This window comes from Cryobacterium sp. N19 (assembly GCF_002929595.1).
In the GTDB taxonomy this organism is placed as follows: Bacteria; Actinomycetota; Actinomycetes; order Actinomycetales; family Microbacteriaceae; genus Cryobacterium; species Cryobacterium flavum.
The window spans coordinates 399,428-457,098 of the sequence record NZ_PJJR01000052.1 but is presented as its reverse complement, the minus strand read 5'-3'; the positions used below and the strand labels follow the sequence as shown (position 1 = coordinate 457,098).

Genomic DNA, 57,671 nt, shown 5'->3' with positions numbered 1-57,671 from the left:
CGTCGAGCACGGTGACGACAACTTCGGAGAGGTCAAGACGACCCTGGTCGATGAGGTCTTCGATGCGACCGGCGGTGCCGATGATGATGTCCACGCCGCGCTGGAGGGCGCTGACCTGACGGTACTGGGGAACTCCGCCGTAGATCTGGGTGGTGAAGAGGCCGACGCTGCGGGCGATGGGCTGCACGGTGCGGTCGATCTGCAGGGCGAGTTCGCGGGTCGGGGCTAGGATGAGCGCGCGGGGCTTGCGGGCCATCTTGCGGTCCTTGGCTCCGTTGTTCTCCATGAGTTTCTCGACGAGGGGAGCACCGAAGGCAATGGTCTTGCCGGATCCGGTCTTGCCACGGCCAAGCACGTCGCGCCCGGCGAGCACGTCGGGGATGGTCGCGGCCTGGATCGGGAACGGTGACGGAGCACCAAGGGCGGCGAGCTCGCGCACGATGTTCTCGCCGAGGCCCAGGTCGCCGAAGGTCACACCGACGACATCGGATGCCGTCGTCGCGATGGCTTCGAGACGCTCGAGTACGACGTCGTCGCCGCCGGCGAAGCTCGGCTTGGCGCCGTGTTCGCTGCGCTTCGGGTAGAACTTGCTGTCGCCATCGCTCGGGCGGTCGTTACCGAAGTCGCGACGGGGCGCACGCTCGGCGCGATCACCGTAGGACGGACGCTCCGTGCGGGCCGGACGGTCGTTGTTATAGGCCGGACGATCTGTGCGCGGGGCACGGTCACCGTAGGACGGACGCTCCGTGCGGGCCGGACGGTCGTTGTTATAGGCCGGACGGTCGTTGTTATAGGCCGGACGATCGCTGCGCGGGGCACGGTCACCATAAGAAGGACGCTCGGTGCGCGGAGCACTGTTGCGGTCGCCATAGGCCGGACGGTCGTTGTTATAGGCCGGACGATCGCTGCGCGGGGCACGGTCACCATAAGAGGGACGCTCGGTGCGCGGAGCACTGTTGCGGTCGCCATAGGACGGACGGTCGTTATTATACGACGGACGGTCTGTGCGGGGGCGGTCGTTGTTGTATGCAGGGCGCTCGTTGCGCTCGCTGTTGGTACGGCCACCGTTTTCGGGGCGAACGGAACGCGAGCCGTAAGCCGGACGCTCGCTCGAGGGGCGCTCGTTCGAACGCGCGGCGCGCTCGTCAGCGTTCCAGCGCTGCTTCTTGGGGGCTCCCTCGTCAGCGCGGTAGCCGCGGTGTCCGGGGCTCTTGCTGCCGGCGTTGTTGGAACCGCCGTGGCCCGATCCGCCCTTGGAGTATTTGGGATCGAAGTTCTTACCATTACGACCGACGGTGGAGTTGTGCGAATTGCCTTGAGGCATAAAGATATCTCTGGGTTGTGTTCAGTACATGGCAGAACAACATCGCACATGCGACGTAACTGAGAACCCGAGCAATCTGTGGTCGGGGCCGTTCACATACAGTGATTTTTCACCAGCGGATTACTGGGAAACCGGCCCAACTTGACTTACAAACCCATCCGCGCACAGCGCGGTGTCAAGAGCCGACTTGTCTACGCTACCCGATACACCCGGAAAAGTCACGCGCAAGTGTGCACATTGTCTCGCTCTATTCTGATGACATGACCATTTCGATCAGTATTGAGCAGCCCCGGCAGGCTGACGTCGAGGCCCTACTGGCCGCCGGAACCGTCTTCGCATACTCGCTCTACCCCGTGGAGAACACATTCCTACTTAGTACTGACGAACTCGAGCGTCCGGGCGTCGCCGTGTATGTGGCCCGCGATGCGCACGGGGCTGCCTGCGGCATGGCGGCTCTGGTTCCGCTGGACTCCGCCGACACGGCCGAACTGAAGCGACTGTTTGTGCACGCCGAGGCTCGGGGCCGCGGTGTGGCCGGCCGCCTGCTCGACCGCATCGAAGCGGATGCCGCTGGCCGCGGCATCCGCTCGCTCGCGTTGGAGACCGGCACGCTGCAGGACGCGGCGGTGGCGCTCTACCGTCGTCGCGGCTACGAGCAGATCGACCTGTTCGGCCCGTATGTCGGCGAAGAGCTCAGCCTCTGCTTCGCCAAGAGCCTCTGACTCAGGCGGCACCTTGGAGCACCCAGGCCGGGAACGGGTCGGCCAGTGTGTTCCAGAACATGGGGCCGGCGAGAAACTCGGCGTCGGTGAGCAGGCAGTCGTCAAGGTTGGCACTGAGCAGGCGCGCGTCGAGGTCGCGGCCGAAGAAGGCGATCTCCTGGCCGAGCGGGGACTCGGGGTCGTGGCTCGCCATGCTGGTGGGTTCGAAGGTGATGGTGGGACCGGCGCTGCTCCAGGAGCCGACGGTGGCGGGCCGCGTGGCGAGACGAAACAGTCCGCGGGAGCGCAGGATCTCGCCGGCCTGCTCGGCGCGGTCGCGAAAGAAGTCGGCCAGGCGCGCTGGGTGGAACGGTCGCACGTCCCGGTAAACGACACAGGTGAGCCCCTGCGGACTGCGCGAGAGCAGGGCGTCGCCGTTGAGTTGGCGCACCCAGCCCGGGCTGCGCTGCAGCCAGGCGAACATGTCGCGGCGCGGAACGGGCCAGCCGTCGGCACTGCCCTGGCCGTGTTCGGCGAACACGATGTGGCTGGCCGGGTTCAGTAGGCGCACGAAATCGCGAATATCGGCGGAATCGCTCATGGGCACGAGGTCGGTCTTGTTAATCACGACGATACTCGCCCACTCGATCTGTTCGATCAACAGGTCACCGACGGTGCGCTCGGGGTCGTTGTGGGCGTGGCCATAGTTCACGTCGTGTTCGTCGGGAGTCGGCGCGAGGGTTTCGCGGTGGAGGTCGGACCAGAATCGCTCGGCATCCAGCACGGTGATGAGGTCGCCGAGACGCACGGCGTGGCCGTTGGCCAGTCGCTCGGGTGAGTCACCGGTTTCGACGAGGGAACTGGCAATCTCGAGCGGCCCGACCGCGGTCGGTGCCTCGACGAAAACGTCGAGAGCGGATGCCTCGCCCCTGCCCGTTGGAACGCTGTCGGCCGCTTCGATGAGCACAGTGCGCAGGGCGTCGGACGCCGATGTGGTCAGGGCGAACGGTTGGCGCCCGAGGTTGTGCGCCACCGACGTCTTGCCCGCGCCGGCCAGGCCGCTCACCACATTCACCCGAAGATACGTTTCTGTCTGCATGCCTGTTACTCTAATTGATATTCGTTCTCAATAAAAAATCTAAATCGGGGAAATATGAAGGTACGCAATTCGCTCAAGGCGCTCAAGGCGGTTCCGGGCTCGCAGATCGTGCGGCGACGCGGACGCACGTTCGTGATCAACAAGCTCAATCCGCGCGCCAAAGCACGCCAGGGCTAGCCGCGCGGCCCTCGCAGCGGTCGCGGCACGTGTTTGAGAAGTTGGCACTGGTTTGAACACGTGCCAACTTCCTGGAGGCGTACCACGACGCTCAGCGCGGCCAGGCTCACCGCAGGGGGCCTCACCGAGGCCGGCTCATCGCGGCCGGCCACCGATCCGACGAGACAGCTCCGCGGCCGTCGCCGCCACGGTTTCGGCGAGCGCCGGCCAATCCCCGGGCGCGAACCGGTCCTGCGCGAAGGTCACCGCAATGGCGGCGGCGGGCCAGCCGGCGTGGTCGTGCACGGCGAGCGCGACGGAGGCGATGCCGGGCGTGATCTCGCCGTTTTCGGTGGCATAGGCATCCGTTTTGACGCGGTCGAGCACCGCTCGCAGCTCGAGCCTCGTGTGCGGGCCACGGCCGTCGCGCTGTTCGAGCGCCGCCTGGTTCGGATAGAGCGCACGCAACTGGGCGGCGGGCAGGGCCGCGAGCAGGGCGCGTCCGCTGGCGGTGAGGTGGGCGGGCAGCCGCACCCCCACGTCGGAAACGAGGGACGGGCGGTGCGCGGCGCGTTCCTCGACCAGGTAGATCACGTCACGCCCGTGCAGCACCACGAGGTGCGCGCTCTCCCCCAGCCGGTCGACGAGCTGGGCGATCAGCGGGCGGCCGAGCCGGGAGAGCGGTTCCTGCCGGCTGAACCCCGAGCTCAGTTCGAAGGCGGCGATGCCGAGCCCGTAGCGGTGTTCTTCCGGCAGGTGCACGACGAACCCCTCCGCTACGAGCACGTCGAGCAGCTGGTATACGGTCGAGCGCGGCAGGCCGAGGGCGGCCGCCAGCGCTGCCGCGGGGATCGGTCCACGCTGGGCGGCGAGATGCGTCAAAACCCGCAGGGTGCTCTGCGCGGCCGGAACCTTCGAAGCCATCACGAATCCTTTCAGAGCGGATGCTCATGTCCGGCATCCCGGACACCGTCCAGCGTATCGCCCTGTTGCCCGGGCCCGCGAGGGTGTCCAATCGAAGTATGACCCTTGCAGCCACGCCCAGAACCGACCGGACCAACCCGAGCGGGGCATCCGCGTCGAGCGTCGTTGTGGGAGTCGGAGCGCTCTCGTTCGCCGACGTGATCGCCGTCGCCCGCCACAAAGCGCGCGTCACCCTCGACCCGGCGAGTCTGGAACAGGTCGGGGCGACCCGCACCATCATTGACGCCCTCGCAGCTGACACCGAGCCGCACTACGGCATCTCCACCGGCTTCGGGGCCCTCGCGACGACGTTCATCACCGCCGACCGGCGCGCCCAGCTGCAGGCGAGCCTCGTGCGCTCGCACGCGGCCGGAAGCGGACCGGAGGTGGAACGCGAGGTCGTGCGCGCCCTCATGCTGCTGCGGCTTTCGACGTTGATGACCGGGCGCACCGGCGTGCGGCCGGCCACCGCCGAGACCTACGCGGCCGTGTTGAACGCCCAGATCACCCCGGTCGTGCACGAATATGGATCGCTCGGCTGCTCCGGCGACCTCGCCCCACTCGCCCACTGCGCCCTCGTCGTGATGGGCGAAGGCCAGGCGCGCGACGCGGCCGGCGCCCTGCTCGGCGGCGACGAAGCCCTCAAAGCTGCCGGCATCAAGCCGGTCGTGCTCGCCGAAAAAGAGGGCCTCGCCCTGATCAACGGCACCGACGGCATGCTCGGCATGCTCGTGCTCGCCCTGGACGACCTCGCCCGCCTGCTCGTGACAGCCGATATCGCGGCGGCGATGAGCGTGGAGGCACTGCTTGGAACGGATGCCGTCTTCGCGGCCGATCTGCAGCAGCTGCGGCCCCAGCTCGGCCAGGCCGACAGTGCCGCGAATCTGCGCCGCCTGCTCCACGGCTCAGGCCTGCTGGCCAGCCACGCCGGCCCGGAAGACACGTCGGTGCAGGACGCCTACTCGCTGCGCTGCGCCCCACAGGTGCACGGTGCAGCGCGTGACACCGCCGCGCATGCCGCCCTCGTGGCCGGCCGCGAACTGGCCAGCGCCATCGACAACCCCGTCGTCACCGTCGGCGGGCGAGTCATGTCGAACGGCAACTTTCACGGCGCCCCGCTCGGCTACGTGCTCGACTTTCTCGCCATCGCCTCAGCGGATGTCGCGAGCATGAGTGAGCGCCGCACCGACCGTCACCTCGACGCGAGCCGCAGCAAGGGTCTGCCACCGTTTCTCGCGCACGAAGTTGGCGTCGACTCCGGACTCATGATCGCCCAGTACACCGCCGCCGGGATCGTGTCGGAGTTGAAGCGGCTGGCTGCACCGGCGTCCGTTGACTCGATTCCGTCGTCGGCCATGCAGGAGGACCACGTATCGATGGGCTGGCACGCCGCCCGCAAGCTGCGCCGCTCGCTCGACGGGCTCGGCCGGGTGCTGGCGATCGAGATCATGACCGCCGCCCGATCGCTCGACCTGAGGGCACCGCTCACTCCCGCCGCGGCAACCGGAGCGGTGCGCGACCTCGTGCGCACCGTCGCCGCCGGCCCCGGGCACGACCGCTTTCTCTCCCCCGAAATTGAGAGGGTCGTGGCGCTCGTGGCGTCGGGCGCGGTGCGCTTGGCTGCCGGCTCGGGACTGGTGTAGCGCTCGACCGACCTTGTATCGACCTTGTACGGTGAATTTGCCCCGTTGTGAGCGCAGCGGTGCCGTGCCATACTTGCGCCACGCTGGCCCGCCCGAGCCGCGTAAATCCATTGCCCCGAAATGGATCAGGTTCTGCAATGTTGCCACCCGCGAAGCGCCAACGCACCGTGCGGTTCGGGCGAGCGAAACCGCGGCATCGGGCCACTGTTAAGCGGATGCTGGTTCGTCGCGACGGCTGGCTCGCCGCGGTCGTTGTCACGACCCTCGTACTCTTCGGCGCACCGATCGCGGCCAGCGCCGACGACCTGCCAGCGGGCTCGTCGGCCACGCCGACGCCCGTCGTGAGCGCCATGACGGAGCCGGTGCCCACGCCCACGCCTGAACCAACCGCGCCCGCGCCGGACCCCGTGTCGGCGCCTACTCCGGCGTCGACACCGACGCCGGAGCCCACGCCTGAACCGATCGTCGCGCCGACCCCTGAGCCCACCCCCGAACAGACCCCCGAACCGACCGCAGAGCCGACATCCACACCAACACCGACCGAGGCACCCGTTCCTGAACCCAGTGATGGTCCCGTCCCGCCGGTGACCGAAACTCCGCAGCCAACCCCCGACCCAACCGTCGCCCCCAACCTGGTTACACCGATTGATACCGCGGCAACCGCGGCACAAGCCGCGGCCACGGTATCCGCTCAGGCAACGGCGCGCGCGGCCGCAGCCCAGGCACTCGCGGCGCAGCGGACGGCCGCCGAACGGGTCGCTGCCGAGCGCTCCGCCGCCCAGGAACTGACCGTTCAGCGAGCCGCAGTATTGGCGACCGCGCTGACCCGCTCGCAGACCGCGCAGGTCGCCCTTGACACCGCGCGCCGCGAACTGGAATCAACACGCGCGAGCCAGTCGATCGCTCTCGGTCGTGCTTCCCTCGTGCACCGCCTTGCGCTGGAGGCGTCACAGCAATCCGCCGTCTCCCGGCGCAGCTTCGCGGTCCTCGCGCGCAAGCTGGCCCAGCAACAAAGCGGTGCCGGCGTCGCCGACGTCTTTCTCGGCGGGCATTCGCTGGGCAATGTGCTCGATCAGCTCAGCACCCTTGACCAACTGGACCGCGTCAGCGAGAACATTGAGACGATCCAGGCGCGCGCCGAGGCCGACTCAGCGCGCGCAGAGCGGCTAAACCAGCAAGATGCCGAGACGCGCGCCGCCGCGAGCACGGTGTCGGTCGACGCCAGCCAGGCCACACTCGACGCGGCCACGAGCGACTTCGAGCGGGCCGGCCTCGACCTGGTCGCCGCAGCAACGCAGGCCGCGACCGCCGCCGCGAGCCTGGCCGCCATCGACGTGCGCCCGATCGTGCGCACCGACGTCGGGCAGCTGAGCGACCAGGGCTGGGCCAACCCGGCACGCGGACCCATCACGGATGCCTACGGTCCGCGCCCGGTTCGCCCGCTCCCCGGAGTCGGCGCGTTCCACCACGGCACCGACATCGGGTCGAGCTGCGGAGCGCCCGTCTTCGCCGCCACCGCCGGAATCGTTCGCGCAGTGGGCTCCGTGGGAAGTTACGGCAACTGGATCCTGATCGACCACGGTGAGAGGGTGCAGACGGGCTACGCCCACCTCGCCACCGGTGAAACGCTCGTCACTGTCGGTGATCCCGTCGCCGCTGGCCAACGAATCGGCAGTGTCGGCAGCACCGGTCTGTCCACCGGCTGCCACACCCACGTCGAGGTGCGGGTCGACGGCGTGCGCATCGACCCGCAGCCCTTCTTCCTACTTCGCGGCGTCGTGCTCGGAGGCTGACGGCATCTGCACGTCGTGCTGGTTGCACCGCGACTGCGTCACCGGCAGCCGATCCTCGGGGGCCGCTATCGGCCATCCGCTGCGGCAGGTCACATTCAACGCAGGAGATGCCATTTCGGCCCCACGGGACCCGTCCACCACCCGTGAGATGCCATTTTCGGCCCCTTGGACCCCGGCCAAGGGGCCGAAAATGGCATCTCGCAAGAATCAAGGGGCCGAAGTTAGCCTCTCGCACCGAATTCAGGCGACCCGACGCACCGAACGCCGCTCGCGCGTGCCCTCGACCAGCAGGTAGAGCACCGGCAGCACGATCAGCGTCAGCACCGTCGACGACACCAGACCGCCGATGACGACGAGGGCGAGCGGCTGCGAGATGAATCCGCCGTGGCCGGTGAGGCCGATCGCCATCGGTAGCAGCGCGAAGATCGTCGCCAGGGCGGTCATCAGGATGGGCCGCAGCCGTCGGCTGGCACCGGCCACGAGGGCGTCGGGCACCGAGAGGCCGCGTCGACGGTACTGGTTGACCAGGTCAACGAGCACGATGGCGTTGGTGACCACGATTCCGATGAGCATGAGCACGCCGATCAGCGACGGCACCCCCAGCGGAATGCCGGTCACGACCTGCAGTGCGATGGCCCCCGTCGCCGCGAACGGCACCGACACGAGCAGCAGCAGCGGCTGCAGTAGCGAGCGGAACGTCGCCACCATCACGATGTAGACGATGAGAATGGCCACGAGCATCGCGATCCCGAGCTGCGAAAAGGCTTCGGCCTGATCGGCGCTGACCCCGCCGAGGGTTGCGGTTGCCCCGGTCGGCAGCGCCGTGTCGGCGAGCATCTGGCCCAGCTGCGCGTTCGCCGTGCCCAGGTCATCGCTCGCGGGGGTCGCCGATACGGTCGCCGTGCGCAGCCCCTTCGCCGTGGTGAGCGTGCTCGGACCGTCGACTTGTTCCACGGTCGCGAGGGTATCCAGGGCCACAGCTCCGGTGCGCGTGGGAATCTGCCGGGCCGCGAGATCGGCGGCAGTCGTCGGCGGCGATTGCGCCGACAGGTAGACGGTGAGGTTGGTCTCGTCGATCACGATCGATCCGATCGCGCTCGGCTGCATGGCCTGCGACACGAGCGTTCCAAGAGCGAATTCGCTCAGACCGGCCGTGGCGGCCGCCTCCCGATCGATGGTGACGGCCAGATACGGCAGCGAGGCGGCGAGGGTGCTCGCGCTCTCCTTGATCGCACCAAGTTTCTGTACCGCGCTGAGAATGGCGGTGGTCGCGGTCTGCAGGTCGGCATCCGTTGCGGCCGTGATATCGACGGCGATGTCGGAGGACGCCCCGAAACCGCTCGCCGCGGCGACCGAGATCTCGCCCACGTCGCCCAGTTTGGCCAGGGCCGTGCGCGCGTGATTTTGCACCGTATCGGCGTTGGCGCCGTCGGCGGTGGTGATCGAATAGGTCACCGCGCTCGACGTGGGCGCCCCGCCGCGGAACGCGCTCGCGGCGCTTCCTCCGCCGATCGAGAGCTGCACGATGTCGATTCCGTCCAGGTCACGCAGCGCTTTTTCGACCGAAGCGGATGCCGCATCCTGCGCGGCCAGACTGCTGCCCACCGGCAGCGTCTGGGTCACCCGGAACGTGTCCTGCCCGGTCGACCCGAGAAAATTCACCTTCATGAACGGCACGAGCGCCGCCGTTCCGCCGAGCACGAGCACGGCGAGCAAAAGCGTCGCGACGGCGTGTTTCAGGGTGAACCGAATGACCGGCAGATAGCCCTTCTGCAGCCGCCCCGGGTTCTCGCCGGCCTCGGCCGCCGCCGACAGTCGCGTTGGCAGGTTTGGTGCCATGCCGGTCGAAGCGGATGCCGCGGCCGCGTGCCGCGAGTGCCCGCCGGTCTCCAGAATCGCCGGCTCCGGTTCGGCGGCGAGCGCGGTTTGGTCAGCCGTGACGGCCTTGGGCGCCCGCAGAAACCAGTACGCGAGCACGGGAACGATGGTGAGCGACACCAGCAGTGAGGCCAGCAGGGCGATCGTCACGGTGAGCGCGAACGGTCGAAACAGTTCGCCGGTCGACCCGCCGACAAAGGAGATCGGCAGGAAGACGGTGACCGTCGTGATGGTCGAGGCGGTGATCGCTCCGGCCACTTCGCGCACCGCGAAGACAATCGTGGCGGCGCGGTCCGCACCCGCCACGAGGTGCCGCTTGATGTTCTCGATCACCACGATGGAGTCGTCGACGACCCGGCCGATGGCGATTGTGAGCGCGCCGAGAGTGAGGATATTGAGCGAATAGCCCACGCTCTGCAACCCGATAAAGGTGATCAGGACCGAGGTCGGAATGGAGATGGCCGTGACGAGGGTGGCCCGCACCGACAACAGGAACAGTAAAATCACGATCACCGCGAAGCCGAGGCCGAGCAGGCCCTCCTGGGTGAGCGCGTCGATCGACTGCTGAATGAACGGCGCCTGGTCGAACACGACCGTGAACGTCGCGGGCGCGACCGCGGCTTCAAGCTGCGGCAAAATCGCGCGCACCGCCTTCGACACGTCGACCGTGTTCGCAGCGGGAACCTTGGTGACGGCGATGGTGAGGGCGGGTTCGCCGTTCACCCGGGAGATACTCGTGATCGGGTTTTCGACGAGCGCGACCGTGGCGACGTCACCGATGGTCGCGGGGGCGGCATCCGCTACACCGGTGAGACCGGTGGAACCAGCAATCAACGGGAGCGCGCTGATGTCGTCGACCGAGCCGAGCTTGCCGCCGGCCTGCACCGACAGGGTCGTGTCGCCCTCGGTGATGGTGCCGGCCGGAATCAGCGACCCGTTCTGCTGCAGCGCATCGCGCAGGTTTTGGGTGCTGAAGCCGCGGGCGGCGAGTTCATCGGCGTTGGGCGTGATCGTGACGCGGCGGCCGATATCGCCGACCAACGCGGCATCGCGCACGCCGGCCACGTCCCGAATATCGCCGAGCACGCTGCGTTTCAGCTGGTCGGCAAGCGCCACGGTATCGCTCGAGGCGACCGCGAGCGAGATCACCGGAAAGTCGTCGATGCTGCCGCTGATCACCTGCGGGTCGACGTCGGCCGGCAGCACGCTCTTGATGCGGTTGATAGCCTGGTCAATGCGGGATTCCGCCTTGACCAGGTCGGTGCCGTAGGTGAAGGTGGCACTCACCAACGAGGAGTTCGTGCTGCTCGTCGTCGACGTCGTTTCGAGGCCGACCAGGCCCTGAATGGCCGTCTCGATCGGGGTCGATACGTCGTCGTTGACCACCTGCGGCGACGCACCCGGATAGCTCGTGGACACGAGCAACTGCGGCAGCTGCAGCGACGGAATCAGCTCCTGTTTGAGCCCGGTCAGGGCCAGGCTGCCGAACACGGCCGCCACAATGGTGATGAGGGCGATCAACGCCCGATTCTTCATGCTCACTACCGCGAGAAAATGCACCCGCTCAGTATGCCAGTGCGCGCGGGTCAGACCACCTCGGCCAGGTACCCGGTATCAGTGAACGGATGCCGCAGCAGCGACCCCCAGGCGGCCTCCAGCGCGTCGACGGCCCGGTCGGTGTCCGGGGCGGAGTGTGAGAAAGGCAATCGCAGGAACCGCTCGAAGGCGCCATCGAGGCCGAACCGCGGACCAGCAGGCACGAGCAGGCCGTGGCTGCGCGCGGCGAGCGTGAGCTGCGAACTCACGGGACGGCCGAGGTTGACCCAGGCGGTGATGCCGCCGTCGACGTGCGGCACCTGCCAGTCGGGGAAGGTCTCGGCCAGGCGGCGTTCCAGGTGGTCGCGGCCCACGCGCAGCAGCTCACGGCGGCCGGCCAGGATGGCGGGCATGTCGGCGAGCAGCCGCGTCACGATGAGCTGTTCGAGAATGGGGGTGCCGAGGTCATTGGTGCAGCGAGCGGCCACGAGCTTGCTAATGAGCGCCGGTTCGGCGCGAATCCAGCCGATACGCATGCCGCCCCAGACGGTTTTACCCACCGAGCCGACACTCACCACTCGCGGTGCCGACCGCATGTCGGTGCAGGCCGCGAACGGCAGAAACTCGCCAGCGCGGTCAATGTCAAGTTCGGCGATGGTCTCGTCGATGATGAGGGTTGTGCACGCGTCCGCAGCGGCAGAGGCCACCCGTTCGCGTTGCTCGGCCGGCATGCTCTGGCCGGTGGGATTGTGAAAGTCGGGCATGAGATAGCCGACGACCGGGCTGCTGCGCTGAAGCGTTTGCAGCAGGGCGGCTTCATCCCAGCCCCGTGTGCCCGGGTCGTCACCCGGCCCGCCGGCCGACACGTTCACGGCGGCGAGGCGGGCGCCGGCCGCACGCAGGGCCTCGGCCGCGTGCGGATACGTCGGTGATTCGATCAGGGCGCGGTCTCCGCGGCCGACGAGCACGCGGGCCAGCAGGGCAATGGCGTGCTGGGCGCCGAGGGTCACCATGATCTGCTCCGGCGCGGTCGGCAGGCCGCGAGCGGTATAGCGGTCGGCAATCGCAGCCCGCAACTCAGGAATGCCCACGGGGTCGAACCCGGAGTCATCCAGGTGCCGCGGCAGCTCGGCGGCGGCGTGCGCTGCGGCATCCGCCAGGCCGGGCAGCGCCGGCATCGTGGCCTTGCTGAAGTCCAGGATTCCCTCCGTTTCCGGAGTGGGGCTGGGCGCGCCGGCCCCCGGCAACCGCACGATGCTGCCCGACCCGCGCACACTGCGCAGGTAGCCTGCGTCGCGCAGCTCACGATAGGCCGCCGTCACCGTGGTTCGACTGACACCGAGGCGCTCGCTCAGATCACGTTCGGCGGGCAGGCGGCTGTCGGTGGGGATACGCCCGTCGAGGGTCAGCAAGCGGATGCGATCGCTCAAGGCTCGATACGCGCTCGCTCCGCCGCGCCACTCGCCTAACAGGGTATCGAGGCCCCGAGCACTCAGGTGATTCTCGCTCATGAGGCCACCCTAGTCAGATTGGCATCTTGATAACAGGCCAGTTATGCAATTGGATTGGCAACTATGACCCGTCGAATCACGCAACTGCTTATTGGCCTCTTCCTCTACGGAATCGGCATTGCTCTGATCGTGCGTGGCGGCATCGGAGTGGCCCCCTGGGACGTGCTCACCCAGGGAATCGACAACCACACCCACCTGGGCTTCGGGCTGATCACGATTCTGACCAGTGCGGTCGTTCTGGTGCTGTGGATTCCGATCCGCCAGAAGCCGGGCTCCGGAACGCTGCTGAACGCCGTACTCGTGGGCCCGGCGGCCGACGTCGGCCTGTGGCTCATTCCGGCCGACCTCGACCTGTGGCTGCGGGTGCTCTTGTTCGCCGCCGGCCTGATGATGATTGCCGTCGCCACCGGCCTCTACATCGGGGCACACTTCGGCCCCGGCCCGCGAGACGGCCTGATGACCGGTCTGCACAAGCGCACCGGCTGGAAGATCTGGATCGTGCGCACCGGCATCGAGGTGACCGTGCTCGGCATCGGCTGGGCCCTGGGCGGCAACGTGGGAATCGGCACCGCGCTGTTCGCCGTGCTGATCGGCCCCCTCTGCCAGCGCACTCTCCCTCTCTTTGCGATCAAGCGCCCCGCGCCCGCCGCCCTCGTTCCCACGCCGTAGCAGGAGCCGCACCGAAGCCGAAGCGAGGCGAGGCCGAGCAATCTTGCGAAGCAAGGAGCGAGGCGGTTGGGTTTCCTGCGGGGTTGTGAGTTCTGAGCGAGGAGCGGGTGACCCACCCGGCGTCCCTGGAATGCCGCGCAACCACTCGAACTGCCGCTTGGCCGATCCGTGCGCCTCGTCACCAGCCGGGTCGATGCCCCGCGCCGCGGCTGCCTGGCGTCAAGGTCAAGCGGCAATGTCATGTTTCAGTGTCGGTGCCCCGGAGTACCGTTTATGGCATGGCAACGTGGCAGGAAGTTCAAGCGGATGCGCCGCAATTCGCTTCAAGGGTTCGCGCAATTTTCGACGCCGGCACCAACAAGACGATGGCCTCCCTGCGCCGGGACGGCTCCCCGCGCATCAGCGGCACCGAGCTCGTGTTCGAGCCCGAGCGCATCACCCTGGGCATGATGCCCGATTCGCAGAAGCTGCACGACGTGCTGCGCGACCGGCGGGTGGCCATCCACTCGCCCACCCTGGAACCCCCGGCAGGTCAGCCGTCGGACTGGGCCGGCGACGCGAAACTGGCCGGCGTGCTGGTAACCAAAGAGCCCAACCCGGCCGATCCGCCGGGGTCTTCGAGTTTCGAGCTGCGGGTGCACGAGGTCGTGCTCACCTACATCGATCCCGACAACACACACCTGATCATCGAGTCCTGGCACGAGGGCCGGGGGTGGAAGCGAATCAGCCGGCTGTAGGCCCGCAGAACTCGGTGATCGTGCCCTCGAGAATCTTCGCGAGTGCCCGCACCGACTCGGCGTCGGCCCACTCGGTATCGGCGTGCAGGCCCTCGCCGTCAGCGCCGAACACGACGCAGGGAATTCCGGCTTCGAGAATGAGCCCGGCATCGGTCCAGAACGGTTCGCCGCGCGTGACCGCCGGGCGTCCGAGCACCCGCTCGGCGTTGCCGGTCAGCGCCCGAACGATGGGCCAGTGTGGCTCGGCCTCGAAGGCCGCCCGCGCCACCAGCCGCGTCAGCGTGAACTGAAACTTCGGCTCCTCCACTGCCAAAGCAGTGAACAGCGCGCGCAGCTCGGACTCGACCTGCTCCGGGGACTGGCCCGGCAGCATCCGTCGTTCCAGGGTCAGCACACAGTGGGCCGCGACCGTGGCCGCATCGTCGCCGCCGGCGATCTTCGACACCCGCACGGCGCCGTGGCCGAGCGTGGGGTGGGCCGGTTCCGCGTGAAGTCGCTGCCGCAGGCCGTTGAGGGCGCCGAGCGCGAGGCCCGCATGCCAGATGGCGTCGACGCCCAGCTCGGGCTGCGAGCCGTGTGCGGCCAAGCCGGTCAGTTCGAGTTCGAACCAGGCGAAGCCGCGGTGGGCGGTAGTGAGTTCAAGGCTGCTCGGCTCGATCACCAGGGCGGCGTCGGCGCTCACTGTGCGCAGCACCTCCTCGGTGCCGATGCTGCCGAATTCCTCGTCGGCGACCAGCGTCACGATCACATCGCCGGCCAACTCGCCGGCGGATGCCCGCGCCGCTCCCACAAGAATCGCTGCGAGTCCGCTCTTGGTGTCGACGGCCCCGCGCCCGTGCACCCGGCCGTCCCGGAGCTCGCCGCTGAACGGGTCGCCGGCGTAGGTCGCGACGCCGACCGTGTCGAGGTGGGCGTTGAGCATGATCGAGCGGCCGGTGCCGGTGCCGCGCTTGACGCCGACGACCGACGGACGCCCGGGGGTCTGCTCCAGCACGGTGACCTCGAAACCCTGCTGGCGCAGCCACTGGCCGCACCAAGCCGCGATCCGGGCCTCCCCGGCGGCTCCCGGCACGAGGTCGGGGTTGACCGAATCGATGCGCACGAGCTGCTGCAAAATCGCGACCGGGTCGCTCTCGGAGGGTAAGCGGGACATCCTTCGAATCTAGGCCCTCTCGCGAGAGCGGGAAAATCGCCGCTTCCGGGGGCTGCTGCAACACTTTTTCCGCTCTCGCGGAACTGGGAACTGGGAACTGCGCTGGGTAGGGTGCAGCATGGGCACAACATCACGGTGGGGGCTGATTCCGGCGGCGCTGGTGAGCGCATCCGCTGTGCTGTTGTTTGCCGTGAGGATGCCGCTTGCCGGCTACTTCGTGCTCGCCGCGGCACTCGTGCTCGCGTTTCTGATCAACCGGGCCCTGTTTCGCGACCTGTTGCTCATTGCCGTGGGCCTCGGCATCATCAGCACGATCTCGGTCGAGGCGAACATCAGCTACCCGAACATCGCGTTGATGGGCACCGTCCTGAGTCTCTCGGTGCTCGTGCCGTACCTCCTCTCGCGGTACTACTTCAAGGATCACGCGATTCGGTTTCCGATTCGCACCGGGCAGCGCTGGACCACCCTCGAGAAGGCGTACCTGCCGATCGTGGTGTTGCTCGGGTACTTGATTCTGCCGAGCTACTTCATCGGAAGCGGCGCGTACCAGAATTGGCCGGCGGTAACCCAGCCCGATGAGATCGCCCGACTGTTCGTGGGCGTGGGCTTCGTGGGCATCTGGGATGAACTGTTCTTCATCTGCATCGCCTTCGCCCTGCTTCGACGGCATTTTGCCGACTGGCAGGCCAATATTCTGCAGGCGGTGATCTTCTCGTCGTTTCTCTGGGAGCTCGGATATCAGAGTTGGGGGCCGCTGCTCACCGTGCCGTTCGCGCTGCTGCAGGGCTATACGTTTGCCCGCACCCGGTCACTGACCTACGTGGTCTGTGTGCACCTTCTGTTCGACGTCGTGGTGTTCCTCGTGCTCGTGCACGCTCACAATCGCGACTGGTTGAACATTTTTCTGTACTGACCCTCTTGCGCCTCTCAGGAACGCGATATATCGTGTCCTTTAGAACACGCGATATAGCGCGAGTTTACCTCTGAAAGGACAACCCAGTGTCACTGGAAAAATGGCTGGTCGCCCCCGGGCAGACCAAGATTATCGATGTCGAACTGGTGCGCAAGCTCAAGGTCGGCCTCATCGCCGGCACGGTCGACATCATCGGCCATGACGAACCCGGCGCTCGCATTGAAGTGCACGGCGTTACCGGCAAAGACCTGAAGATCTCGATGGACGGCGACCGCCTCGAGATCGACCACCCGCAGCTGCGCTGGGACAACTTCATCGAGGTCTTCGCCTCGTTCCGCGGTACCGCACGCGCCGAGGTGAGCATCTCGGTTCCCCGCGACGTCGCGCTGCGCTTTGGCGTGGTCTCGGCCGACGCCCTTGTCTCGGGCCTCCGCAATGACGCCAAACTCAGTACCGTCTCCGGTGACCTGGTGATCGACGACGTGCTGGGCGACCTCGAACTCAACGCGGTGAACGGCGAAATCTCCGTGCGCAATCACGTGGGAGCGCTGACCGTGCACACGGTATCCGGCGATATCACGGCGAGCGGCAGCATCCGTCAGTTCACGCTCGACGGGGTCTCGAGCAACGTGTTCCTCGACGTCACCGGCACGCCAGACCAGATCGTCACGAACTCGGTCAGCGGTAACCTCACCGTGCGGCTCGAGCCGGGCGTCGCCGCGCGCTACCACCTGAACACCCTCTCCGGCACGCTGCAGCTCGACGACCACACCGTGCGCACCGCGTTCGGCAAGGGCTACGAGGGCTCCACCGGCGCCCTCGACGGCAGCTGGGTCGACGTGCGCTCCAACTCGGTGTCCGGCGACATCTCGGTCGTGCGCAGCGAGATCACGAGCCCCGCATCGACCACGCAAGCGGATGCCGCAGCGCCCGCCGCGGTCCACTCTCCCCAGGACCCGGCATGAGTGCCATGTTCGCCCACGGCAGCCTGCGCCTATACCTGCTGAGCCTGCTGGCCGAGCGACCCCGGCACGGCTACGAGCTGATCCAGGCACTCAGCGACCGCTTCGGCGGCACCTACAGCCCGAGCGCCGGCACGATCTACCCGCGGCTGGCCAAGCTCGAGGAGGAGGGCCTCGTCACCAAGCAAGCGGATGGCCGCAAGACCGTCTACGAGATCACCGACGCCGGCCGCGCCGAACTGCACGCCCGCGAAGGTGAACTCGGCGCAATCGAAGACGAGGTGACCGACTCGGTGCGGCGTCTGGCCGACCAGGTGCGCACCGGAGTCAACTCCGCCATGAAGACCCTGCGGGCTGACCTCGCCTCGGCCGCCCGACAGGCGCGCGACGCGTCGTCGCCCTCGGCCCCGCGTGGCTACGACGGCACGCCGGAATTGTGGGACCCCACGGGCTCGTCCACCTGGGAGGCCCCCACGCCCCCGTCCGCAGGCCCGCCCCCGTACGCGGCCCCAACGTCGCCCGACGGACCGCCCACATCACCGACCCCGACCTCCCCGGACGAGGACACGTCTGCTCGCCTGGACTCCCGCCGCGCCCTGAACGAAGCCGACATGGTGCTGAACGAGTTCCGGCAGCAGCTGCGCACGGACCTCCGAACGCAGGCCGCCCACTCCAATATCCCGTCGCAAACTGTGCCGTCGCTTCGTCGGCAGCTGGCCGACGTGCGCGCAAGCATCCTCGCCACCCTCCACCCCTAGCAGCGCCGGCGACGACCCCAGGAATCGCCCAAGAACAGAGGCGGATTTGACAGGGGCCGTCGTAGGTGTAGTGTCGTCCCTCGTGACACCCGAGGCGAACGCCCCAGTACCGGAAAGCCGTTCACCCAAGCGGTGGATCATCGGCGATCCGCTCCCAACCGAGCATTTGGACGGCCAACTGCTGCCCAAACACCTCGCCCTCCCCATCTTCGCGAGCGACCCACTGTCGAGCGTGGCCTACGCGCCGCAAGAACTCCTCATGATCCTGACCCTCGGCGGGCTCGCCTTTCTGAGCTTCGCGCCCTGGGTTGCCGCGGTCGTCGTCGTGCTGCTCGTCGTTGTCGTCGCCTCCTATCGCCAGCTGATCAAGGCCTACCCCTCGGGCGGCGGCGACTACGAAGTCGCGCACAAGAACCTGGGTGAGAAGGCCGGTCTGGTCGTCGCATCCGCTTTGCTGGTGGACTACGTGATGACCGTGGTCGTGTCGGTTGCCAGTGGTGTGGACAACATCATCTCGGCGATACCCGCGCTGGCCCCCCTGCGCGTCGAACTCGCCGTCGTGTTCATTATCCTGCTCGCGGCAGCCAACCTTCGCGGCGTACGGGAGTCAAGCAAGGCCTTCGCCGTTCCGACCTACCTGTTCATCGGCAGCGTACTGCTCATGATCGTCGTCGGCCTGGTTCGCGCGCTGCTCGGCGATGCGCCGGTGGCCGAATCGGCCGGCTATGACGTGAAGGGCGAGAACCTCGCGCAGGCCGCTTTCATCTTGCTTCTACTGCGTTCCTTCGCGAGCGGATGCTCCGCCCTCACCGGCGTCGAAGCCATCGCCAACGGCGTGCCCGCCTTCAAACACCCCAAGGTCAAGAACGCCCAGCGCACGCTCACCCTCATGGGCGGTATCGCCATCGTGCTGTTCGTCGGGCTAACGACCCTCGCGCTCATTTCCCAGGTGCACTACGCGGAACGCGCCTGCGACCTGATCGGCTGGGCCGAGTGCGCCACAGCTCCGCAGCGCAGCCTGATCGCCCAGGTCGCCGCGGCAACGTTCGGCGACTTCTCGATCATGTTCTTCGTGCTGCAGGCGGCCACAGCGGCCGTGCTGTTGCTCGCTGCGAACACGGCTTTCAACGGCTTTCCGCTGCTCGGATCAGTGCTCGCCCGCGACTCCTATGCGCCGAAGTCGCTCAGCACCCGCGGCGACCGCCTGATCTACTCGAACGGCGTGGTGCTGCTGGCCCTCGCGGCCTGCGTGATCATGGTGGTCTACCGGGCCAACCTCACCGTACTGATCCAGCTGTACATCATCGGTGTGTTCGTATCGTTCACGCTCGGCCAGACCGGCATGGTGCGGCACTGGATCAAACTGCTGAAGAAGAACCCGCCGAACCGGGGCTCGATCATCCTGAGCCTGTCGATCAACGGTTTTGGTGCCGCCCTGACCGGTGTGGTGCTCATCGTCGTCACCATCACCAAGTTCACCCACGGCGCCTGGCTCGTGTTCGTCATGATGCCGGTGCTGTTCTTTCTCATGATGGGCGTCAACCGGTACTACCGCGACGTCGCCAAGGAGATCGAGGTCGACCCGATCACCACCTTCGGCTCGCAGGGCGACCACGCCATCGTGCTCGTCGGCAAGATGCAGAAGCCGGTGCTCAAAGCACTCGACTACGCCATCGCCGCGCGGCATGTGAGCCTCGAGGCTGTGCACGTCTCGATCGACACCATTGAGACCAAGGAGCTCAAACGCGCCTGGGTGAAGCAGAACATCCAGGTTCCGCTGCGCATCGTCGCCTCGCCCTACCGCGACATCAGCTGGCCGCTGATCAACTACATTCGTGGCCGCCGCGACGATCACGGCTCCGAAGTCATCACCGTGTACACCCCCATCTACATCGTCGGCCACTGGTGGGAGGGCCTGCTGCACAACCACAAGGCTCGCCGCCTGCGCCAGAAGCTGATGCTCGTGCACGGCGTCACGATCGCCCTTGTGCCGTGGCTGCTCGACTCCTCCGAACTCATCTACGGCCGCAGATCCCGCCCCATTCCCGGTCAGGACCGTCGCGGCGAGCCGGTACGTTCGCGCCCGGTTTCCCGCCGGCCGCTCGCACCGCCAAACGGAGCGATCGACACTGCGACCAAGTCGACCACGACCAGCGGAACCGTTCCGCCGCAGTCGCGACCCTCGGCATCCCGTCGGCGCAAGCGCAAATAGCGCCTGTTACAGCTTGGCCATGATCTGGCGCGCAATGATGCGTCCGGCTCGGTTGGCGCCGACCGTGCTGGCTTGCGGACCGTACCCGGCGAAGAAGATGCGCGAATCGGTCCAGGACGCACCGGAACCAACCGAGACTCCGCCGGCCTTTTCCCGTAGTTTGAGCGGGGCCAGGTGCCGCAGCTCCGGCCGAAAACCGGATGCCCAGACGATCGCGTCGGCCTCGGTGAAGGTTCCGTCGCTCCAGCGCACCCCGGTCGGTTCGATGCTCGCAAACATGGGCCGGGCCACGAGCAGCCCACGGTCGATGCCGGCCGCGATGCGGCGGGTGACCGGCACTCCGGTGCCGCTGACGATGCTCGGGAGGGCCTTGCCGGCACGGGCCGCACGATCCTGTTGCATCACGGCCGCGACGGCGGTCACCTCGGCGAGCTCGTCGGTGTGACTGAAGTCGATCGGGCGACGTGACGCCCAGGTCAGGTCGCTGGCCACCCCCTCAAGCTCGAGCAGAAAGCCGATCGCCGACGTGCCGCCGCCCACCACGATCACCCGCTGGCCGGCGAACGCCTCACTCGAGACATAGCTCGCGGTGTGTACCTGCGTTCCTTCGAACGTGCTCGCGCCCGGGTAGTGCGGCACGAACGGCGCTCCCCAGGTGCCGGTCGCGTTGACGATCATGCGCGCGTTGGTCTTCTGGTCGCCGAAGAGGGGTGAGCTCGTGGCTACGACCAGGTCAGACTGCAGCGGTGCCACGCTGGTCACGGTGACCGGGCGCACCACGTTCAGCTCGTAGTGCTGCTCATAGTCGCGGTAATAGTCGCTGACGACGTCGCGGGCCGGCAGGTTTCGGTCGGCCGTGTCAAAGCTCAGGCCGAGGTCTTTCATGCCGGGAAGATCGTTGACGCGGTGCGCCGACCCGAGTTGCAGGGCCTGCCAGCGGTGCTGCCAGGCACCGCCGGTGCCCGGTCCGCGGTCGAAGATGATGAAGTCCCGGCCGGCCACGAGCTCGAACCGGCGCAGGTAGAAACCCACGGAGAGTCCGGCCTGGCCGGCGCCGATGATGACGATGGGCATGCTGACAGTGCCCGTCATATCGCCCCATTCCTACGGATTAGCCTTGCGAACGGCGTCCGCGGGGCGCAAGGCCCATCATGCTAAACTAAACTCTAGTTTTTACACATTCCGTTCGGCAAATCCCGAGGGTCTCGCGACTCGCTCGGCCTGGCATCGTAAGGGGGTCACGCATGGGGCGCGGCCGTCAAAAAGCAAAGCACACCAAGGTAGCTCGGGAGTTGAAGTATTTCAGCCCGGATACCAACTACAACGCGCTCGAACGCGAGCTCACCGGACATCCGTCCGACCCGCGTCTCGACGAGGATCTCGCCAAGTGGCCGGAGTACGAAGCGGACAAGGCCAAGAAGTCCGCTGACGCTGGCACCGCTGATTCCGCTGACGATGACGACGATCCCGACGGTGACGATGACCGTTACGTCGACCACTACGCCACCGAAGACGAGAAGAAGCGCGCCTGACGCCGCCCTCGTCGTTCGCAGCATCCGTTCGCGGCATCCGCTCGCGCTGCCGCGACTCGTAGTCGCCACGATTCGTTGATCACGGGTCGCGCAACCGTTCACTGCTTGCGCGCCTGGCCCGCCACGCGCGCAGTCAGACCGCTGCAGCGCGTGCACCAACCGGCCGCGCCGGGCGCTACCGGGCCCGGCGCAGCCCGCGCCCCCACTCGTGCGCTCGCACCGCCCGAGGCGCTGGGGCGCGGGGTTAGCTCGCGTAGGCCCCGACAAGACGCACAGCGCCACCGTTGACGCCCTTAGCGCCCTGTTCGAATCCGGTCAGGTCGTGAGCGGCGCGCGAGACCCGACCGGTGACCCAGGCGGGAATGCCGCTCGTGGCCAGCCGGGCGATGACCGACGAAGCGGATGCCGCATCCACGACCGCAAACATGCCCACTCCGAGGTTCCAGGTTCCCTCGGCGCTTTCCAGCGTGGAGCCGGCCATGTCACCGAGAACCCGGAACACCGGGGCCGGGGACCACGTGGAGCGGTCAACCTCGACCCAGGATCCGACGGGCAGCACGCGGGCGAGGTTCGCCGCTATGCCGCCGCCGGTGACGTGACTGAGCGAGTGGATAGCGCCTGCCAGCTCTGGATCGTTGATCACGTCGAGCAGCGGCCCGGTGTACAGCCGGGTCGGCTCGAGCAGAACCTCACCGACCATGCCGCCGAGGTCGGCCGAGGTGTCGCTGTAACCGATGCCGCGCTGCGCCAGGATGTGACGCACGAGCGAATAGCCGTTGGAGTGCAGGCCGCTCGAGGCCATGGCGATGACGACGTCGCCGGACACGACCCTGTCGGCGCCGAGAACCTGGTCGGCTTCGACCACGCCGGTGGCCGCGCCGGCCACGTCGTAGTCGTCAGGGCCGAGCAGGCCGGGATGTTCGGCGGTTTCGCCGCCGACGAGGGCGGTTCCGGTCTCGGAGCAGGCGCGGGCGATGCCGGCCACGATTGAGGCGATGCGCTCGGGGACGACCTTGCCGCAGGCGATGTAGTCGGTCATGAACAGCGGGCGTGCTCCGACGACGATGATGTCGTCGACGACCATGCCCACCAGGTCTTGACCGATGGTGTCGTGCTTGTCGATGGCCTGTGCGATAGCGACCTTGGTGCCGACACCGTCTGTTGACGTGGCCAGGAGGGGCTGACGGAACTTGGTGAGGAACGACACGTCGAACAATCCGGCGAAACCACCGACACCGCCCCAAACCTCGGGGCCGTGCGTCTTAGAGACGGCCGACTTCATGAGCTCGACCGCGAGGTCACCAGCCCGGGTGTCGACTCCGGCTGCTGCATATGAGGAGTTGCTCATTCTGGTCTTCCCGGGTCACCGAACGGCACCTGGCCCAGGCGGGCCAGGGCTTCTTCTTTGCGTGCGGCGGGTGCCAGCACGGCTTCCAGGTCGGAATCCGGACCGGGGTCGCATCCGTTTGCCGCTGCCGGTCGCTCCAGCAGGTTCTTGCCGAGGTGCTGCGCTTCGGGCAGCGCGATCGGGTAGACGCCGGTGAAGCAGGCGGTGCAGAGGCGTTCGCGCGGCTGCTCGGTGGCGGCGATCATGCCGTCTTCGGAGAGGTAGCCGAGGCTGTCGGCGCCGATCGACCGGCGCACCTCGTCGATCTCGAGGCCAGTCGCAATGAGTTCGGCACGGCTGGCGAAGTCGATGCCGTAGAAACACGGCCAGGTGATCGGCGGGCTCGAGATGCGCACGTGCACCTCGGCAGCGCCGGCCTCCCGCAGCATGCTGACGAGTGCACGCTGCGTGTTGCCGCGCACGATCGAGTCGTCGACCACGATGAGACGTTTGCCCTTGATCACGTTCTTGAGCGGGTTCAATTTCAAGCGGATACCACGCTGCCGGATGGTCTGCGACGGCGCGATGAAGGTACGCCCGACGTAGGAGTTCTTGACGAGGCCCTGGCCGAACGGAATGCCCGATGCCTGCGCGTAGCCGATGGCTGCCGGGGTGCCGGATTCCGGGGTGGGGATGACGAGGTCGGCCTCGACCGGGTACTCGGCGGCGAGCTTGCGGCCCATCTCGACCCGGGCCTCGTGCACGCCGCGACCCGCGATGGTGGTGTCGGGGCGGGCGAGGTAGACGTATTCGAAGACGCAGCCCTTGGGGTCGGCCTTAGCGAAGCGCTGCGTGCGCAGCCCGTTCTCGTCGATGGTGATGAGCTCACCCGGTTCAACCTCGCGCACGAAGCTGGCACCGACGATGTCGAGGGCTGCGGTCTCGGAGGCGACGACCCAGCCGCGTTCCAGGCGGCCGAGCACCAGCGGCCGCACACCCTGGGGGTCGCGGGCCGCGTAGAGGGTGGTTTCATCCATAAAGACGAGGCAATAGGCGCCGCGGAGCCGTGGCAACACCTCGAGCGCTGTGGCTTCGAGGGTGTGGTCGAGGTCGCCGGTGAGCAGCGCGGTGACCACGGCGGTGTCGGTGGTGTTGCCGCGGGCGAGTTCACCGTCAACCTGCGGGTAGCGTTCGTGCACGAGCTGCAGCAGCTCGGCGGTGTTGGTGAGGTTGCCGTTGTGGCCGAGGGCCACCGTTCCGCTCGCGGTACGCCCGAGCGTCGGCTGGGCGTTCTGCCAGCTCGACGATCCGGTCGTGGAATAGCGGGTGTGCCCGACGGCGATGTGCCCCAGCAGGGTGCTCAGCGAAGCCTCATTGAAGACCTGCGAGACGAGTCCCATGTCTTTGTAAATGAGAATTTTGGTGCCGTCGCTCGTGGCGATTCCGGCCGATTCCTGGCCTCGATGTTGCAGGGCATACAGGCCGAAGTAGCTGAGTTTCGCTACCTCTTCGCCGGGAGCCCACACTCCGAAGACACCACAAGCATCTTGTGGGCCCTTCTCATTGGGAAGAAGATCGTGATTTAACAGTCCGTCGCCACCGGGCAAGCCGCAGCCTCTTTACTTCTCGTTGAACGCTTGGGAATCATCGTTGGGGGTGCCGGAGCCAGGCTCAGCGGCACGGTCGTTGGTGCTGTGTTCGTTCGCGCCCAGTCTATCGGCGACCACCGTCATTCGCGATCGACCCACTATACGGTCGATCACCAGCGCCGCAGCGGCACCGAGGGTTGTGCCGACGGCTAGGCCTCCGAGCAGCAGAAAGCCGAAAATCTGTGCCCGGTCGTACTCATCATTCTCCGGAAAGGAGACCGTGAGAATGAGGGCGAGCAGCACACCGAGGACCGCTCCGAGCAGCATGAAGTTGCGGTAGCGCGGGGCCCGGTGCACGGTCACGGTCGCCTCAGCCAGCACGGTCTCGTCGGCGCTGCCAGGTGCCGTCGCACCGCCGTTGCTGGTCGACGGGTCTTGGGGTTGTTCAGCGCTGGGCTGCTCGGAAGAACTCACCCGCTCATTGTCCCATGGGCAGATGCGAGACTGACTATATGAACACGATTGCGGTACTCGGAAGCGCCAACATGGATCTCGTCGTACGCCAGGCGCGACTCCCCCGTCCCGGCGAGACGATGTTCGGGGCCAGTTTCACGACGGTTCCGGGCGGTAAGGGGCTCAATCAGGCGGTCGCCGCCGCCCGGTTGGGAGCGGATGTGACTTTTCTGGGAGCGGTAGGAGCGGATGCCTACGGGACGCAACTGCGCGCGCTGCTGGCGACCGAGGGCATCCGTTCTACCGAACTGGCCACAGCGGATGCCCCCACCGGCACCGCCCACATCTCCGTCGTGGACAGCGGCGAGAATTCGATCGTCGTGGTGTCGGGCGCCAATGCCACCGTGACCACCTTGAGTGTGGAGCAGCGCGCGATCGTGGCCGACTCAGCCTTTCTCGTCATGCAGTGCGAGCTGCCGGTTTCTGTGCTGGTCGAGGGGATCCGGGTTGCCCGCGCGGCGGGTGTATTCACCGTGCTGACCCCGGCGCCGGTGGTGTCGCTGCCCGCCGGTTTTCTCGCCTCGGTCGACCTGGTCGTGCCGAACCAGATCGAAGCCGCCGCGCTCACCGGGGAAAGCGACCCGGTGCGTGCCGCCGAGGTGCTGAGCGCCGGGCAGACTTGGGCGATCGTGACCCTGGGCTCGGAAGGGTCGGTCGTGGCGTTTGACGGCGAGGCCCTCGGGCTCGCGCCGGCCCGCCCGGTGACGGCCGTCGATACGACGGCGGCGGGCGACACCTTCGTCGGAGCACTCGTAGCGCGCCTGGCGGTCGATTCCGGGCGCGGCACCGCCGTGACCCCCGATCAGATGATCGAGGCTGTGCGCTACGCCACGGTGGCGTCCTCAATCGCGGTGACCCGCGCCGGCGCCACCACCTCGATGCCGGTTTCGGCCGAAGTCGCGGCAATCCTCACCTGACAGCTGCGCAGCGCGCGCGAGATGCCACTTTCGGCCCCATGAGACGCCGCCAAGGGGCCGAAGATGGCAACTCGCGCCACACCGCCACATCCGCCCCACGAAACCTCGCGTGATGTCTCAGGACCGTGCTGACTCTTGGGCCCGTTAGCGGCGCGCGCGGATTGTCACCACGGCGATTGCGGCCGCAGCTACTGCGCCGAGCAGGATCAGCGCCAGGATCCAGATGTTGAACGGCACGACGTCATCGACGACGGTGACCTCCCCGGCGGCACCGATATCGTCGCTCGGGGTGTCGGCACCGGGGGCGGCGTATGGGGCGGTGGCGGCAGCATCCGTGTGTGCGGCGGCTATCTCGGCCGCGAGCGCTGCGCTGGCGGTGTCAGCGAGGGCCTGCGAGGCAGCCGTGAGCACGGCCGGAACCACGACCCGCGACGAAATGGACGTGCTGGGCCCAGGTTCCGCGGGTGGAACAACCTCGGGCACGATCGCCTCTGGCACGACCGGCGCGGCTACGGTCAGACGCCGCACCTCGGAGTAGGCGGCAGCTCCGTGAGGATCTTCGGAGTAGGCGAACCAGCCGTGGGTGCCGATGCCGGGGTTCCAGCTCGCGGTGACTGCGGTGCCGCTGGCCACGGCCTCGAAGGCGGCGATGGGGGTGGTCGTCAGGATGTCGACGGTGAAGGCATCCGTCGCGAGGGTTTTCTGCATCGATGTCATGCCGAATGCCGCGTAGGGAACCGTGAATTCCTGGTGCTCGAGGTCGAGAGTGGGATCGTCGGAGTTGTACGCGTTGAGGTAGGGCGAGTAGGTGCGCACGCTGATCTGTTCGGCGGCGTTGTCGAAGTGCAGCAGCCGCAGAAAGGACTGGCCGCCCTCCGGCAGGCCCTGATAGTCGAACAGCATCTGGTAGACCGAGCGGTCGGGGGTGCCGTCATCGTTGTCGTCGAACTGATCGATGCGCGTGAAGGCGTCGTGGTAGTGCCCGGAGAAGACCATGGCCACGTTGGCGTTGGGTGCGACGACCTCGTCGTAGATCTGCTGCGGCACCGCCCCGAGGCCGCCGGTGGTGAGCATGTACTCGTGCAGGTTGAGAATGGCCGTGCGCTCGGGATACTGGGCCAGCACCTCGTTGAGCCAGGCGATGCCCTCCGTGCTCGGCGCCCAGCCGAGGTAGAGCATGATGAAGTCGATTCCGCCGGCCGTGATCAGGTCGTAGTGGCCGCGGTTGTCTTCGAAAGTGCCGCCGTACCAGGGGTTGGCGTCGTAGCGTTCGGCCCCGAAATTGGTCTTGTACGCGGCGTAGTCGGCGTCTTTTTGGCCGACATCGTGGTTGCCGGCCAGTACACCGTAGGGCAACTGGGCGTCGTCGAGCATGCTGTAGGCCGCGTTGGCGTTGGTCCACTGGTGTTCGTCTTCGAAATTGTCGACGATGTCTCCAGTGTGGAACAGATACTGCAGGTTGACGGCGGCGCGCTGCTCGAGCAGGTAGTCGTGGATGTCGAGCTGGCGCTGGTAGAACGTGTCGTTGTAATACTGGGTGTCCGATTCAACGGCGAGGGTGAAGTCGTAGTTCGACCGTGCGGTGTCGTTCACATTGTTGACCGGCAAGGTGCTCGACCGATCGGAGAGGTCGGCGCCAGCGAAGCCCTCGGAGTGCTGGATCAGCACGGTCATGACCTGGTTCTGCACGTGGTCCACGGCGGGCACCATGGCGTCGAGAGTGAACTCGGTCGCGCCGGCCCCGATGGTCACGTGCCGGTCGAATTCTTCCCACACTCCCGTCGCCAGGTTCTGCACGTAGAGCAGCACCTTGGCGTCGGCGTTCGCCGTGCCGTCCCAGCGCACCCGCGCGGTGAAGTCGGCGCCGGCATCCGCTGGCACGTCCACCTCGAACAGTTGGTAGGGAAATTGCGAGTCCGAGGTGACCGGCTCGATCGCGCCATCCAGGCGCGCCATTGCAGTGACCTGGTCCCCGGTCAGCAGTGTTCTGGTGCCCCGATCGGTGCCGTTCGCAATGGCCGTGGTACCCGAATAGCCGCGCACACTGGCGTCAGCAGCGGATGCCACGAATCCCCGCCGAAAAGTGACGTCGAGCTGGTCACCGGTCGGGTCGGTTGCCCGTGCAGTAAGGCCGAGCGGCCCCTCATCGACGACGGCGCCGTCGAGTGGCGTGATCAGTTCGTTGCCGGGTTCCTCGACCGGAGTGGAGAAGACGGTGCTGAGCTCGCCGACGTTGCCGACCGTGTCCCGGGCGCTCAGCAGCAGGGTGTGTTCGCCGTCGGCCAGCTTGATCGACGAGGTCGCATAGGGCAGCTCGATGACTCGGCCGTCGAGGGTCGCGACGAGCGAGTCGAAGCCGGCACCGGCATCCGTCCCCGCACCGTTGAGCATGAACTCGCCCTGGTAGAGCTGGCCAGCCACAGCGGATGTCGTGACAACGGGAGCCGTGTTGTCGACGGTGATCGTGCGGGTCACCGCGTCGACGCCGTTGCTCGCGAGCACGGTGTGTGCACCGTCGGCGACGGCGGTGGTGTCCCAGGCGTGGGCAACGGCCATGTACGCGTCGTCCGGGATGGTGAAGCTCGCGTCGTAGAAGTCGAACCGGCCGGCGCTGTCGCCCATGTTGAGCACGGCGGTGGGATCGGTGTAGCCGTCGGGTTGAAGGCTGCGGCCGTCGGGCAGCACGAGGCGCGGGTTGCGAATTTGAAAGTCGTCGTTGTTTTCGTTCGGGTTGATCTCCGGGGCTACTTTCGAGCCGGCCCAGACGCTGACGACCAGGTCCTCGCCCTGCGTCACGTAGCTGAGCGGCACCGGGGTCCCGATGGTTTCCCAGCCCTCGGGGATTCCGTCGTCGAAGATGCGCAGCACGTCGGTGCCGACGAGCACGCCGTTTTGAAAGAAGGTGTTCACGGCGGTGACCTCGAACACGAACTGGGGTGCGAACTCCAGCTCGGGGTTCGTTATTACAGTCTGGCCGTCGATGTCCAGGGTCATACCGTCGGTGCTGCTGTCGCCGGCGGCCGACACCATCGTGCTGCCGGCGACGAATTGGCCGTCGGTGAGGTTGAGGCGCACCGGCGAGTTGTCGACCCCGGTGAGGTCTACGCGCTTTGTCGGAGAGATGGACTCCTTGCTGCCATCATTGGCCGTGAAGTAGTACTCGTACCACCGCTTGCCGGTGAGGTCGACCCGCTGCAAGTCGTACCGGTAGCCGTCGGCGCCGTCGGTGGACAGGTTTGTGGTCGCGTACTCAGCGTCGATATTGCTCTTGAGGTGCAGCTCGACGGTTCGTGCCTGCACAATGTCGGTGACGGTGGCCGACAGAGCGAAGTTGTACGCCGGGTCGATCTCCGTGAGCGTGTGATCGGTGATCACGGGCGCGGTCGTGTCGGCGGCGACGTTCTTGAGGTCGCTCGGCACCTGTGCCGCGAAAACGTTGCCCGGATTGGCTGCGGCCTTACCGAGGTTCAGCTGCCGCCCGGGATTGCTAGTGTCGATGCCGTATTGGATGCCGACGTTGGGGTCGACGTCGTCTGCGCCGGCGAGGTTGTAATAGGCCGTGTTGACGCTGAAACCCGTGTTGGTCAGAATTTCGATGCCGCGCGCCGAACCGTTGGCCATTCCGCCGCTGAAGACCTCGACCAGATCACGACCCATGGTGAGGTTGGAGCCGAATGCGGCGTTGAAATCAGAGTCGGTGAGGGCGTCGTTCTGGCCGTTCTTGATCCAGAAGACAAGGTTTCCGCCGGGCGCGATGACCACGTCGGTCGGGGTGCTTGGCCAGAGCACCGCTCCGCTGTTGGTGAGGTCGGCGAGCGGATACAGGTAGTTGAGCGTGTAGTCCCCGAAGTTGATGGTGGCATTCGTGGCGTTGTACACCTCGATGAACTCGCCGCCGTCGGCCGATCCGACGTTGGTCGTGTCGGGCGTGATCTCGGTGATCTGCAGCGGCGCGGTGTCGGCGTTGGAGGGAGCGGGAGTCGCCATGTCGGTGGCCGCCATGGCCGAACCAGCCGGGGCGATCACACCCGCTCCGCCGATCAACAGCACGAGGCCCAGCGCGGTCAGCGACGGACGGAAGGAACGGGAGAGAATGCGCACTGAGCAGGCCTTTGTTTCATGGGCGGTCTCGCTCAAGCTAGGGGCGTCGAAGGTCCGGCCTGTGACGTCCCGGTGAACGGACGGGGCCGCTCCGAATCAGTCCCGCGTACTGGGGATGCGATTCATAACCACGGAAATACCGAGCACGACGAGCGTTTCCAGCCTTATTCCACAGATATCGGCCGGAATCTCCGCAGTTCGGTACGCGCTAATTCAGGGGCAGCACCGGCACGTGCCCGGTCAGGTCGGCCCGGGCCCCGGAGGCATGGATGGCGCCCGACGCGACGCCGTCGGCGAAAGCGAGGGTGCCGGTCGCGAGGCCGAGCCAGGTGGCGACATCCATTTCGACCACATTGGGCGGCGTACCGCGAGTGTGCCGCGGTCCCTCAATGCACTGCGTGGCGCCGAACGGCGGCACCCGCACTTCGAGGGTGTTGCCCTCGGCCTGTTCCGCGAGCAGTTGCAGGGTGTAGCGCACGGCTTGGGCACGGATATCCCGGCTCGCGCTGGCGCCTTCGGCGAGCGCGGCCCGCACGGCCGCCCGGCCGGCTCCGTCGTCGATGCGCGCTCGTGCCATGGTCCCAGTCTGCCGGATCAGGCGGGCGCGAGGCATCGGGTAGCCTGAAACGGTGAAAATTCTGGTCCTTGGTTCCGGTGCCCGCGAGCACGCCATCATCACCGCGCTGCTTCGTGAGCAGCCGCGTCCGAGCGTGGAGTGCGCCCCCGGCAATGCCGGTATCGCCGCCGAGGTGCCGGTCGTGGCGCTCGACCCGAACGATCCGGTGGCCGTGACCGACTACGCGGTGCTGCACGGCGTTGAGCTCGTCGTGATCGGCCCGGAGGCTCCGCTCGTGGCCGGCGTGGCCGACGCCCTGCGCGAGCGCGGCATTGCCGTGTTTGGGCCGGACAAAGCCGCCGCCGCGCTCGAGGGCAGCAAAACCTTCGCCAAACGCATCATGGATGAGGCCGGCGTTCCCACCGGCCGGGCCGTGCGCGCCGGCACCCTCGCCGAGGCCGAATCCGCCCTCGACGAGTTCGGTGCCCCCTACGTCGTCAAAGCCGACGGACTCGCCGCCGGCAAGGGCGTGCTCGTAACCCCGGATCGGCCGGCAGCCCTCGCGCACGCGACGTACTGGCTCGAACACGGCAGCGTGCTCATCGAAGAGTTTCTCGACGGGCAGGAGATCTCGCTCTTTCTGCTCAGCGACGGCCAGAACGTGCTGCCGTTCTCCCCCGCCCAGGACTACAAGCGTGCCCTCGACCACGATGCCGGCCCCAACACCGGCGGCATGGGCGCCTACTCCCCGCTGCCCTGGCTCGACGCCTCATTCGGCAGCGAGACCGCGTTCATCGACGAGATCATCGAGACCGTCGCGCTTCCGACCGTTCGTCAGCTCGCCGCCGAGGGCACTCCCTTTGTCGGGCTGCTCTATTGTGGGCTCATTTTGACGGATGCCGGCATTCGCGTGATCGAATTCAACGCGCGCTTCGGAGACCCAGAGACGCAGGTCGTGCTGCCGCGCCTGGTCACGCCGCTGTCCGGCCTGCTGCTGGCCGCCGCGACCGGCGTGCTCGGCGACCTGCCCCGGCCCGAATTCTCCGCCGACGTGGCGGTGACCGTCGTGCTGGCGAGCGAGAACTACCCGGACACCCCGCTCATCGGCCGCGAAATCACCGGGCTCGAGGCCGCCCTGGCCGTGGACGGCGTCACGATCTCGCACGCCGCGACCCGGCTTGACGATGGCAGGCTCGTCTCGACGGGCGGGCGGGTGCTCAGCGTCGTCGCCGTCGGTGCCTCCTTCGCCGAGGCTCGGGCTCGCGCCTACGAGGCTCTCGGCCACGTATCCCTCGCCGGCGCCCATTTTCGCACGGATATTGCCGCCCGCGTGGCCTGACCGCTCTCCCTCATCGGCATCGGCATCGGCATTACTCCTGCAATCTGCTGACCGGCGCCCAAACTTGCCCGTCATTTCAGGGGTCCGATGTGTCGGGCAGATTTTCTGCAGGAGTTATGCCGCGTGGAGATGCGGGAGAATGAACGGGTGAGCCAATCTGAGCACGAGTCCCCCGCATCCGTTGCCGTCTTGGACGGGTGGACCCGCGTCTACTCGGGCAAGGTGCGCGACCTGTATCTCGAGAACGGCGAGACAACGGATACTCCCTCCCTCACGACCGCAGCCCGCGTGCTCGTGGTCGCAAGCGACCGGGTGAGCGCGTTCGACCACGTGCTCGAGCCCGGAATTCCGGGCAAGGGCGAGCTGCTCACCACCCTGAGCCTGTGGTGGTTCGACCGGCTGACCGGTGTGCCCAACCACCTCATCGCCGACCACGAGCAGGTCGGCAGCGCCGTGCGCGAGCTCATTCCCTCGAGCGTCGCTGGCCGGGCCATGCTCTGCCGCACCCTCGACATGTACCCGATCGAGTGCGTCGTGCGCGGCTACCTCACCGGCAGCGGCTGGAAGGAATATCTCGAAACCCAGTCGGTGTGCGGCATATCGCTTCCGGCCGGGCTGCAGAACGGCGACCGCCTGCCCGAACCCATCTACACCCCGGCCTGGAAGGCCCCGATGGGCCAGCACGACGAGAACATCTCGTTCGAGCGCACCGTCGAACTCGTCGGGCCCACCATTGCCGCCGAACTGCGCGACCTCTCGCTGGCCCTGTTTCAGGCCGCCGGAACGATCGCCGAGAAGGCCGGCGTCATTCTCGTCGACACCAAGTTCGAGTTCGGTGCCGACCGACACACCGGCGTGACCGTGCTCGCCGACGAGGTGCTCACCAGCGACTCCAGCCGCTATTGGGATGCCGCAGCCTGGCGAACCGGCACCACCTCCGAAACCCGCATGGCCAGTTTTGACAAGCAAATCGTGCGCAACTGGCTCGCGGCGAACTGGGACGGCACCGGCACTCCGCCCGAGCTGCCGACGGAGATCGTGCAGCAGACCGCGGCCCGCTATCGAGAACTTCTCGAACGCCTCACCGGCGCCTGAGCACACCAACACCGCGGCACACCAGCACCACAGCACAGCACAGCGGCACACCAGCACACCAACACCACTGCCGGCCCATCCCGTCGCAAACGGGGGAACCCGAACACTGCGAATCGCGGAATAGCCGGGGCGGCGCATCCGTTGAGCCTGCTGTGACCCTCACTGCGAAAGACCTGCTGGCCGCCGACACCGGAATGGGCGCGGTGACCCTGCGCGTGGGCAACCTCGACGCCATGATCGCCTATTACCGCGACATCGTGACGCTGGAGCTGCAAAGCCACGACGGCCCGGTAGCGGTACTCGGGCGCGGCCAGACCCCGCTCGTGATCCTGCAGCACGCCCCCGAGCTCAAGGCCGCCGAAGCACGCTCGGCCGGGCTCTACCACACAGCGATTCTGTTCGACACGCAGGCCGACCTCGCCGCCGCCGTGTACTCGATCGGCACGAAGGCCCCCGGAACGTTCACCGGCAGCGCCGATCACCTGGTCAGCCAGGCTTTCTACTTCACCGACCCCGAGGGCAACGGCATCGAGCTGTATTGGGACCGCGACCGCACCCTGTGGAGCTGGACCCACGGCCAGGTCGAAATGGCCTCGCTCTACCTCGACCCGAACGCATTCATTTCCGAGCATATGTCGGTTGAGCCGAGCGAGGGCCATGCCATCGTCGGCCATATCCACCTCTCGGTGGGCGACGTCGCGAGCGCCCGGGAGTTCTATGTGAACCGGCTCGGCTTCGAGGCGACCGCGAACTTCGGGCCCTCGGCGCTGTTCGTCTCGGCTGGAAGCTACCACCACCACATGGCCATGAACACCTGGGAAAGCTCGGGCAGCGGCAAGCGTCGCCTGGCCCTCGGCCTCGGCGAGGTCAGCATCATCGTGCCCAGCACCGACGACGTGGGTGCCTTGGGCGAACGGATGGCCCACTACAAAGTCGACACCACTCACGACGGCCAGACCCTCGCTTTCGACGACCCGTGGGCCAACCGCATCCGAGTGAGCGCAGCCGACCCAGCGACCGTCTAACCCTTACCGGGCGGCGCGGGCCGCCCGACGGGTCAGGCCGTGCACTGTGGCCTGATAGTCCTTCACGTCGAGCGGGCGGCCGGGCAGCTTGGGCCGAGGCGCGTCGGCGGCACGCAGGCCGTCGAGCACGATGGAGAGCTGACGGCGCCACTGGCCGGCGTAACCGTCGCCGAGGCCGCCGAGCGACCCGACCATGGTGACGAGCACGGCGAGGTCGACCGCGTCGACGTCGCGGCGCAGGGTGCCGTCCTTCTTGGCGCGGGCCACCAGGCTCGCGATGAAGCCGTCGAACTCGGCAGCGGGCCTGGCTGACGGGTCGAGCTGTGCCATGCGTCGCAGGATCGGCGGCAATGACGGGGCGGCGACGAGCCATTCGGCGACCCGTTCGGTGTAGACAACGAGCGCCTCCCACGGGGTGGGGGCAGCCTCGATCTCCCCGCGCACCGCGTGCAGTTCTGCCAGAGCCAGGTCGTAGAGCGCCCGAACCAGGTCGTCGCGCGTCGAAAAGTTGCGGTACAGCGTGGCAACACCGACCTCGGCCTGACGCGCGATCTCCTCGAGTGAGGCGTCGATCCCGTACTGGGCAAACTGGGCGCGAGCCGACACTACGAGACGGTCCCGGTTCAGCCGGGCGTCGCGGCGGCGGGGCGCACTCGCTGCGGTTCGCTCGGGTGCAGACGGGGCTGGCACGCCATCCTGGGGCTTTCGGGTCGGCGGGGTCATGCGCTCCAGTCTAGAACTTTGACGTGCCCGGTTCGCTGTGGTGTTGCGCCGACAGCCGCAACCTGCGCACAATTTGAACAAGCCGAACGGAACCCGATGACTCTCAAGAACAACACCCGTGACTTCGACCCCGAGATCGTCACCGATTTTCGAGAGAAGATGAGCTACGGGGCCTACCTCGACCTACCGACCCTGCTCGACGCCCAGAAGCCGGTCAGCGTACCGGAACACCACGATGAGCTGCTGTTCATCATCCAGCACCAGACCACCGAGCTCTGGCTCAAGCTCGTGCTGCACGAACTACAGGCTGCCATCGAGGCGCTGCGGCAGGACCAGCTCGCTCCGGCTCTCAAGGGCATCGCCCGGGTCAAGCACATTCAGCGAACCCTGACCGAGCAGTGGTCGGTGCTCGCGACCCTCACGCCCACCGAATACGCCCAGTTTCGGAATTTTCTCGGCTCTTCCAGTGGCTTTCAGTCGTATCAGTACCGCGCGGTCGAGTTCGCGCTCGGCAACAAGAACCGCCGCATGCTCACGGTTTTCGAAGCGGATGCCGCTGCCCACACCCTGCTGACCGCCACCTTTGAGTCCCCCAGCCTCTACGACGAGTTTCTGCGCTACCTTCACCGGGCCGGCTACGACATTCCCGCCGCTGTGCTCGAGCGCGACGTCACCGAGGCGTGGACCTTGCACCCCGAACTCGTGCATACCTTTCGGGGAATATACGAGAACGCCTCCGAGCACTGGGCCGCCTATGAGGCCTGCGAAGAACTCGTCGACCTTGAGGACAACTTTCAACTCTGGCGCTTTCGCCACCTCAAGACGGTGCAACGCATCATTGGTATGAAGCGCGGCACCGGCGGATCCAGTGGAGCGGCCTTTCTGCAGAAGGCCCTCGAACTCACTTTCTTTCCCGAGTTGTTCGCCGTGCGAACGGAGATCGGCGCGTGACCACTCACTTTCTGGTCGGCCGAGGTACCGTGCTGCCGGGCTTTCTCGACGCACACCTTCACCTGGCCCTGATCGACGGAACAGTTTTGCCGAGCGGTGGAATCGCACGGGCCATCGACCTCGGTGGCTGGCTGCCTGACGACCTCCGGACATCTATGCCCGATCTGGCATACGCGCACCAGTTCATCAACTCTCCCGGCGGCTACCCCAGCCGGGCCAGCTGGGCCGAGCCCGCCTGGAGCTGCGCGGTCGCCTCCATAGCGGATGCCACCACCGCGGTCGATTTGCAAGCCGCGGCTGGGGCATCCGTTCTGAAAATTACCCTCAACTCGGTCGCCGGCCCGGTGTTCGGCGCCGAGGTATTGGCCGCACTCGTGGGGCGGGCGCACGAACGTTCCCTGCCGGTCGTGGCGCACGCCGAGGGTGCGGGTCAAGCCGATCGCGCGTTTACCGCTGGAGTGGACGCGTTCGCCCACACCCCGTTTTCGGAGCGCCTCGCCGATGATCTCGTGACCGCGATGGCCGCCCGCATGTCCTGGATCAGCACCCTGGACATTCACGGCTGGGGTCGCCCCACTGCCGCGTTCGAGATTGCCAGCGACAATCTGCGTCGGTTCCACGCGGCCGGCGGGCGGGTGCTGTACGGCACCGACCTCGGCAACGGCCCGCTGCCGCTCGGGTTGAACTCGGGTGAGATCGCGGCGCTGCTCGACGCGGGGCTGACTCCCGGCGAGGTCTTGACCGCCCTCTGCTCGCCGGCACCGCTCGGCCTGACCCTGGCCGATAGCCGGGTGACCTTCATCCCGGGGGAACGGCCGCGCGATCCCCTGGACTTCACCGACTGGCTCTGCACCGCCCGCGCCCTCACCCGCCCCGAACTCGAGGTTCTCGCATGACTCCCAGCTTCACCAGCTCAACCGGCCAGGGCGCCCACCTCGCCTTCGCGCGACGGATGGACCGCATCGACGGCCTCGCCCACTACCGCGCCCGGTTCCTCGGCACCGACGCCGACCCCGCCACGGCCAATCCTCGCTCGTACCTCGACGGCAACTCGCTCGGCCGTCCGCTGCGGGCCAGCGCCGAACGCATCGCCGACTTTCTCGCCAACGACTGGGGCACCCGACTCATTCGAGGCTGGGACGAGCAGTGGATGGAACTTCCCCTGCAGATCGGCGACGACCTCGGCCGCACCTGCCTCGGCGCCGCGGCCGGCCAGGTCTTCGTCGGCGATTCCACCACCGTGCTGCTCTATAAACTGGCCCGCGCCGCCGTGGATTCGCGGCCGCGCCGCACTGAAATCGTGGTCGACAGCGACAACTTTCCCACCGACCGGTACATTCTGGAGGGCATTGCGCGCGAGCGCGGTCTCACCCTGCGCTGGATCGAATCCGACACTGAGGGTGGGGTAACCGCCGACCAGGTGCGCAGCGTGGTCGGCCCGCAGACCTCGCTCGTGCTGCTCAGCCACGTGGCCTACCGTTCCGGCTACCTCGCCGATATGCAGGCCATCACCGCCGTCGCCCACGAACACGACGCCCTCGTGCTCTGGGACCTCAGCCACTCGGTGGGGTCGGTTGCGGTCGATCTCGATGCCTGCGACGTCGACCTCGCGGTCGGCTGCTCCTACAAGTACCTGAGCGGTGGGCCGGGCGCACCCGCGTTCGGCTATGTAAAGAGTGATCTGCAGGACGTGCTTTCCCAGCCAATCCAGGGTTGGATGGGCGCGCAGGCCATCTTCGAGATGGGGCCGGGGTATGTGCCGGCCACCGGCATCCGTCGTTTCATGAGCGGCACTCCCGCAGTCGTGGGCATGCTCGCCATGCAGGACACGATTGCCATGATCGATGAGGCCACGATCGGGTCGGTGCGGGCGAAGTCGGTGGCGCTGACCGAGTTCGCCATCACCCTCGTCGATGAGTGGCTGGCACCGATGGGCGTCACCGTGGCCTCGCCGCGGGAGCAGACGCATCGCGGCGGTCACGTGACAATCAACCATCCGCTCATGCGTCAGGTCACGAGAATTCTGTGGGATAACGATGTCATTCCCGATTTTCGCAGCCCCAACGGCCTGCGGCTCGGCCTCGCCCCGCTCAGCACGAGCTTTGTCGAAACCTACGACGGAGTGGCCGCCGTGCGTGACGTGTTGCGCGGCATTCTGCTCGGCCAGAACGGCATCTCCGAGTGACGCGCGCCGGGCCGCCCAAGCTGCGGCCTGTAGAATTGCAGTGATTTGCCACGACTATAAGCCCCAGACTGTATGCGGAGTGCCCTGTGCCAACGATCGTCGTCGAAGTAATGCCCAAGGCTGAGTTGCTTGACCCCCAGGGTAAGGCCGTCGCTGGCGCCCTCGGTCGCCTCGGTCAGACCCAGTCAGCGCTGGCCACCGTCACCGGCGTGCGCGTCGGCAAGCGCTTCGAGATTTCCATTGACGGCGAAGCGGATGCGGCCACCCTCGCGGCCGTGCGCGAGCTCGCCGACACCGTGCTGTCGAACTCCGTGATTGAGGATGTCGTCGGCATCCACGTGCAGAACGCGCCCTCGGCAGCGGTCGTCTGATGCGCATCGGCGTCGTCACCTTTCCCGGCTCGCTCGATGATCGTGACGCTGCGCGCGCGATCCGTCTGGCCGGCGCCGACTCCGTAGCCCTCTGGCACGGCGACCACGACCTGCACGGTGTCGACGCGCTCGTGCTGCCCGGCGGGTTCAGCTACGGCGACTACCTGCGGGCCGGCGCCATCGCGAGCCTCTCCCCAATCATGACCGAGGTCATCGACGCGGCCAATAAGGGCATGCCCGTGCTCGGTATCTGCAACGGATTCCAGATGCTCACCGAAGCCCACCTGCTCGACGGCGGTCTCATTCGCAACGAAGCCGGCCGCTTCATCTGCCGCGACCAGGGCCTGCGCATCGAGAACAATACGAGCGACTGGACCACCGGATTTTCGGCGAACGCCGAGATCGTCATTCCGCTGAAGAACGGCGAGGGCTCGTTTATGGCCAGCGCCGAGACCCTGAAAGCACTCGAGGGCGACGGCCGAATCGTGGCCCGCTATATCGGCGGCAACCCGAACGGCTCGCTGAATGACATCGCCGGCGTCACCAACGCCCGCGGCAACGTCGTCGGCCTCATGCCGCACCCCGAGCACGCCGTCGAGGCCGGCTTCGGCCCCGACACCGATACCGCCATGGCGAGCGGCGTCGACGGGCTCGTCTTCTTCACCTCGGTCATCGCCCAGGCACTCGTCTCGCGCTAACGTCCTCAGAAAAGTTTCTGCGGCTGTCCTATCCACGGGCGCTGGTTCGTTCCTAAGGTAGATCCATCAACGAATGGGTTCACCATAAAAAGGAGCGCACCATGACCAGCTATGTCGCATTGATCTACTCGCCCGACATCGATTGGAGCCAGCCCGAGTTCGCCGACGGTATGGCCGAATATCAGAAGTTCGGCGAGGACACCGCGAGCGTCATCCGCGGCGGCGCCGCGCTGTACCACACCCCCACGACCACGACCGTGCGGGTGACCGGAGGCAAGGGTGGCGACGTCGTGCTCAGCGACGGACCGTACGCCGAAACCAAGGAGGCCCTTACTGGCTTCTACCTGCTCGAATGCACCGACCTCGACGAGGCCATCAAGGTCGCGTCCATGATTCCGGGAGCGTGGAACGGTGCCGTCGAGATTCGTCCAGCGCTGCCGATGACCGTGAAGGTTCCCACGTTCAAGACGAGAGACACCGTCAGCCAGTGAGCACGGCATCGCCGAAGACGCCGTGCAGGACGCCTCGATCCGTGCCCTGCAGACCTGGCCCGGCACCGGCATTCCGCCAAACCCGCGCGCCTGGCTGATCGTCACGGGCAAGCACCGAGCGATCGATTTGCTGCGCCGCGAGGGTTCGCGCTTTGCCAAAGAGAGGGAGGCCGCCCTGATGGAACTGCAGCAGGCTCCCGATGACTTTCCTATCGGCGTACTGCGCGACGACCAGCTGCGCCTCATTTTCACCTGCTGCCACCCGGCCCTGGCCGCGCAGGCGCAGGTTCTGGAAGCCCTCGTTGCCGTCGACGCGCTGCACGGTCTCGACGACTACTTCTGGCTGCACGCCACCCGGGCCGAACTGCTGCGCCGCCTCGGTCGGGAGTCCGAGGCAGCCGTTGCAGCGACTCGGGCGCGCGGCCTCACCGATTCGCCCGCGCAGCAGCGGTTGCTCGAGCATCGGTACCCGGGGCGTGCTACCCGTTGACCGCGATGGCGGCGACCGCGGCCAGGGCGAGGCCCATACCCGCCACTTGCAACCGGCCGACGCGCTCCTTGAGTACGAGCACCGCGAGCAGCACGGTCACGGCCGGATAGAGGGAAATAAGCACCGACACGAGCGACAGCAGGCCGCCCTGAAATGCGTAGAGCATCGTGACGACCCCGATCACGTCGAGCACCGCCACGAGAAACGCGAACCCGAGAATCGCCCGCGGCGGCCGCGCCAGCTGCCGCGCCCCGGTCGCCACCGCGATGACGATCACGGATGCCACGGTGCGCGACACCACCAGCGGCCACAGTCCGGTTCCGGTCTCGATCTCGTGGGTGAAGACGAAACTCAGGGCGAACGAGACGCCTGAACCCACGGTGAACCAGGCGACCCGGCGGGTGAATCGTGGCGCACGCGCGCCCGAAACGGTGTGGTCGGCGACTCCCGGCGGTTCCCGGCTCACCAGAATGACCGCGACGATGGCGAGGGCGATGCCGCCGTAGGAGATCACTGAGGGGCGCTCCCCGATGATCACCCCGACGATCACCGGAATTCCGGCGACGATCACGGCGGTCAGCGGCGACACCACGCTCATCGGCCCCTCAGCGAGGGCTATATAGAACCACCACATGGCCAGGGCCATCACAGCGCCCGACGCTGCGCCGAACAGCATCGACCGCCAGGAGAATTCCCCGCCGACGAACGCGGCGGCGATCGTGATGATCACCACCGAGATCGGATACGACATGAGCACAACCCGCAGCGCGGCCACCCGGCGCGACGCGATGCCGCCGAGAAAGTCGCTCATGCCGTAAGCGGCGGCCGAAACCAGGGCGAGGACGACGCTGATCATGCGTGGTGTCGGGGTGAACTGGTGCGCATGAGTTCACGCTAGCAGCGCGCCGATACGAGAGTGGCCCGGCGGGTCACTGTTCAGATCAGTTCAACGTTGGTCGAGCGGATGCTGCCTGCTCGGCCGGGGCGCCGGCTCCTGCCGAAGCTTCCAGGCGAACGTAGGTGGCGCCATCCGTTTCGAGGGTTTCGGGCAGGATGTCACGTTCGATCGTGGTGGCGAGCGGCTTCTCGGTCACGAAGCAGAGCAGGATGACAGCCACAATGACGAGCGGCACCATGTAGAGGAACACCGGGGTGAGCGCGTCGTTGTAACCGCTGATGATGATCTGGTGGGCGGCCTCGGGAAGGTCACGCACCATGGCCGGGGTGAAGGAGTTGGCGGCACCGGCGCCACCGGCGGGCATCCGCTCGGTGAGTAGTTCGGTCAGTCGGGCGGCGAACAGGCTGCCAACCACGGCGGAACCGATGGAAGCACCGATCTGGCGGAAGTAGTTGTTCGAGACGGTCGCCGTTCCGACCTGGGAGTTCGGGAAGGAGTTCTGCACGATCAGAATGAGAATCTGCATGCTCAGGCCGAGCCCGAGGCCCATGACGGCGAGGTAGCTGCACAGGATCCAGATTGGCAGGGTCGGGGTCATGGTGGAGAGCAGCACGAGGGCGACGCCGACGATGATCGTGCCCACGATCGGCATCCACTTGTAGCGGCCGAACTTGCTGACCAGCCAGCCGGAGCCGATCGAGCTGATCAGCAGCGCGGCCATCATCGGGATCATCAGGAAGCCGGCCTCGGTGGCGTTCGCGCCGGTGACCATCTGCAGGTAGGTGGGCAGGTAGGCGAGGGCGCCGAACATTGCGATGCCGGTGATGAGGCCGGCTACGGTCGTGAGGTTGAAGTTGCGGTCCTTGAACAGGTGCAGGGGCATGATCGGCTCGTTGGCGCGACGCTCGATCATGACGAAGGCCACGGCGGCGACGACGGTCGCGATGATGAGCGAGAGGACCAGCAGGGAATCCCAGTCGTAGGTCGTGCCGCCCCAGGTGGTGGTGAGCACGAGCCCGGTCGAGGCCAGGGCGAGCAGGCCCATGCCGGCGACGTCGAGCTTGGGGTTGGCATGGTCTTTCACCGGCAACCGCAGGAAGAAGACGGCGGTCACGATGGCGAGGGCGCCGAGGGGGATGTTCATCCAGAACGCCCAGCGCCAGCCGATGCCCTCGGTGAACCAGCCGCCGAGCAGCGGGCCGGCCACGGACGACAGCGCGAACACGCCGCCCATGATGCCCATGTATTTGCCGCGCTCGCGTGCCGGCACGACGTCGGCGATGATCGCCTGGGAGAGGATCATGAGCCCGCCGCCACCGAGGCCCTGAACGGCACGCCCGATGATGAGCCAGGTCATGTCGGGAGCGAGTCCGCCCACGATTGAGCCCAGGATGAAGATGCTGATTGCGCCGATGAACAGACCCTTGCGGCCGATCAGGTCGCCGAGCTTGCCGTAAACCGGCAACATGATGGTCGACGCGAGAATGTACGCGGTCGTCACCCAGAGCATGTGGTCGACGCCGTTGAGCTCGCCGACGATGGTCGGCAGCGCGGTGCTGAAGATGGTCTGGTCGAGCGAGGCGAGCAGCATGGTGACCATGAGCCCGGCGAAAACCAGCAGAATGTGACGCTTGCCGGGGTTGGCGGCGGCCTCGGCCGCATCGGGCTGCGGGGCAAGTGTGGTGGTCATGAAAGTTTTACGGATACCTCTCTGGCGAGCGAGATTGCTCGTGATTCAAGTTGTTCGGCCGCACCTTCGGCGTCGGTCGGGTTCATTTCGGCCCATTCCTTGACGGCCACGCGCACCGCCCCGCCGCACAGGGACAGCACCAGGTCAGCGGATGCCGCCTGCTCGGCTGGCGAGTCGCCCGCGAAGCGCGCGTCCCGCGCCACAAGGGCGGTGACCGCGCTGGCGACTTCGGTGGTCAGTTGGGTGAATTGGGCAAGCTGGGTGGTGAGTAGCTGCGGGTGCCGGCGCAGAATCTCTAGCCGGTCTTCCCGCATGGTCGGTCGGGTCGACGGCGGGCCGATGACGGTCAGCAGCAGGTGGATGACGGTGTCGAGCAGTCCGTTTTCGGCCACTCGGTCGCAGTGTTCGGCAAGCTCGGACTCTGCGATTTCGACCTGGCGGAGGCCGAGGATCGCGGCATCCTTGCTCTCGAAGTAGTTGAAGAAGGTGCGCGGCGACACATCGGCGAGCTCACTGATCACGTCGACCGTGGTGTGCTCGAGGCCGTCGCGGAGCACGAGGGTGACCGCGGCGTCTTCGAGCCGCAGGCGCGTTTCGAGGCGCTTGCGGTCACGCAGGCCGAGGTTCGGTTCAGTTATCACCTGGATAATTCTTGCGCTCAGTGCTTTTTTGCGCCACTGCACATTTACAGTGATGCAAGTTTCTCGGTGAATGCTCAGGTGGTTGTTCAGGTGCGGCTGCGACGATGGCAGCGCCCATGCCCCGCCATCACTGGAAAGTCTCGATGACCCCGCGCCTGCTGTTTCGTTCTATTGCCATTGCCGAAGCCGTCACCTGGGCGATGTTGATCACCGGGATGCTCCTGAAGTACGTGTTCGAGGTCGGCGAGGTCGGGGTGCAGATCGGTGGTTTTGTGCACGGTCTCGTCTTCATCGCCTTTGGACTGATGGCCCTGCTCGTGGGCGTGAACCAGCACTGGGGCGTACGCCTCACTCTGATCGCCATGATCACTGCGATCGTTCCGTTCGGCACGATTCCCCTCGACCGAGGGCTCGAGAAGAACGGCCTGCTCGACGGCGGTTGGCGGCACACCCGCACCGACGACCCCCGCGATCACACCCGGGTGAGCGCTCTATTGCGGCAAATGCTGGCCCGCCCGGTGTTGCTGACGCTGGTCATGGGCATCGCCCTGGTCGGGGTCATGGCCACCCTGCTCCGGATCGGCCCGCCCGGCGGCGCCAGCTAGCCTCCCCTCAATACGGACGGGGCCCAGGCCCCATCCCTGGGCCCAGTCTATAAACTGGGCCCTTGGACGGGGCCTGGGCCCCGTCCAAGGAGACGGAGCGCGAAGCCGGCGGGTCAGCCAAGGGTCGCGGGCGGCTGCGGGGCGAGGCCCACGCGGGGGTGGCGGGCCGTCGCGGCCAGGGCGAGTGCGGCATCAGCTCGGGCGAGGGGGAAGGTCGTTCCAACCAGGGCCGAGAACGGATGCCGGTGCCAGGCTCCCCCGAGATAGGTCACCGCCTGCGCCAGGTCGCCCGGCGTGTAGTTGTGCACGCCGCGCACGGTGACCAGGCGGCGCACTATCAACTCCGGGTCGAGCAGCACCGGGTCATCGGGCGAGACACTGCCGACCAGCACGACCACTCCGCCGACGCCGATCAGGTCCAGCGCGGTTTGCACGGCCGGCCGGGCGCCGCTCAGCTCGAGGGCGATCGTCGGCTCGGCGGCAGCGGCATCCTGCATCGCGGCGAGTACGCTCGCCACCCCGGTCGGCGACTCGCGCGGCGCGCTCGGGTCGGCGACGGCGGCGGCCCCGAAGGCGAGCGCGAGCTGACGCCGGGCGGGGTCCGGGTCACTGACCACCACGAGAGCACCGGCATCCGTCGCCATCGCGCAGGCCGTCACCCCGAGCATCCCCGCGCCGGTCACCAGCACGGTCGCTCCGGCCAGCGGCACAAGAGCGGATGCCGCCCCCAGCGCCGCGACCACCGTCGCGGTCGCGCAGGAGGCCGGCGCCAGAACCGTGGCCGGCACGTGTTCGTCGACGACCACGACCGCTGTTCCGGCACGCACCTGCACGTGGGTGGCGAATCCGCCGCTGAGTTCCCAGCCGCGCTGCATACGCTCGTGGCCGTATTTAACCAGCTCGAGGCACTTGTGGGGCAGGCCGCGGCGGCAGCGCACGCAGGTTCCACAGCTCACGGCGACCGACCAGACCACCCGCTGCCCGACCCGCAGTGGCATTCCATTTGCGGCATATGACTGATCGGTGACGGCCACGATGCGGCCGACCTGCTCGTGCCCGAGCACGAGCGGCTTCGAAGCGAGGCGGTGGCCCAAAGCCGTGTGCACGTCGGAGCCGCAAATCGTGGCCAATTCGACCTCCACCAGCACGTCGCCGGGCCGAAGCAGCACCCCGGGTACCGCCACGCACTCCAGGGGCAGGCCGACACCCGACCAGACCATGGCTTCGGCGGCGCGCGGCAACACGACCTCCCGGCCGACGCCGAGAGTGAGGGCCGGCAGCGTCACCGGTTCAGCGATTGGATCGTGTTCGGGCATGGCTACTCGATCGTTTCCTCACGCAGGCCGAGCAGTTCGGCCAGGTCGGCGACGCTCGCGACGACGACGTCGGCCCCGGCATCCTCGAGGGTGTCGGTGTCGTGCGTGCCGGTCAGCACGCCCACGACCAGGCCGGCGCCAGCGCTCAGGCCGGAGAGCATGTCGCTCGCCGTGTCGCCGACGACGACCATGGCCGCGACGCTTGACGCGCCGGTACGGAGCAGCGCGGTGAGCGGCAAGTCGGGGTATGGGCGGCCACGGCCAGCTTCGGCCGGGCAGAGGCTCACATCGATGAGGTCGCTCCAACCGAGCGCATCGATGAGCGTGTCCTGCGTCGCACGGGAGAAACCGGTGACGAGGGCCACTTTCACGCCGGCGTCCCGCAGCTCCTGGAACAGGTCGGCCGCGCCCGGGATCGCGGTCACCCCGACCTGTTCAACGAGTTCGCCGTAGGCCTTTTCGAAGGCCGCCGTCGCAGCGACCGCCGCCTCTTCGGAGTCGGTCAGCTCACGAAACACATCGAGCTTGGACTGCCCCATGGTCTCGCGCACAAAAGCGACGGCCTCCTCGAGGTCCTCGGCGGTATCGACCAGTCCGCTGCGCTCGGCGGCGAGCACGAACGCCCGCTCGACCAGTCCGTCGTCGCTCACGGTCGTGCCGGCCATGTCGAAGACGACGAGCTCAACGTCCACGTCTTCGGTGTCGAAATCATCAAGGTCCAACTCAAGATCAAGGGGTGCGGTGCTCATGGGGTGCCTTTCAGGGTGAGGGAGGGAATGGCGAAATTGCACACGGTCGAGATGACGTGTTCGGCCAGACCAAGCCCGGTGGTCATGCCGATTCCTGTGGTGGCCGCTACGAGGTAGACACCGGGTTCGGGCTGGTCGATGAGAAAGTCGGCACGCCCGGAGGCATAGACGCCCTGCCACCGCTCGAGCACCCGCGGGCGCCGCACGCCGAACAGTTCGGAGGTGAGCTGCAGCAGCTGTTCGAACGCATTCTCATTCTGGAATACAGAAACGGATGCCCCGCGATAGTGGGTGTCCCCCACGATCAGCGAGCCGTCCTGCAGTTGGGTATACATCTGGTTGAGGTCCAGTTCGGCCAGCAGCGGATACTCCCTCCGCAGCCGTTCGCCCAAAGTGGCTGCCGCCGGAAGGCTGGAAAATGCTCCGTAGCGCAGCAGCGACCAGCCGGTCAGCACCGGCGCGGGCAGCGGCGCGCGCAGGCCGGCGTCGACGCGCAGCATGTCGAGGCCGCACCGCACAATGCCGTCGCGCTCGGCGATCTCCGGGTAAAGCTGGTCGATGTCGTGGTTGACCGCCACGATGACCGTTCCGGCGTGGATCGGCCCGCGCGTGGTCGTGACCCGGCCTGGCCGTACGGCCGTCACCGCGGTGCGGTAGCGAAAGTCGACACCCCGGCTGGCCAGGTACGCGGCCAGACCGGCGGCGGCCTGGCGCGGATTGACCTGTAGGTCCCAGGGCAGGTGCGCGCCGCCCACCGCGGTGCCGTCGGCGAGCGGCAGACGCTCCGACACCTCCGTTGCGTCGAACAGCACGACGTCGGGCTCGCCGACGCCGAAGACCGACTCGGCTCCGCGCTGCGCCGCCAGCTCCCGCAGCACTGCCAGTTCGTCGTCGTGCCGGGCGAGCACGACCGTGCCCGACTCGCGCATCCAGACTCCGGCGTCCGCTTCGAGCCGCAGCCAGAGCGGGCGGGACCGCAGAGCGAATTCTCGGGCCGGCCCACTTTGCGGGGTGAAACACAGGTGCCCGAAATTGCGAACGGATGCCCCGCCGATGGCCGCCGCGCGGTCCACGACGGCCACGGACAGACCTCGGTCGCTGGCGGCGAGGGCGTGCCCGAGGCCCACGATGCCGCTGCCAACGACGACCACGTCGAAGCTGGTCATCGAAACACCCGCCGCATCCACATGGCCAGTCCTTCGACCGCGACCACCGTCACGAGAATCATGAGCACGATCGTGGTGACCAGGTCGTAGCGAGACCCCTGGCCTGCGTTCAGCAGGTAGTAGCCGACCCCTCCACCGCCCACCAGGCCGAGGATGGTGGCCGCCCGAATATTGGTGTCGAGCATGTAGAAGCTGTGTCCGATCAGGGCTTTCATACCCTGGGGAGCCGTGGCGCCGGCGTAGACCTGCAGCCTCGTCGCGCCGGCCGCTCGGAGGGCCTGTTCCGGACCGGGTCTGACCTCTTCGAGCGAGTCGGCGAGCAGCTTGCCGAGCAGGCCCACGCCGCCGATGGCCAGGGCGATGGTGCCGGCCTGGGTACCAAGACCAGTCACGACGATGAGCACGATGGCCAGGATGATCTCCGGAATGCCGCGGATCGTCACGAGCACCAGCCGAAAGCCGGCCCGCACACGTCTCGACGGCGCCACGTTGCGGGCGGCGAGCGAGCCGATCACGATCGAGGCGACGATCGTGAGAATCGTCGCGGCCAGGGCGATCGCGATGGTTTCGCCCATCGCCGCGAGCATTACCGGGGCGTCATAGCTTCCGAAGCTCGGCGGCCAGAACTTGGCGGCGGTCTCGGGCAAATACGACCAGACGGTGAGAAAGTCGCCCCACTTAATATCGCAGATCCAGACGCTGCCGATCACGATGAACGCGGCGAGCAGGCCCCAGACCGCGTTGCGCAGGCGGGCGTAGGTCCAGGGATGGTGCGAGGCATCCGCTTTCTGGCCGGTCACTCCGAGACGGCGCAGCAGCCGGTCGCCGATCCCGTGGCGGGTGGGCGCGAGACCGAGCATGACGGTGCGCACGGCGCTCGACACGATCTCCATGACCACACAGAGTGCGAAAATGACCAGCGCGATGCCGAGTCCGAGCGAGTAGTTGAGCGATTTGAATGCGTAGGACATCTCGAGACCGAGCCCGGCGACGCCGACGTAGCCGAGGATGACCGAACCGCGCAGGTTGATGTCGTTGCGGTGCAGCACGGTCGCTACCCACGACGGAAGCACCTGCGGCAGCACGCCGGAGAAGAATTCCTGCATTCGGGTCCCACCGGCGGCCCGAATTGCCAGCCGGGGGCCTTCATCGATCTGCTCGATCGCGTCAGCGAACATCTTGCTGATCATGCCGATCGAGTGGATGCCGATCGCCAGGATTCCGGGCAGGGTGCCGAGTGAGAACATCAGCACGAACACCATCGCGAGCACGACGTCGGGCACCGCCCGGGCCAGCACGCCGAGAAAGCGGGCGACGGCCATCCACCCACGACCGGGCGAGGTGTTCGCGGCGGCGAGCCAGGACAGCGGCACCGAGAAGAACGCGGCAAACAGGGTTCCGAGCAGCACGAGGCCCACCGTGAGCGCGGTCAGGTAGAGCAGCTCACCCGGCGCGGGAAAGCTTATGATTCCCACGCGGGCGAAAAAGTTCTGGGCATTCCCCCAGCTCGCTACCATCTGCGGCAGCGAGATATCCACGCTGATCAGCGAGAAAACGGATGCCACCACCAGCGCCACGAGGGTGAGTGCGGCCGCGATTTTCTGCGGGTGAGCGCGGCGTTGCGGGGCCGGCGTGGCCGCATCCGCTTGGCTGGCTTGGGGGCGTTCGAGCGTGAGCGTCACCGGCGGTTGTCCCGCGCCGAGCTGAAGGTCGCCAGGTCGAGCTCGCCCTGTTCGTCGGGCTCGCCCGCTTCACCGGTGCCCAACTCGGTGCCCAACTCGGTCTCGATCGCGTCGAGCTCACCGGTCGAGGTCGTGACGCGGCCGTAGATCTCCATCACGTTCTGCTTCGACAGCCCCTGCGTTATGGTGTCGAGCACCACCTGGCCGTGGCGCAGGCCGACGATGCGATCGCCCCAGGACAGGGCCAGATCAACCTGATGCAGGCTGCACACCACGGTGAGACCACTGTCAATGGCGATCTCCCGGATCAGTGCCATGACCTGGGCGCTGGATTCCGGGTCGAGCGAGGCCACCGGTTCGTCGGCGAGCAGAATGCGCGGGTTCTGCATGAGTGCTCGCGCGATGCCGACCCGCTGCTGCTGGCCGCCCGACAGGGTGTCGGCGCGTTGGTAGGCCTGGGCGAGTAGTCCCACCCGGTCGAGATGGCCGAGCGCAGCCAGCTTGAGGTCGCGGCGGTACCCCCAGAGGCCCAGTCTTGGCCCACGCACCCGAAACAGGGCGCCGGTCAGCACATTTTCGAGCACGGTCAGCGACCCGACCAGTTCGAACTGCTGAAAGACGAAGCCGACCTGACCGCGCAGCGCACGCAGCGGCCGGCCCTTCAGGCTCGATACCGCGGCGCCGAGCACGGTCACCGAGCCCGAGTCGGGCCGGTCGAGGCCGTCGAGGTGTCGCAGCAGGGTGGATTTGCCCGAACCGGACAGCCCAAGCAATACGACAATTTCGCCGCGGCCGACCGTGAGCGACACGTCATTGAGGGCCGTCGTCTCGCCGAAGGTTTTGGTGATGTTGCTCACGTCGATCACCGGTTCCGCGCGCGAAGCGGAACCGGTGGTGACGCTGGACTTACTGGTTAGCCCTGGCACTGCGAGGCCGACGTCTTCACGCAGATGTCGCGAATGGTGTCGTAATACTTGTCGTCGACCGGCTCGGTCGCGTAGAACGTATCGCGAAAGGCCTGGGTGTCGGCGCTCGTCACGCCCGACGCGATGATGTCGTCGATGGTGACCTGGCCGAGCACCTCGGTGAGCTGGGTCTTCAGTTCGGTCGGCAGGGTGTCAGAGACGACGATCGGTGCACCGGGAACCATGGTCTCGGCGATGACCTTGACCTTGTCGCTCTTGGCGACCTCGCTGTCCTCGGCGAAACCGACCTCACACTCCTTGCCCTCGCCGACCTTCTGCACGCTCACGTCGTGCTTGCCGGCGAACACCGGGGTCACATCGGAGACCGGGTCGACGCCGGCTTCGAGCAGGTTGTAGGAGGGGAACAGGTATCCGCTCGTCGATGACGGGTCGACGAAGCAGACCTTCTTGCCGGCGAACTCGGCGAGGGAGGTGATGGCGCTGTCTGCCGGAACGATCGCCTGCGAGTAGTAGCCGGGCACCTCGCCCTCGGTCGTCACGATCGAGGAGATCGGAGTGATGGCCGCGCCGTTGTTGGTGGCGGTGATGTAAGTGAAGCCGGAGAACGAGGCCACGTCGATCTTGCCGGCGATTGCGGCTTCGATGAGGGCGGCGTAATCGGTGGACTCGTGGTATTCCACGGTCTTGCCGGTCTCCTGCTCGATGTAGTCCATCAGCGGCTGGTAGTTGGTCTGGGTATCGACCGAGTCGGGAACCACACCGAACACCAGGGTGTTCTCATCGGCGGCGTAGCTGACGCCGTCGATGCCAGTGCCGGCCGCGTCGGCGGTGTCCGCCGAGCAGGAGGCCAGGCTCAGGGTGAGCAGAACTGCGGCGCCGGCGGCGAGGGCCGTCTTGGCGCCGAGAGAAGTGGTGCGTGAAAAAGCGCTGTGGATTGCCACGTGAAACCTTCCTGAGTCGAGGGCATTACGTGTAGCCACGTTAGGCAGGCCGCGCCAACAGCACGGGAGCCCGGGGTAACCGGCAGGTGAACGCGCCGTGGCAAGTGCGCGAGCAGGAATCCGCTCACCCACGCGGATGCCCGCGCCCGCTCACTCAAACGGATGCCCCGCCCGGTCAAAGCCACTCGGGTCACATGCACAGTTTCGCGGCAGCCCCGAGCGGTACCGTGTGCATGCCACACCGATCGAAGGAAATCCTAAGTGTTCACGAGCCCCTACGGCCCCGTTGAGATTCCCACGCAAAGCATTTTCGACTACCTGTTCGGGGACCTGACCGAGGCCGAGCTGGATCGCACCGCCGTCATCGACGGTGCCAGCGGGGCCGCTCTCAGCTACCGCACCCTGGTCGATCAGATCACCCGGGTGGCCGGCGCTCTTGCCGCCGACGGCGTCGGTCCCGGCACGGTCGTGGGCCTGCTCTGCCCGAACACGCCGGAATTCACGGCCATCTTCCACGGGATTCTGCGCGCCGGAGCCACGGTCACCAGCATCAACTCGCTCTACACTCCCGACGACATCCAGCGCCAGCTCCACGATTCCGGTGCGACCTGGCTCGTGACCGTCACCCCGCTGCTGGCCGGCGCCAAGGCGGCAGCGCACGCGGCGGGCATCTCCGACGAGAACATCGTGGTGATCGATGGTGAGCCGGGGCATCCGTCGCTGGCTGATTTACTTGCAGTGGATGCCGCCGCCCCCGCCCTCAGCATCGACCCCGCCACGCACGTGGCTGTTCTCCCCTACTCTTCGGGCACCACGGCGGCGCCGAAGGGCGTCATGCTGAGCCACCGCAACCTCGTGGCGAACGTGCAACAGGCCCGCGATCTGATCGGGGTTATTCCAGACGACAAAGTGCTCGCGCTGCTGCCGTTTTACCACATCTACGGAATGACGGTGCTGCTGAACCTCGCCTTCAAACAGCGGGCCTCGCTGGTCACCATGGCCAAGTTCGACTTCGTCGAGTTTCTGCGCATGATCCAGGATCACCGCTGCAGCTACGTCTTTATCGCGCCGCCGATTGCGGTGGCCGTGGCGAAGCATCCGCTTGTAGAGGAGTATGACCTGTCGAGCGTGCACACCATCCTCTCGGGGGCAGCCCCGCTCGACGGTGCTCTCGCCGCGGCGGTGGCCACCCGGCTGGACTGCCGCATTCTGCAGGGCTACGGCATGACCGAGGTCAGCCCGGTGAGCCACCTGATTCCGATCGACGCGCCACACCTGTCGCGCGCGTCCGTGGGAGTGACCGTGCCGAACATGGACTGCAAGCTCGTGTCGACCGAAACCGGCGAAGAGATCGAGATTCCCGAAGACGGGGTCAGCGAGCCCGGTGAGCTGCTGGTGCGCGGCCCGAACGTGATGCTCGGCTACCTGAACAACGAGAAGGCCACCCGCGAGACCATCGACGCCGACGGATTTCTGCACACCGGCGACATCGCCACGGTCAGTGCGCTCGGCGAGGTGACCATCGTCGATCGCAGCAAGGAGCTGATCAAGTACAAGGGCTACCAGATCGCTCCGGCCGAGCTGGAAGCGCTGCTGCTCACCCACCCGCGCATCAAGGATGCCGCGGTGATCGGTGCAGCGGATGCCGACGGCCAGGAGATCCCGAAAGCCTTCGTCGTCGCCGTGGCTGAGTCGGCGGTCACGGCCGAGGAGATCATGGCCTACGTCACCGAGCGGGTCGCCCCGCACAAGAAGGTGCGCGCGGTGGAATTCATCGACGCGATCCCGAAGTCGGCGTCCGGCAAGATCCTGCGCAAGGACCTGCGCGCCAAGGAAAAGGCGGCCGCCGTCTAGCCGTGCGGGCGAGCCAGTACCCGCTGCCGGACATACGGTTCCAATCGGGCATGCGCGCGACGCGACTTTTCACTTCGGTCTGACTTGCCCTCTCACTGAGAGCTACAGTGAGGGCGCAGTGAAGACGTGTCAGGGATCGCTTTCACTTCTCACCTTTCGGAGGCGATGCCGCGAGATTGACGACGGCCTGCACCGCGGCGTGGTCCGACGGCCAGCCGCCGACATAGCGCTTCACGTTGATGGCGGCCTTGCGCACGGGGACGCCGGGCGTGACGAGGAGCCAGTCGATGCGTTTGAGATTGCGCTGCGGCGAGCGATAGTTCAAAAACGTTCCCCACTCTTCGGTGAGACGTTCGTCTGCTGTGTTCCAGGCATCCAGAAGCAGGCCCTGGCCGGTTAGGCGGTCATAGGGGGCGGTATTCGCATCCGTATTGAAATCGCCGGTCACCACAGTGGGAAGCTGCGACGCCAACACGATGCGTCGAATTACGTCGGCGGATCGCAGCCGCGAGGTACGGGAGCGGTGGTCGAAGTGCGTGTTCACGGCCTGGAAATCGACGCCCATGGCGAGATCGTGAAAGACCGCGTCAACGACGACGCGCGGAGTGTGATTGCCCCACGAGGTGGAGCCCGGCCGCAACGGAGTGTCAGAGAGGGCCGTCTGCTTCCATTCGAGCACGCGCAGTCGACGTGAATCGTAGAAGATCGGGCAGCCTTCCCCGCCCTTGTTGGCTTCCCGGCCATATCCGATCGAGCGGTAAGGATCGCCGAGCGCGTGGCGCACGAAGTTCGCCTGGTCGAACAGTGCTTCTTGAACGCCGATCAGTGCGGGCTGTTCCGCCGCGAGCAGACGCTTCAGTATTGGCCGGCGGCGCACCCACCGATCGGGGCTGCGCGGGTTGAGATGCGGCAGGCGCCGACGGATGTTGAAACTCATGACATGCAAATCCGGCGCGGCGACGGGGCCGATGAGTGCGCTGTCTGTCATGGGACCAGCCTATGGCGAGCGTTGTACTCCCGATCCGCAGTAGGTCGCACGCAGCGCCACGCTGGCCGGGCGAGGCGACCGGTAGACTTGCCGGGTCAAGCATCCGCTATCTCGGGGAGAATTCCACACGTGACCGCTGTTTCCAACACCTCTTCCCGCGGCGTCGCCGACACCGTTTCCAATGCCATTGCGACACCCGAGAAGGAGCAGCCCTACGGCGCGCTCGGGCTCAAGGCCGATGAGTACGCGAAGATTCGCGAGATTCTGGGCCGCCGCCCCACGAGTGGCGAGCTTGCGATGTACTCGGTGATGTGGAGCGAGCACTGCTCCTACAAGAGCTCGAAGATGTACCTGCGCCAGTTCGGCGACAAAGTCACCCCCGCCATGAAGAAGAACCTTATGGTCGGAATGGGCGAGAACGCCGGCGTGCTTGACGTCGGCGAGGGCTGGGCCGTCACCTTCAAGATCGAATCGCACAACCACCCCTCCTACATTGAGCCGTTCCAGGGCGCCGCCACCGGCGTCGGCGGCATCGTGCGCGACATTATCTCGATGGGCGCCCGCCCGGTCGCCGTGATGGATGCCCTGCGTTTCGGCGACATCACCGACCCCGACACCGCCCGTGTCGTACACGGCGTGGTCTCTGGCATCAGCTTCTACGGCAACTGCCTCGGCCTGCCCAACATCGGCGGCGAAACCGTGTTCGACCGGGTCTACCAGGGCAACCCGCTGGTCAATGCGCTCTCGGTCGGCGTGCTGCGCCACGAAGACCTGCACCTGGCCAACGCCCGCGGCGTCGGCAACCAGGTCGTGCTGTTTGGAGCCCGCACCGGCGGCGACGGCATTGGCGGGGCATCCATTCTCGCCTCCGACACGTTCAGCGCCGGCGGCCCGACCAAGCGCCCCGCAGTACAGGTCGGCGACCCGTTCGCCGAGAAGGTACTCATCGAGTGCTGCCTCGAACTGTTTGCCGGCAAGCTCGTCGAGGGAATTCAAGACCTCGGCGCGGCCGGCATCAGCTGCGCCACTTCTGAGCTCGCCTCCAACGGCGACGGCGGCATGTTCATCGAACTCGAGAAGGTGCTGCTGCGCGACCCCACGCTCACCGCCGAAGAGATTCTGATGAGCGAGAGCCAGGAACGCATGATGGCGATCGTCACTCCCGAGAAGCTCGAGGGCTTTCTCGCCGTCACCACCAAGTGGGACGTGGAAACCAGCGTGCTCGGCGAGGTCACCGACACCGGCCGCCTTATCATCAACTGGCACGGCGAAGAAATCGTCAACGTGCTGCCACGCACCGTGGCCGTCGACGGCCCGGTCTACGAGCGTCCGCTCGCGTACCCGACCTGGATCGACGCCCTGCAGGCCGACACCGCCTCCGTACTTCCCCGCGCGCTCGACGGCGAGACCCTGCGCGAGCAGTTCCTTGACCTGCTCGGCTCGCCGAACCTGGCCGACCCGAGCTGGATCACCGACCAGTACGACCACTACGTGCAGGGCAACACGGCGCTCTCCTTTCCCGACGACGGCGGCATGATCCGCGTCGACGAAGAGAGCGGGCTCGGTTTCGCGATCGCGACCGACGCGAACGGCCGCTACTGCCAGCTCGACCCGTACCGCGGCGCGCAGCTGGCCCTCGCCGAGGCATACCGCAACGTCGCCGCGACCGGCGCCGTTCCGGCCGGCGTCAGTGACTGCCTCAACTTCGGCTCCCCCGAGAACCCCGAGGTCATGTGGCAGTTCCGTGAAGCCGTAACGGCCCTCGCCGACGGATGCCTCGAGCTCGAGATTCCCGTCACCGGCGGCAACGTGTCGTTCTACAACCAGACCGGCGACCAGCCCATTCACCCCACCCCGGTCGTGGCCGTGCTCGGCGTGATCGACGACGTCGCCCGCCGCATTCCGAGCGGCTGGCAGGACGACGGGCACAACATCTACCTGCTCGGCGAGACCCGCCTCGAGCTCGACGGTTCGGCCTGGGCCGGCGTCGTGCACGACCACCTTGGAGGTCGTCCGCCGGTCGTGGATCTCGGCCGCGAGAAGGCCCTGGCCGGCCTGCTGCACGCCGCCTCGAAGGAAGCCCTCATCGACAGCGCCCACGACTTGAGCGAGGGCGGGCTCGCCCAGGCCCTCGCCGAAGCCGTCATGCGCTTTGGAGTGGGCGCGCGCGTCTGGCTGGGTGACATTCTGGATCGGGACGGGGTGGACGCATCCACTGCCCTGTTCTCCGAATCGGCCGGTCGCGTCATCGTTTCGGTGCCGCGCGAAGACGACGTGAAGTTCCTGGGCCTCTGCGCCGGCCGCTACATTCCGGTGCTGCGCATCGGAGTGACGGACAACACCCTGCACGCCCTCGAAGTACAGGACGTCTTCGCTGCGACTCTCTCCGAGATGCGCAATCGTCACCAATCCCCTCTCCCCGCCGCCTTCGCCTAACCCCCCAGCTCGCGAGAGCGCAAAAAGTGCCCGATTGAGAAGCCCAATCGGGCACTTTTTGCGCTCTCGCGAACCTGAACGAGCTTTGGGGTGTGGATAACTCATTTGACACCGAGACGGCGCGACACACTGTTGGCATGAATCGAGCTCGCAGGCTGCCGCTGGACTTCGAGGGGCGTCCATTCAGCACGGCCGAAGGCAGTGACGCGGGCCTGTCCAAGAAGCGGATGCGCGCGTCCGACCTAGCGCGCCCCTTTCCTGCAACGCGCACCCCGCGTGCAGATAGCAGCTCGGCAGACCTTCTCATCCGCGCCTACGCACAGCGGATGTCCGAATCAGACTTCTTCAGCCATGTGACGGCTGCGCGCGTGCACGGGCTCCCGATGCCTTTTGCCGTTGAACACACGCAAACTATTCATGTCTCGACGGAGGAACCCACCCTGCGCGACCGGGTACTCGGTGTCCGCGGCCACCATGTCGCACCCAAGACGGTCACCGTCGTTGCGGTGCGCGGCGTGCGCGTCACAAGTGCGGTGGACACCTGGTGCCAGCTGTCCACCATGCTTGGGCTCGACGACCTCATCCGGATTGGCGACACGCTCGTGCGCCGCAAGCATCCGTTCGCCGAGATGCGTGACCTGCTCGCCGCCGTTCGACGGTATTCGGGGCGACGGGGCGTCAAGCTGCTGCGCGAGGCGCTGATCTGGATACGACCCGGCGTCGATTCACCCCGCGAGACCGACCTGCGGCTGCTCATCGTGCGGGCCAGCCTGCCCGAACCGGAGGTCAATGCCATCATCATGAGTCGCACCGGGGTGAAGCTCGCCACCGGCGACCTGGTCTTTCGCCGATATCGTGTTCTGCTCGAGTACGACGGCGGGCAGCATCGCACCGACGAGAACCAGTTCCACTGGGATGTTGACCGCCTCGACGCGCTCATGGAGGAGAGGTGGCGGGTGATCCGCATCAACAAATCCCACCTCCACAATCCCCCAGAGGTGATCCGCAGAGTAACGGTGGCGCTCATGGCCGGTGGCTGGCGTCCTGTCGCGAAAGCGCAAAAAGTGCCCGATTGAGAGGCTTAATCGGGCACTTTTTGCGCCTTCGCGAGGAACGAGAGTCGCTACTCGCGACCGGCTGAGACCCACTGGGGGTTGAATGATCGGGCCGCGACGATGCGGTCCGCGAGCGCGTCCAAGCGCGCTACGTGTGCGGCATCGAGACGGATGTTCGTGGCCGCGAGATTTTCGTCCACTCGCTCGGTGAAACGCGACCCGGGGATCGGGGACAGAGCAAGCCCGAGGGTGCGACCCTTGTCATAGAGCCAGGCAAGCGCGACCTGCGCTGGTGAAACTGCCGCCTCGCGAGCCACCGCGATCACCTCGTCGAGAATGGGCTGGTTGGCGGCGAGGGCATCCGGGGTGAACCGGGGAAACTTATGCCGCCCGTCTGCATCAGTGAGCGCGCTGCGGTCGAATCGCCCGGTGAGCCACTGGCGACCCAGAGGCGAATACGGGACGAACCCGACGCCCAACTCGATCGCGGTAGGGACAACGTGCCGCTCGACGTCTCGGCTGATAATGCTCCACTCGGACTGCACTGCGGCGATCGGGTGAATGGCGGCAGCGCGGCGCAGCTCGTCACCAGTCGGTTCGGAGAGACCGATGTGGCGAATCTTGCCCGCCTGAACCAGTTCGGCGAGGGCCCCGACGGTCTCTTCGATAAGCACGTCGGGGTCGACCCGGTGCTGGTAGTAGAGGTCCAGGTGGTCGGTGGCGAGGCGCGCGAGGCTCAGATCGATCTGCTCGAACACGTAGGCACGATCACCACGGATGCCGCGTGCACCGATTCCCCCGCCCGAAAGGATG

At 66.8% G+C, this 57,671-nt stretch carries 50 protein-coding genes (2 of these 50 running past the window's edge); 26 read left to right on the top strand and 24 right to left on the bottom strand.

Features of this window, described 5'->3' with window-relative positions:
- On the bottom strand, window positions 1-1,324 hold the 5' portion of the coding sequence (locus CXY78_RS15735; protein WP_104090162.1) for a DEAD/DEAH box helicase. It extends 686 nt beyond the left edge of the window; the window shows 1,324 of its 2,010 coding nt (coding positions 1-1,324); its start codon is at window positions 1,322-1,324; its stop codon lies off the left edge, out of view.
- 260 nt (window positions 1,325-1,584) lie between these two features.
- Between CXY78_RS15735 and CXY78_RS15730 the strand changes: the two genes are divergently transcribed.
- Window positions 1,585-2,046 (top strand): GNAT family N-acetyltransferase, encoded by a 462-nt coding sequence (locus CXY78_RS15730; protein WP_092338750.1) that lies wholly within the window; start codon window positions 1,585-1,587, stop codon window positions 2,044-2,046.
- A gap of 1 nt (window position 2,047) precedes the next feature.
- On the opposite strand, the gene CXY78_RS15725 is transcribed toward CXY78_RS15730, so the two are convergent.
- Complete coding sequence (locus CXY78_RS15725; RefSeq protein WP_104090160.1) at window positions 2,048-3,124, bottom strand: GTP-binding protein; 1,077 nt, start codon at window positions 3,122-3,124, stop codon at window positions 2,048-2,050.
- A 54-nt stretch (window positions 3,125-3,178) separates the two neighbouring features.
- Here CXY78_RS15725 and ykgO point away from each other — a divergent pair, with 54 nt between their 5' ends.
- Window positions 3,179-3,301 (top strand): type B 50S ribosomal protein L36, encoded by a 123-nt coding sequence (gene ykgO / locus CXY78_RS15720; RefSeq protein WP_092338025.1) that lies wholly within the window; start codon window positions 3,179-3,181, stop codon window positions 3,299-3,301.
- 135 nt (window positions 3,302-3,436) lie between these two features.
- Here ykgO and CXY78_RS15715 read toward each other — a convergent pair whose 3' ends face one another.
- Complete coding sequence (locus CXY78_RS15715; protein ID WP_092338027.1) at window positions 3,437-4,204, bottom strand: IclR family transcriptional regulator; 768 nt, start codon at window positions 4,202-4,204, stop codon at window positions 3,437-3,439.
- 98 nt (window positions 4,205-4,302) lie between these two features.
- Here CXY78_RS15715 and hutH point away from each other — a divergent pair, with 98 nt between their 5' ends.
- Both hutH and CXY78_RS15705 read left to right on the top strand, forming a co-directional pair.
- Entirely contained in the window at window positions 4,303-5,886 is a 1,584-nt protein-coding gene (hutH, locus tag CXY78_RS15710; protein ID WP_092338029.1) for a histidine ammonia-lyase, read from the top strand.
- Window positions 5,887-6,023: 137 nt separating this feature from the next.
- Complete coding sequence (locus CXY78_RS15705) at window positions 6,024-7,679, top strand: peptidoglycan DD-metalloendopeptidase family protein (RefSeq protein ID WP_140425724.1); 1,656 nt, start codon at window positions 6,024-6,026, stop codon at window positions 7,677-7,679.
- Window positions 7,680-7,919: 240 nt separating this feature from the next.
- On the opposite strand, the gene CXY78_RS15700 is transcribed toward CXY78_RS15705, so the two are convergent.
- Both CXY78_RS15700 and CXY78_RS15695 read right to left on the bottom strand, forming a co-directional pair.
- Window positions 7,920-11,117 (bottom strand): efflux RND transporter permease subunit, encoded by a 3,198-nt coding sequence (locus tag CXY78_RS15700; protein WP_104090157.1) that lies wholly within the window; start codon window positions 11,115-11,117, stop codon window positions 7,920-7,922.
- A 26-nt stretch (window positions 11,118-11,143) separates the two neighbouring features.
- On the bottom strand, window positions 11,144-12,604 hold the full coding sequence (locus CXY78_RS15695; protein WP_104090155.1) for a PLP-dependent aminotransferase family protein: 1,461 nt from the start codon (window positions 12,602-12,604) through the stop codon (window positions 11,144-11,146).
- 63 nt (window positions 12,605-12,667) lie between these two features.
- Between CXY78_RS15695 and CXY78_RS15690 the strand changes: the two genes are divergently transcribed.
- Together CXY78_RS15690 and CXY78_RS15685 are read left to right on the top strand one after the other, a co-directional pair.
- On the top strand, window positions 12,668-13,273 hold the full coding sequence (locus tag CXY78_RS15690; RefSeq protein WP_092338037.1) for a YitT family protein: 606 nt from the start codon (window positions 12,668-12,670) through the stop codon (window positions 13,271-13,273).
- A gap of 278 nt (window positions 13,274-13,551) precedes the next feature.
- Entirely contained in the window at window positions 13,552-14,010 is a 459-nt protein-coding gene (locus CXY78_RS15685; RefSeq protein ID WP_092338039.1) for a pyridoxamine 5-phosphate oxidase, read from the top strand.
- Here CXY78_RS15685 and CXY78_RS15680 read toward each other — a convergent pair.
- Complete coding sequence (locus CXY78_RS15680; RefSeq protein WP_092338041.1) at window positions 13,997-15,163, bottom strand: M20/M25/M40 family metallo-hydrolase; 1,167 nt, start codon at window positions 15,161-15,163, stop codon at window positions 13,997-13,999. The genes CXY78_RS15685 and CXY78_RS15680 overlap by 14 nt on opposite strands.
- Window positions 15,164-15,281: 118 nt before the next feature.
- On the opposite strand from CXY78_RS15680, the gene CXY78_RS15675 reads away from it, so the two are divergent.
- The 4 genes from CXY78_RS15675 (at window position 15,282) to CXY78_RS15660 (ending at window position 20,008) form a co-directional block, all read left to right on the top strand.
- Window positions 15,282-16,076 (top strand): CPBP family intramembrane glutamic endopeptidase, encoded by a 795-nt coding sequence (locus tag CXY78_RS15675; RefSeq protein ID WP_092338043.1) that lies wholly within the window; start codon window positions 15,282-15,284, stop codon window positions 16,074-16,076.
- A gap of 86 nt (window positions 16,077-16,162) precedes the next feature.
- Window positions 16,163-17,041: a DUF4097 family beta strand repeat-containing protein gene (locus CXY78_RS15670; RefSeq protein WP_104090153.1), complete on the top strand. Its 879-nt coding sequence runs from the start codon at window positions 16,163-16,165 to the stop codon at window positions 17,039-17,041.
- Window positions 17,038-17,796 (top strand): PadR family transcriptional regulator, encoded by a 759-nt coding sequence (locus tag CXY78_RS22175; protein ID WP_369827324.1) that lies wholly within the window; start codon window positions 17,038-17,040, stop codon window positions 17,794-17,796. Before CXY78_RS15670 ends, CXY78_RS22175 begins: the two co-directional genes overlap by 4 nt.
- An 82-nt stretch (window positions 17,797-17,878) precedes the next feature.
- A complete protein-coding gene (locus CXY78_RS15660) occupies window positions 17,879-20,008 on the top strand; it encodes an APC family permease (protein ID WP_092338752.1) in 2,130 nt (709 codons plus the stop codon).
- A 6-nt stretch (window positions 20,009-20,014) separates the two neighbouring features.
- Here CXY78_RS15660 and CXY78_RS15655 read toward each other — a convergent pair whose 3' ends face one another.
- Window positions 20,015-21,100, bottom strand: coding sequence for an NAD(P)-binding domain-containing protein (locus tag CXY78_RS15655; protein ID WP_092338047.1), 1,086 nt, complete (start codon window positions 21,098-21,100; stop codon window positions 20,015-20,017).
- A gap of 152 nt (window positions 21,101-21,252) precedes the next feature.
- Here CXY78_RS15655 and CXY78_RS15650 point away from each other — a divergent pair, with 152 nt between their 5' ends.
- Complete coding sequence (locus CXY78_RS15650; RefSeq protein WP_092338049.1) at window positions 21,253-21,540, top strand: DUF3073 domain-containing protein; 288 nt, start codon at window positions 21,253-21,255, stop codon at window positions 21,538-21,540.
- A 244-nt stretch (window positions 21,541-21,784) separates the two neighbouring features.
- Here the strand turns inward: CXY78_RS15650 and purM are convergent, their stop codons facing one another.
- From purM to CXY78_RS15635, 3 genes are read right to left on the bottom strand one after another with little or no spacing between them, the layout of a single operon-like run.
- The gene (gene purM / locus CXY78_RS15645; RefSeq protein WP_104090152.1) at window positions 21,785-22,888 is read right to left on the bottom strand and encodes a phosphoribosylformylglycinamidine cyclo-ligase; all 1,104 of its coding nucleotides are present in this window, start codon (window positions 22,886-22,888) and stop codon (window positions 21,785-21,787) included.
- The gene (gene purF, locus CXY78_RS15640; RefSeq protein WP_233206209.1) at window positions 22,885-24,474 is read right to left on the bottom strand and encodes an amidophosphoribosyltransferase; all 1,590 of its coding nucleotides are present in this window, start codon (window positions 24,472-24,474) and stop codon (window positions 22,885-22,887) included. Before purF ends, purM begins: the two co-directional genes overlap by 4 nt.
- Before the next feature lie 12 nt (window positions 24,475-24,486).
- Entirely contained in the window at window positions 24,487-24,930 is a 444-nt protein-coding gene (locus tag CXY78_RS15635; RefSeq protein ID WP_104090150.1) for a hypothetical protein, read from the bottom strand.
- A gap of 38 nt (window positions 24,931-24,968) precedes the next feature.
- Here CXY78_RS15635 and CXY78_RS15630 point away from each other — a divergent pair, with 38 nt between their 5' ends.
- The gene (locus tag CXY78_RS15630) at window positions 24,969-25,886 is read left to right on the top strand and encodes a ribokinase (RefSeq protein ID WP_104090149.1); all 918 of its coding nucleotides are present in this window, start codon (window positions 24,969-24,971) and stop codon (window positions 25,884-25,886) included.
- A 144-nt stretch (window positions 25,887-26,030) separates the two neighbouring features.
- Here the strand turns inward: CXY78_RS15630 and CXY78_RS15625 are convergent, their stop codons facing one another.
- The gene (locus CXY78_RS15625) at window positions 26,031-29,987 is read right to left on the bottom strand and encodes a lamin tail domain-containing protein (protein WP_104090147.1); all 3,957 of its coding nucleotides are present in this window, start codon (window positions 29,985-29,987) and stop codon (window positions 26,031-26,033) included.
- A gap of 208 nt (window positions 29,988-30,195) precedes the next feature.
- Window positions 30,196-30,564 (bottom strand): sterol carrier family protein, encoded by a 369-nt coding sequence (locus CXY78_RS15620; RefSeq protein WP_092338059.1) that lies wholly within the window; start codon window positions 30,562-30,564, stop codon window positions 30,196-30,198.
- Between the two features lie 52 nt (window positions 30,565-30,616).
- Here CXY78_RS15620 and purD point away from each other — a divergent pair, with 52 nt between their 5' ends.
- The 3 genes from purD (at window position 30,617) to CXY78_RS15605 (ending at window position 34,002) form a co-directional block, all read left to right on the top strand.
- Complete coding sequence (gene purD, locus CXY78_RS15615; protein ID WP_104090146.1) at window positions 30,617-31,882, top strand: phosphoribosylamine--glycine ligase; 1,266 nt, start codon at window positions 30,617-30,619, stop codon at window positions 31,880-31,882.
- A gap of 129 nt (window positions 31,883-32,011) precedes the next feature.
- Window positions 32,012-32,977: a phosphoribosylaminoimidazolesuccinocarboxamide synthase gene (locus tag CXY78_RS15610; protein WP_104090200.1), complete on the top strand. Its 966-nt coding sequence runs from the start codon at window positions 32,012-32,014 to the stop codon at window positions 32,975-32,977.
- A 194-nt stretch (window positions 32,978-33,171) separates the two neighbouring features.
- Window positions 33,172-34,002 (top strand): VOC family protein, encoded by an 831-nt coding sequence (locus tag CXY78_RS15605; protein ID WP_092338756.1) that lies wholly within the window; start codon window positions 33,172-33,174, stop codon window positions 34,000-34,002.
- A gap of 3 nt (window positions 34,003-34,005) precedes the next feature.
- On the opposite strand, the gene CXY78_RS15600 is transcribed toward CXY78_RS15605, so the two are convergent.
- Window positions 34,006-34,725 carry a TetR/AcrR family transcriptional regulator gene (locus CXY78_RS15600; RefSeq protein WP_092338063.1) on the bottom strand — a complete coding sequence of 240 codons (720 nt, stop codon included), beginning with the start codon at window positions 34,723-34,725 and terminating at the stop codon, window positions 34,006-34,008.
- A 96-nt stretch (window positions 34,726-34,821) separates the two neighbouring features.
- Between CXY78_RS15600 and kynA the strand changes: the two genes are divergently transcribed.
- The 7 genes from kynA to CXY78_RS15565 all read left to right on the top strand — a co-directional run bounded on the left by kynA (window position 34,822) and on the right by CXY78_RS15565 (window position 39,911).
- Entirely contained in the window at window positions 34,822-35,676 is an 855-nt protein-coding gene (gene kynA, locus CXY78_RS15595) for a tryptophan 2,3-dioxygenase (protein ID WP_104090144.1), read from the top strand.
- Entirely contained in the window at window positions 35,673-36,572 is a 900-nt protein-coding gene (locus CXY78_RS15590) for a hypothetical protein (RefSeq protein ID WP_092338067.1), read from the top strand. The genes kynA and CXY78_RS15590 overlap by 4 nt, the downstream gene beginning before the upstream one ends.
- The gene (locus CXY78_RS15585) at window positions 36,569-37,861 is read left to right on the top strand and encodes a kynureninase (RefSeq protein WP_092338069.1); all 1,293 of its coding nucleotides are present in this window, start codon (window positions 36,569-36,571) and stop codon (window positions 37,859-37,861) included. The genes CXY78_RS15590 and CXY78_RS15585 overlap by 4 nt, the downstream gene beginning before the upstream one ends.
- An 86-nt stretch (window positions 37,862-37,947) precedes the next feature.
- Window positions 37,948-38,232, top strand: a complete 285-nt coding sequence (locus CXY78_RS15580; protein ID WP_092338071.1) for a phosphoribosylformylglycinamidine synthase subunit PurS — start codon at window positions 37,948-37,950, stop codon at window positions 38,230-38,232.
- Window positions 38,232-38,930, top strand: a complete 699-nt coding sequence (gene purQ / locus CXY78_RS15575) for a phosphoribosylformylglycinamidine synthase subunit PurQ (RefSeq protein ID WP_092338073.1) — start codon at window positions 38,232-38,234, stop codon at window positions 38,928-38,930. Before CXY78_RS15580 ends, purQ begins: the two co-directional genes overlap by 1 nt.
- 101 nt (window positions 38,931-39,031) lie before the next feature.
- Window positions 39,032-39,421: a YciI family protein gene (locus tag CXY78_RS15570; protein ID WP_104090142.1), complete on the top strand. Its 390-nt coding sequence runs from the start codon at window positions 39,032-39,034 to the stop codon at window positions 39,419-39,421.
- 7 nt (window positions 39,422-39,428) lie between these two features.
- A complete protein-coding gene (locus CXY78_RS15565) occupies window positions 39,429-39,911 on the top strand; it encodes a sigma factor (RefSeq protein WP_104090141.1) in 483 nt (160 codons plus the stop codon).
- On the opposite strand, the gene CXY78_RS15560 is transcribed toward CXY78_RS15565, so the two are convergent.
- The 3 genes from CXY78_RS15560 to CXY78_RS15550 all read right to left on the bottom strand — a co-directional run bounded on the left by CXY78_RS15560 (window position 39,901) and on the right by CXY78_RS15550 (window position 43,140).
- Entirely contained in the window at window positions 39,901-40,767 is an 867-nt protein-coding gene (locus CXY78_RS15560) for an EamA family transporter (protein ID WP_092338077.1), read from the bottom strand. The two genes, CXY78_RS15565 and CXY78_RS15560, sit on opposite strands and share 11 nt — an antisense overlap.
- 85 nt (window positions 40,768-40,852) lie before the next feature.
- Window positions 40,853-42,499, bottom strand: coding sequence for an MDR family MFS transporter (locus tag CXY78_RS15555; RefSeq protein ID WP_104090139.1), 1,647 nt, complete (start codon window positions 42,497-42,499; stop codon window positions 40,853-40,855).
- Complete coding sequence (locus tag CXY78_RS15550; protein WP_158252792.1) at window positions 42,496-43,140, bottom strand: TetR/AcrR family transcriptional regulator; 645 nt, start codon at window positions 43,138-43,140, stop codon at window positions 42,496-42,498. The genes CXY78_RS15555 and CXY78_RS15550 overlap by 4 nt, the downstream gene beginning before the upstream one ends.
- Before the next feature lie 143 nt (window positions 43,141-43,283).
- Between CXY78_RS15550 and CXY78_RS15545 the strand changes: the two genes are divergently transcribed.
- Window positions 43,284-43,745 carry a DUF3817 domain-containing protein gene (locus tag CXY78_RS15545; protein ID WP_104090136.1) on the top strand — a complete coding sequence of 154 codons (462 nt, stop codon included), beginning with the start codon at window positions 43,284-43,286 and terminating at the stop codon, window positions 43,743-43,745.
- 113 nt (window positions 43,746-43,858) lie between these two features.
- Here CXY78_RS15545 and CXY78_RS15540 read toward each other — a convergent pair whose 3' ends face one another.
- Genes CXY78_RS15540 through CXY78_RS15515 form a run of 6 tightly spaced genes read right to left on the bottom strand, consistent with a single transcriptional unit; the run spans window position 43,859 to window position 50,525 of the window.
- A complete protein-coding gene (locus tag CXY78_RS15540) occupies window positions 43,859-45,061 on the bottom strand; it encodes an alcohol dehydrogenase catalytic domain-containing protein (protein ID WP_092338085.1) in 1,203 nt (400 codons plus the stop codon).
- Window positions 45,062-45,063: 2 nt separating this feature from the next.
- Window positions 45,064-45,810, bottom strand: a complete 747-nt coding sequence (locus CXY78_RS15535) for a phosphonatase-like hydrolase (RefSeq protein ID WP_092338086.1) — start codon at window positions 45,808-45,810, stop codon at window positions 45,064-45,066.
- Entirely contained in the window at window positions 45,807-46,976 is a 1,170-nt protein-coding gene (locus CXY78_RS15530; protein WP_104090134.1) for a TIGR03364 family FAD-dependent oxidoreductase, read from the bottom strand. Before CXY78_RS15530 ends, CXY78_RS15535 begins: the two co-directional genes overlap by 4 nt.
- Window positions 46,973-48,658 carry an ABC transporter permease gene (locus tag CXY78_RS15525; RefSeq protein WP_104090132.1) on the bottom strand — a complete coding sequence of 562 codons (1,686 nt, stop codon included), beginning with the start codon at window positions 48,656-48,658 and terminating at the stop codon, window positions 46,973-46,975. The genes CXY78_RS15530 and CXY78_RS15525 overlap by 4 nt, the downstream gene beginning before the upstream one ends.
- The gene (phnC, locus tag CXY78_RS15520; protein ID WP_369827327.1) at window positions 48,655-49,524 is read right to left on the bottom strand and encodes a phosphonate ABC transporter ATP-binding protein; all 870 of its coding nucleotides are present in this window, start codon (window positions 49,522-49,524) and stop codon (window positions 48,655-48,657) included. The genes CXY78_RS15525 and phnC overlap by 4 nt, the downstream gene beginning before the upstream one ends.
- Before the next feature lie 47 nt (window positions 49,525-49,571).
- Window positions 49,572-50,525 (bottom strand): phosphate/phosphite/phosphonate ABC transporter substrate-binding protein, encoded by a 954-nt coding sequence (locus CXY78_RS15515; protein WP_233197284.1) that lies wholly within the window; start codon window positions 50,523-50,525, stop codon window positions 49,572-49,574.
- Between the two features lie 261 nt (window positions 50,526-50,786).
- Here CXY78_RS15515 and CXY78_RS15510 point away from each other — a divergent pair, with 261 nt between their 5' ends.
- Window positions 50,787-52,379 (top strand): AMP-binding protein, encoded by a 1,593-nt coding sequence (locus CXY78_RS15510; protein WP_092338094.1) that lies wholly within the window; start codon window positions 50,787-50,789, stop codon window positions 52,377-52,379.
- 142 nt (window positions 52,380-52,521) lie between these two features.
- On the opposite strand, the gene CXY78_RS15505 is transcribed toward CXY78_RS15510, so the two are convergent.
- Complete coding sequence (locus CXY78_RS15505; RefSeq protein WP_092338096.1) at window positions 52,522-53,367, bottom strand: endonuclease/exonuclease/phosphatase family protein; 846 nt, start codon at window positions 53,365-53,367, stop codon at window positions 52,522-52,524.
- A gap of 129 nt (window positions 53,368-53,496) precedes the next feature.
- On the opposite strand from CXY78_RS15505, the gene purL reads away from it, so the two are divergent.
- Together purL and CXY78_RS15495 are read left to right on the top strand one after the other, a co-directional pair.
- Complete coding sequence (gene purL / locus CXY78_RS15500) at window positions 53,497-55,803, top strand: phosphoribosylformylglycinamidine synthase subunit PurL (protein ID WP_104090131.1); 2,307 nt, start codon at window positions 53,497-53,499, stop codon at window positions 55,801-55,803.
- Window positions 55,804-55,940: 137 nt separating this feature from the next.
- On the top strand, window positions 55,941-56,879 hold the full coding sequence (locus CXY78_RS15495) for a hypothetical protein (protein WP_092338100.1): 939 nt from the start codon (window positions 55,941-55,943) through the stop codon (window positions 56,877-56,879).
- Window positions 56,880-56,926: 47 nt separating this feature from the next.
- Here the strand turns inward: CXY78_RS15495 and CXY78_RS15490 are convergent, their stop codons facing one another.
- Window positions 56,927-57,671 carry the 3' portion of an aldo/keto reductase gene (locus CXY78_RS15490; RefSeq protein WP_104090130.1) on the bottom strand. 266 nt of this gene lie beyond the right edge of the window, so the window shows 745 of its 1,011 coding nt (coding positions 267-1,011); the start codon falls outside the window, past its right edge; it ends in the stop codon at window positions 56,927-56,929.

Coding starts and splice junctions, on each gene's coding strand:
- CXY78_RS15730 (WP_092338750.1), top strand. CDS start 1,585: ATGACCATTTCGATCAGTATTGAGCAGCCCCGGCAGGCTGACGTCGAG.
- CXY78_RS15725 (WP_104090160.1), bottom strand. CDS start 3,124: ATGCAGACAGAAACGTATCTTCGGGTGAATGTGGTGAGCGGCCTGGCC.
- ykgO (WP_092338025.1), top strand. CDS start 3,179: ATGAAGGTACGCAATTCGCTCAAGGCGCTCAAGGCGGTTCCGGGCTCG.
- CXY78_RS15715 (WP_092338027.1), bottom strand. CDS start 4,204: ATGGCTTCGAAGGTTCCGGCCGCGCAGAGCACCCTGCGGGTTTTGACG.
- hutH (WP_092338029.1), top strand. CDS start 4,303: ATGACCCTTGCAGCCACGCCCAGAACCGACCGGACCAACCCGAGCGGG.
- CXY78_RS15705 (WP_140425724.1), top strand. CDS start 6,024: ATGTTGCCACCCGCGAAGCGCCAACGCACCGTGCGGTTCGGGCGAGCG.
- CXY78_RS15695 (WP_104090155.1), bottom strand. CDS start 12,604: ATGAGCGAGAATCACCTGAGTGCTCGGGGCCTCGATACCCTGTTAGGC.
- CXY78_RS15690 (WP_092338037.1), top strand. CDS start 12,668: ATGACCCGTCGAATCACGCAACTGCTTATTGGCCTCTTCCTCTACGGA.
- CXY78_RS15685 (WP_092338039.1), top strand. CDS start 13,552: ATGGCAACGTGGCAGGAAGTTCAAGCGGATGCGCCGCAATTCGCTTCA.
- CXY78_RS15680 (WP_092338041.1), bottom strand. CDS start 15,163: ATGTCCCGCTTACCCTCCGAGAGCGACCCGGTCGCGATTTTGCAGCAG.
- CXY78_RS15675 (WP_092338043.1), top strand. CDS start 15,282: ATGGGCACAACATCACGGTGGGGGCTGATTCCGGCGGCGCTGGTGAGC.
- CXY78_RS22175 (WP_369827324.1), top strand. CDS start 17,038: ATGAGTGCCATGTTCGCCCACGGCAGCCTGCGCCTATACCTGCTGAGC.
- CXY78_RS15655 (WP_092338047.1), bottom strand. CDS start 21,100: ATGACGGGCACTGTCAGCATGCCCATCGTCATCATCGGCGCCGGCCAG.
- CXY78_RS15650 (WP_092338049.1), top strand. CDS start 21,253: ATGGGGCGCGGCCGTCAAAAAGCAAAGCACACCAAGGTAGCTCGGGAG.
- purM (WP_104090152.1), bottom strand. CDS start 22,888: ATGAGCAACTCCTCATATGCAGCAGCCGGAGTCGACACCCGGGCTGGT.
- CXY78_RS15630 (WP_104090149.1), top strand. CDS start 24,969: ATGAACACGATTGCGGTACTCGGAAGCGCCAACATGGATCTCGTCGTA.
- CXY78_RS15620 (WP_092338059.1), bottom strand. CDS start 30,564: ATGGCACGAGCGCGCATCGACGACGGAGCCGGCCGGGCGGCCGTGCGG.
- CXY78_RS15610 (WP_104090200.1), top strand. CDS start 32,012: ATGCGGGAGAATGAACGGGTGAGCCAATCTGAGCACGAGTCCCCCGCA.
- CXY78_RS15605 (WP_092338756.1), top strand. CDS start 33,172: ATGGGCGCGGTGACCCTGCGCGTGGGCAACCTCGACGCCATGATCGCC.
- CXY78_RS15600 (WP_092338063.1), bottom strand. CDS start 34,725: ATGACCCCGCCGACCCGAAAGCCCCAGGATGGCGTGCCAGCCCCGTCT.
- kynA (WP_104090144.1), top strand. CDS start 34,822: ATGACTCTCAAGAACAACACCCGTGACTTCGACCCCGAGATCGTCACC.
- CXY78_RS15585 (WP_092338069.1), top strand. CDS start 36,569: ATGACTCCCAGCTTCACCAGCTCAACCGGCCAGGGCGCCCACCTCGCC.
- purQ (WP_092338073.1), top strand. CDS start 38,232: ATGCGCATCGGCGTCGTCACCTTTCCCGGCTCGCTCGATGATCGTGAC.
- CXY78_RS15570 (WP_104090142.1), top strand. CDS start 39,032: ATGACCAGCTATGTCGCATTGATCTACTCGCCCGACATCGATTGGAGC.
- CXY78_RS15560 (WP_092338077.1), bottom strand. CDS start 40,767: ATGATCAGCGTCGTCCTCGCCCTGGTTTCGGCCGCCGCTTACGGCATG.
- CXY78_RS15555 (WP_104090139.1), bottom strand. CDS start 42,499: ATGACCACCACACTTGCCCCGCAGCCCGATGCGGCCGAGGCCGCCGCC.
- CXY78_RS15545 (WP_104090136.1), top strand. CDS start 43,284: ATGACCCCGCGCCTGCTGTTTCGTTCTATTGCCATTGCCGAAGCCGTC.
- CXY78_RS15540 (WP_092338085.1), bottom strand. CDS start 45,061: ATGCCCGAACACGATCCAATCGCTGAACCGGTGACGCTGCCGGCCCTC.
- CXY78_RS15535 (WP_092338086.1), bottom strand. CDS start 45,810: ATGAGCACCGCACCCCTTGATCTTGAGTTGGACCTTGATGATTTCGAC.
- CXY78_RS15530 (WP_104090134.1), bottom strand. CDS start 46,976: ATGACCAGCTTCGACGTGGTCGTCGTTGGCAGCGGCATCGTGGGCCTC.
- CXY78_RS15505 (WP_092338096.1), bottom strand. CDS start 53,367: ATGACAGACAGCGCACTCATCGGCCCCGTCGCCGCGCCGGATTTGCAT.
- CXY78_RS15495 (WP_092338100.1), top strand. CDS start 55,941: ATGAATCGAGCTCGCAGGCTGCCGCTGGACTTCGAGGGGCGTCCATTC.